The 57,671-nt window shown below is 62.8% G+C and carries 46 protein-coding genes and 1 pseudogene (2 of these 47 running past the window's edge); 24 read left to right on the top strand and 23 right to left on the bottom strand.

Annotated elements, in window-relative coordinates; genetic code table 11:
- From F8N82_RS19755 to arcD (F8N82_RS19735), 5 genes are all read right to left on the bottom strand, one after another.
- On the bottom strand, positions 1-147 hold the start of the coding sequence (locus tag F8N82_RS19755; protein WP_038996905.1) for a DUF5064 family protein. It extends 222 nt beyond the left edge of the window; only the first 147 of its 369 coding nucleotides appear in the window; its start codon is at positions 145-147; the stop codon falls past the left edge of the window.
- A 55-nt stretch (positions 148-202) separates the two neighbouring features.
- Complete coding sequence (gene arcC / locus F8N82_RS19750; protein WP_038996904.1) at positions 203-1,132, bottom strand: carbamate kinase; 930 nt, start codon at positions 1,130-1,132, stop codon at positions 203-205.
- A 131-nt stretch (positions 1,133-1,263) separates the two neighbouring features.
- Positions 1,264-2,274 (bottom strand): ornithine carbamoyltransferase, encoded by a 1,011-nt coding sequence (locus F8N82_RS19745; protein WP_038996903.1) that lies wholly within the window; start codon positions 2,272-2,274, stop codon positions 1,264-1,266.
- Between the two features lie 78 nt (positions 2,275-2,352).
- Positions 2,353-3,609, bottom strand: a complete 1,257-nt coding sequence (arcA, locus tag F8N82_RS19740) for an arginine deiminase (protein WP_038996902.1) — start codon at positions 3,607-3,609, stop codon at positions 2,353-2,355.
- 33 nt (positions 3,610-3,642) lie between these two features.
- A complete protein-coding gene (gene arcD / locus F8N82_RS19735; RefSeq protein WP_038996901.1) occupies positions 3,643-5,070 on the bottom strand; it encodes an arginine-ornithine antiporter in 1,428 nt (475 codons plus the stop codon).
- 443 nt (positions 5,071-5,513) lie between these two features.
- Between arcD (F8N82_RS19735) and arcD (F8N82_RS19730) the strand changes: the two genes are divergently transcribed.
- Positions 5,514-6,941: an arginine-ornithine antiporter gene (gene arcD, locus F8N82_RS19730; protein ID WP_038996900.1), complete on the top strand. Its 1,428-nt coding sequence runs from the start codon at positions 5,514-5,516 to the stop codon at positions 6,939-6,941.
- Positions 6,942-6,970: 29 nt separating this feature from the next.
- Here arcD (F8N82_RS19730) and F8N82_RS19725 read toward each other — a convergent pair whose 3' ends face one another.
- The 9 genes and pseudogenes from F8N82_RS19725 to gap all read right to left on the bottom strand — a co-directional run bounded on the left by F8N82_RS19725 (position 6,971) and on the right by gap (position 17,209).
- The gene (locus F8N82_RS19725; protein WP_038996899.1) at positions 6,971-8,329 is read right to left on the bottom strand and encodes a CoA transferase; all 1,359 of its coding nucleotides are present in this window, start codon (positions 8,327-8,329) and stop codon (positions 6,971-6,973) included.
- Positions 8,330-8,378: 49 nt separating this feature from the next.
- Positions 8,379-9,134 carry a methyl-accepting chemotaxis protein gene (locus tag F8N82_RS27670; RefSeq protein ID WP_371857271.1) on the bottom strand — a complete coding sequence of 252 codons (756 nt, stop codon included), beginning with the start codon at positions 9,132-9,134 and terminating at the stop codon, positions 8,379-8,381.
- Positions 9,135-9,236: 102 nt separating this feature from the next.
- Positions 9,237-10,307 (bottom strand): annotated as a pseudogene (locus tag F8N82_RS27665) (HAMP domain-containing protein); the annotation flags it as partial.
- A 299-nt stretch (positions 10,308-10,606) separates the two neighbouring features.
- Complete coding sequence (locus tag F8N82_RS19715; protein WP_038999596.1) at positions 10,607-11,032, bottom strand: YbaN family protein; 426 nt, start codon at positions 11,030-11,032, stop codon at positions 10,607-10,609.
- Between the two features lie 60 nt (positions 11,033-11,092).
- The gene (locus F8N82_RS19710) at positions 11,093-11,707 is read right to left on the bottom strand and encodes a biliverdin-producing heme oxygenase (RefSeq protein WP_038996897.1); all 615 of its coding nucleotides are present in this window, start codon (positions 11,705-11,707) and stop codon (positions 11,093-11,095) included.
- A gap of 133 nt (positions 11,708-11,840) precedes the next feature.
- Entirely contained in the window at positions 11,841-14,435 is a 2,595-nt protein-coding gene (locus F8N82_RS19705) for a TonB-dependent receptor (protein ID WP_038996896.1), read from the bottom strand.
- Between the two features lie 119 nt (positions 14,436-14,554).
- Positions 14,555-15,517, bottom strand: a complete 963-nt coding sequence (locus F8N82_RS19700) for a FecR family protein (RefSeq protein ID WP_038999595.1) — start codon at positions 15,515-15,517, stop codon at positions 14,555-14,557.
- A 94-nt stretch (positions 15,518-15,611) separates the two neighbouring features.
- Positions 15,612-16,124: an RNA polymerase sigma factor gene (locus F8N82_RS19695; protein ID WP_038996895.1), complete on the bottom strand. Its 513-nt coding sequence runs from the start codon at positions 16,122-16,124 to the stop codon at positions 15,612-15,614.
- 83 nt (positions 16,125-16,207) lie between these two features.
- Complete coding sequence (gene gap, locus F8N82_RS19690; protein WP_038996894.1) at positions 16,208-17,209, bottom strand: type I glyceraldehyde-3-phosphate dehydrogenase; 1,002 nt, start codon at positions 17,207-17,209, stop codon at positions 16,208-16,210.
- Between the two features lie 269 nt (positions 17,210-17,478).
- Here gap and edd point away from each other — a divergent pair, with 269 nt between their 5' ends.
- The 10 genes from edd to F8N82_RS19640 all read left to right on the top strand — a co-directional run bounded on the left by edd (position 17,479) and on the right by F8N82_RS19640 (position 29,225).
- Positions 17,479-19,305: a phosphogluconate dehydratase gene (gene edd / locus F8N82_RS19685; protein ID WP_038996892.1), complete on the top strand. Its 1,827-nt coding sequence runs from the start codon at positions 17,479-17,481 to the stop codon at positions 19,303-19,305.
- Positions 19,302-20,255, top strand: a complete 954-nt coding sequence (locus tag F8N82_RS19680; RefSeq protein WP_038996891.1) for a glucokinase — start codon at positions 19,302-19,304, stop codon at positions 20,253-20,255. The genes edd and F8N82_RS19680 overlap by 4 nt, the downstream gene beginning before the upstream one ends.
- A gap of 41 nt (positions 20,256-20,296) precedes the next feature.
- A complete protein-coding gene (locus tag F8N82_RS19675; RefSeq protein ID WP_038999593.1) occupies positions 20,297-20,995 on the top strand; it encodes a response regulator in 699 nt (232 codons plus the stop codon).
- Positions 20,996-21,038: 43 nt separating this feature from the next.
- A complete protein-coding gene (locus tag F8N82_RS19670) occupies positions 21,039-22,433 on the top strand; it encodes an ATP-binding protein (protein WP_305887452.1) in 1,395 nt (464 codons plus the stop codon).
- 144 nt (positions 22,434-22,577) lie between these two features.
- Complete coding sequence (locus tag F8N82_RS19665) at positions 22,578-23,840, top strand: ABC transporter substrate-binding protein (RefSeq protein WP_038996889.1); 1,263 nt, start codon at positions 22,578-22,580, stop codon at positions 23,838-23,840.
- A gap of 121 nt (positions 23,841-23,961) precedes the next feature.
- Complete coding sequence (locus F8N82_RS19660) at positions 23,962-24,870, top strand: carbohydrate ABC transporter permease (protein ID WP_010220172.1); 909 nt, start codon at positions 23,962-23,964, stop codon at positions 24,868-24,870.
- Positions 24,863-25,708: a carbohydrate ABC transporter permease gene (locus tag F8N82_RS19655; RefSeq protein WP_038996887.1), complete on the top strand. Its 846-nt coding sequence runs from the start codon at positions 24,863-24,865 to the stop codon at positions 25,706-25,708. The genes F8N82_RS19660 and F8N82_RS19655 overlap by 8 nt, the downstream gene beginning before the upstream one ends.
- A gap of 6 nt (positions 25,709-25,714) precedes the next feature.
- The gene (locus F8N82_RS19650) at positions 25,715-26,869 is read left to right on the top strand and encodes an ABC transporter ATP-binding protein (protein WP_038996885.1); all 1,155 of its coding nucleotides are present in this window, start codon (positions 25,715-25,717) and stop codon (positions 26,867-26,869) included.
- 54 nt (positions 26,870-26,923) lie between these two features.
- A complete protein-coding gene (locus F8N82_RS19645) occupies positions 26,924-28,270 on the top strand; it encodes a carbohydrate porin (RefSeq protein ID WP_038996883.1) in 1,347 nt (448 codons plus the stop codon).
- A 100-nt stretch (positions 28,271-28,370) separates the two neighbouring features.
- On the top strand, positions 28,371-29,225 hold the full coding sequence (locus tag F8N82_RS19640) for a D-hexose-6-phosphate mutarotase (protein WP_038996881.1): 855 nt from the start codon (positions 28,371-28,373) through the stop codon (positions 29,223-29,225).
- Here the strand turns inward: F8N82_RS19640 and hexR are convergent.
- Positions 29,218-30,078: a DNA-binding transcriptional regulator HexR gene (hexR, locus tag F8N82_RS19635; protein WP_174242320.1), complete on the bottom strand. Its 861-nt coding sequence runs from the start codon at positions 30,076-30,078 to the stop codon at positions 29,218-29,220. The two genes, F8N82_RS19640 and hexR, sit on opposite strands and share 8 nt — an antisense overlap.
- 213 nt (positions 30,079-30,291) lie before the next feature.
- Between hexR and zwf the strand changes: the two genes are divergently transcribed.
- From zwf to F8N82_RS19610, 5 genes are all read left to right on the top strand, one after another.
- Positions 30,292-31,761, top strand: a complete 1,470-nt coding sequence (gene zwf / locus F8N82_RS19630; protein WP_038996879.1) for a glucose-6-phosphate dehydrogenase — start codon at positions 30,292-30,294, stop codon at positions 31,759-31,761.
- Positions 31,748-32,461 (top strand): 6-phosphogluconolactonase, encoded by a 714-nt coding sequence (gene pgl / locus F8N82_RS19625; RefSeq protein WP_038996878.1) that lies wholly within the window; start codon positions 31,748-31,750, stop codon positions 32,459-32,461. The genes zwf and pgl overlap by 14 nt, the downstream gene beginning before the upstream one ends.
- Before the next feature lie 17 nt (positions 32,462-32,478).
- The gene (locus F8N82_RS19620; RefSeq protein WP_038996877.1) at positions 32,479-33,153 is read left to right on the top strand and encodes a bifunctional 4-hydroxy-2-oxoglutarate aldolase/2-dehydro-3-deoxy-phosphogluconate aldolase; all 675 of its coding nucleotides are present in this window, start codon (positions 32,479-32,481) and stop codon (positions 33,151-33,153) included.
- Between the two features lie 173 nt (positions 33,154-33,326).
- On the top strand, positions 33,327-34,070 hold the full coding sequence (locus F8N82_RS19615; RefSeq protein ID WP_038996876.1) for a monalysin family beta-barrel pore-forming toxin: 744 nt from the start codon (positions 33,327-33,329) through the stop codon (positions 34,068-34,070).
- Between the two features lie 20 nt (positions 34,071-34,090).
- Positions 34,091-34,819, top strand: a complete 729-nt coding sequence (locus F8N82_RS19610) for a monalysin family beta-barrel pore-forming toxin (RefSeq protein ID WP_052251578.1) — start codon at positions 34,091-34,093, stop codon at positions 34,817-34,819.
- Between the two features lie 42 nt (positions 34,820-34,861).
- Here the strand turns inward: F8N82_RS19610 and F8N82_RS19605 are convergent, their stop codons facing one another.
- The 7 genes from F8N82_RS19605 to F8N82_RS19575 form a co-directional block, all read right to left on the bottom strand.
- Complete coding sequence (locus tag F8N82_RS19605) at positions 34,862-36,214, bottom strand: hypothetical protein (RefSeq protein ID WP_038996875.1); 1,353 nt, start codon at positions 36,212-36,214, stop codon at positions 34,862-34,864.
- Between the two features lie 4 nt (positions 36,215-36,218).
- Entirely contained in the window at positions 36,219-37,658 is a 1,440-nt protein-coding gene (locus F8N82_RS19600) for a DUF6384 family protein (protein WP_052251577.1), read from the bottom strand.
- Positions 37,658-38,797 (bottom strand): hypothetical protein, encoded by a 1,140-nt coding sequence (locus tag F8N82_RS19595; protein ID WP_038996874.1) that lies wholly within the window; start codon positions 38,795-38,797, stop codon positions 37,658-37,660. Before F8N82_RS19595 ends, F8N82_RS19600 begins: the two co-directional genes overlap by 1 nt.
- Positions 38,798-38,961: 164 nt before the next feature.
- Positions 38,962-40,635 carry a 2-isopropylmalate synthase gene (gene leuA / locus F8N82_RS19590; protein WP_038996873.1) on the bottom strand — a complete coding sequence of 558 codons (1,674 nt, stop codon included), beginning with the start codon at positions 40,633-40,635 and terminating at the stop codon, positions 38,962-38,964.
- Between the two features lie 310 nt (positions 40,636-40,945).
- Positions 40,946-41,770 (bottom strand): peptidoglycan DD-metalloendopeptidase family protein, encoded by an 825-nt coding sequence (locus F8N82_RS19585; RefSeq protein WP_038996872.1) that lies wholly within the window; start codon positions 41,768-41,770, stop codon positions 40,946-40,948.
- A gap of 3 nt (positions 41,771-41,773) precedes the next feature.
- Positions 41,774-43,153 (bottom strand): exodeoxyribonuclease VII large subunit, encoded by a 1,380-nt coding sequence (gene xseA, locus F8N82_RS19580; RefSeq protein WP_038996871.1) that lies wholly within the window; start codon positions 43,151-43,153, stop codon positions 41,774-41,776.
- Between the two features lie 8 nt (positions 43,154-43,161).
- Complete coding sequence (locus tag F8N82_RS19575; RefSeq protein ID WP_095162455.1) at positions 43,162-44,103, bottom strand: LysR family transcriptional regulator; 942 nt, start codon at positions 44,101-44,103, stop codon at positions 43,162-43,164.
- Positions 44,104-44,205: 102 nt separating this feature from the next.
- Here F8N82_RS19575 and F8N82_RS19570 point away from each other — a divergent pair, with 102 nt between their 5' ends.
- The 7 genes from F8N82_RS19570 (at position 44,206) to tadA (ending at position 53,532) form a co-directional block, all read left to right on the top strand.
- Positions 44,206-44,988, top strand: coding sequence for a sulfite exporter TauE/SafE family protein (locus F8N82_RS19570; RefSeq protein ID WP_038996870.1), 783 nt, complete (start codon positions 44,206-44,208; stop codon positions 44,986-44,988).
- Between the two features lie 18 nt (positions 44,989-45,006).
- Positions 45,007-45,564, top strand: a complete 558-nt coding sequence (locus F8N82_RS19565) for a sugar ABC transporter ATPase (RefSeq protein ID WP_038996869.1) — start codon at positions 45,007-45,009, stop codon at positions 45,562-45,564.
- A gap of 85 nt (positions 45,565-45,649) precedes the next feature.
- Positions 45,650-47,119, top strand: a complete 1,470-nt coding sequence (guaB, locus tag F8N82_RS19560; protein WP_038996868.1) for an IMP dehydrogenase — start codon at positions 45,650-45,652, stop codon at positions 47,117-47,119.
- Positions 47,120-47,245: 126 nt separating this feature from the next.
- Complete coding sequence (gene guaA / locus F8N82_RS19555) at positions 47,246-48,823, top strand: glutamine-hydrolyzing GMP synthase (RefSeq protein ID WP_038996865.1); 1,578 nt, start codon at positions 47,246-47,248, stop codon at positions 48,821-48,823.
- 131 nt (positions 48,824-48,954) lie between these two features.
- Positions 48,955-50,268 carry a dermonecrotic toxin domain-containing protein gene (locus F8N82_RS19550; protein ID WP_338918829.1) on the top strand — a complete coding sequence of 438 codons (1,314 nt, stop codon included), beginning with the start codon at positions 48,955-48,957 and terminating at the stop codon, positions 50,266-50,268.
- 1,405 nt (positions 50,269-51,673) lie between these two features.
- A complete protein-coding gene (locus F8N82_RS19545) occupies positions 51,674-53,050 on the top strand; it encodes a multicopper oxidase family protein (RefSeq protein ID WP_038996861.1) in 1,377 nt (458 codons plus the stop codon).
- Entirely contained in the window at positions 53,050-53,532 is a 483-nt protein-coding gene (gene tadA, locus F8N82_RS19540) for a tRNA adenosine(34) deaminase TadA (protein ID WP_038996860.1), read from the top strand. The genes F8N82_RS19545 and tadA overlap by 1 nt, the downstream gene beginning before the upstream one ends.
- Before the next feature lie 28 nt (positions 53,533-53,560).
- Here the strand turns inward: tadA and mltF are convergent, their stop codons facing one another.
- Positions 53,561-55,021 (bottom strand): membrane-bound lytic murein transglycosylase MltF, encoded by a 1,461-nt coding sequence (gene mltF / locus F8N82_RS19535; RefSeq protein ID WP_038996859.1) that lies wholly within the window; start codon positions 55,019-55,021, stop codon positions 53,561-53,563.
- 246 nt (positions 55,022-55,267) lie between these two features.
- Between mltF and purL the strand changes: the two genes are divergently transcribed.
- Positions 55,268-57,671: the 5' portion of a phosphoribosylformylglycinamidine synthase gene (purL, locus tag F8N82_RS19530; RefSeq protein WP_038996858.1), read on the top strand. 1,496 nt of this gene lie beyond the right edge of the window; 2,404 of the gene's 3,900 nt are visible here — the first part of the coding sequence; its start codon is at positions 55,268-55,270; its stop codon lies beyond the right edge, outside the window.

Raw genomic sequence — 57,671 nt, 5'->3', positions numbered from 1 at the left:
GATGCTGCCATGCATGCGGAACTGAATGCCTCGGCCTTCCCTGGGGTCCTGCGCCACTTCGTAATTGATGTTCAGGTCATAGCTGTGATCATTCTTGTTCAGCGCGGTGCGCTCGATATGGACGTGACCAGGTTGAAACTGGGCCATGGTGCGATCCTCCGGAAGGTTGAAAATGGCGGGCCCGCAAGCCCGCCCACTGCATTCAACGGTAGCTGATTCCAGGCTTCGAGGTGCTCACCCGGGTACCGGCCGTACCCTTGACGATATCCTCGATGTCGGCCAGCGAACCGATAACCGCCACTTTGCCGGTGTTACGCGCAAAGTCGCAAGCAGCCTGGACCTTCGGGCCCATGGAGCCTGCGGCAAAGCCGAGGCGTTCGAGCTCGTCCGGGTGCGCCTGGGCAATGGCTTTTTGGGTCGGCTTGCCGTAGTCGATGAACGCGGCGTTGACGTCGGTGGCGATCACCAGCAGGTCGGATTCCAGCTGTTCGGCCAGCAGCGCCGAGCACAGGTCCTTGTCGATCACCGCCTCGATGCCCTTGAGCTTGTGGTCGGCGTCATACATGGTCGGAATGCCGCCACCGCCGGCGCAGATGACGATGCTGCTCTTTTCCAGCAGCCATTTGATCGGGCGAATCTCGAAGATGCGCTTGGGTTTCGGGCTGGCTACCACACGGCGGTATTTATCGCCGTCGGCCTTGACCACCCAGCCTTTCTCCTTGGCCAGGCGCTCGGCGTCTTCCTTGCTGTAGACCGGGCCGATGAACTTGGTCGGGTCCTTGAAGGCCGGGTCGTTGGCGTCCACCTCGACCTGGGTCAGGAGGGTGGCGAACGGCACTTCGAAGTCCAGCAGGTTGCCCAGCTCCTGTTCGATGATGTAGCCGATCATGCCCTCGGTTTCCGCCCCGAGCACGTCCAGTGGGTAGGCTTCGTCAGGCTTGTAGGATTGCGCCTGCAATGACAGCAGGCCAACTTGCGGGCCATTGCCGTGGGCGATGACCAGCTCGTTACCCGGATGGATCTTGGCGATCTGCTCGGCGGCGATGCGGATATTGGCGCGCTGATTGTCTGCAGTCATGGGTTCGCCACGGCGCAGCAGGGCGTTGCCGCCCAATGCAACAACGATACGCATGATGATGTCCTTCTAGGAAAGGGAGATGCCACCCTGTAGGAGCGGGCTTGCCCCGCGATGGCGGTGCATCTGCTGCACCGCGGTGACGTTATCGCGGGGCAAGCCCGCTCCCACAGTAGTTGGCAGCTGGATTACAGGTCAGCCAGGGTCGACACCAGGATCGCCTTGATGGTGTGCATGCGGTTTTCCGCTTGCTCGAAGGCGATGCAGGCTGGCGACTCGAACACGTCGTCGGTCACTTCGATACCGTTGGCCAGGTTCGGGTACTGCTCGGCGATCTGTTTGCCGACCTTGGTGTCGGAGTTGTGGAACGCTGGCAGGCAGTGCATGAACTTGGTCCGCGGGTTGCCGGTGGCTTTCATCAGCTCGGCGTTGACCTGGTACGGCAGCAGTTGCTGGATGCGTTCGCCCCAGGCTTCAACCGGCTCGCCCATCGATACCCAGACGTCGGTGTGGATGAAGTCGACGCCCTTGACCGCGGCTTTCGGGTCTTCGGTCAGGGTGATGCGCGCGCCGCTTTCTTCTGCGTATTTCTTGCAGCGGGCGACCAGGTCGTCGTGCGGCCACAGGGCTTTCGGCGCGCAGATGCGTACGTCCATGCCGAGCTTGGAACCGACCAGCAGCAGCGAGTTGCCCATGTTGTTACGGGCGTCGCCCAGGTAGGCGTAGCTGATGTCGTGGATCGGTTTGTCGGCGTGCTCACGCATGGTCAGCACGTCGGCGATCATCTGGGTCGGGTGATATTCGTCGGTCAGGCCGTTGAACACCGGCACGCCGGCGAACTTGGCCAGTTCTTCGACGATTTCCTGTTTGAAGCCACGGTACTCGATGGCGTCATACATGCGCCCGAGCACGCGGGCGGTGTCCTTCATACTCTCCTTGTGGCCGATCTGCGAGGAGTTCGGGTCGATGTAAGTGACGTTGGCGCCCTGGTCGTAGGCAGCCACTTCGAAGGCGCAACGGGTGCGGGTCGAGGTCTTCTCGAAAATCAGCGCAATGTTGTTGCCTTTGAGGTGTTGTTGCTCGGTGCCGGTGTACTTGGCACGTTTCAGGTCGCGGGACAGGTCCAGCAGGTAGCGCAACTCGCGAGGGGTGTGGTGTTCCAGGCTCAGCAGGTTACGGTTGTGGATGTTGAACGCCATGATGATTCTCCTGTTCTTGGGAACGGAAAGCGGTGATCGGCCCGCCTGCACCTCTGGGTGCAGGCGGTTGATGGTCGTTTAGTAGTCGATAGGGTCGCGCACGATCGGGCAGGTCATGCAGTGACCGCCGCCGCGGCCACGGCCCAGTTCGCCGGCGCTGATGGTGATGACTTCGATGCCCGCCTTGCGCAGCAGGGTGTTGGTGTAGGTGTTGCGGTCGTAGCCGATGACCACGCCAGGCTCTACCGCCACCACGTTGTTGCCGTCATCCCATTGCTCGCGTTCGGCGGCGAAGCTGTTGCCGCCGGTCTCGACCACGCGCAGTTTTTTCAGGTTGAGCGATTCGGCGACCACATCGAGGAACGACTTGTTCTCGCGGCGCACGTCCATGCCGTATGGCTTGCTGCTGTCCGGACGGATGACGAACGGGACGATTTCCTTGACCACTTCCGGGAAGACCGTGACCAGGTCGCGGTCGCAGAAGCTGAATACGGTATCCAGGTGCATCGCTGCGCGGGATTTCGGCAAGCCGGCCACCACGACCTTCTCGACCGCGCCTTTGGCAAACAGCGATTGCGCCAGTTGACCGATGGCCTGACGCGAGGTGCGCTCGCCCATGCCGATCAGTACCACGCCATTGCCGATCGGCATGACGTCGCCGCCTTCGAGGGTGGCCTTGCCGTGGTCATGGTCCGGGTCGCCGTACCAGACTTCAAAGTCGGCACCGGTGAACTCGGGGTGGAACTTGTAGATGGCGGTGGTCAGCAGGGTTTCCTGGCGTCGCGCTGGCCAGTACATCGGGTTGAGGGTTACGCCGCCGTAGATCCAGCAGGTGGTGTCGCGGGTGAACTGGGTGTTGGGCAGTGGGTCGAGCAGGAAGCTTGAGTGGCCCAGGTAGTCGCGGTACATCTTGATGACGCTGGCGCCTTCGCTGTCGGGCAGGTCTTCACCGGCGACGCCGCCGATCAGGAACTCGGCCAGTTTGCGTGGCTCCAGGCCTTCGAGCCAGCTGCGCACTTCGTTGGTCAGGCCGACACCGACGGTGTCTGGGGTGATCTTGCGGTCGAGGATCCATTTCAGCGCTTCGGGGTTCTGGATGGTCTCGGTCAGCAGGTTGTGCATTTCCAGCACTTCGATGCCACGCTCACGCATCTTGGTGACGAAGTCGAAGTGGTCGCGCTTGGCCTGATTGACCCAGATGACGTCATCGAACAGCAGTTCATCGCAGTTGCTCGGGGTCAGGCGCTGGTGCGCCAGGCCAGGGGAGCAGACCATCACTTTGCGCAGTTTGCCGGCTTCGGAATGTACGCCGTACTTAACTTTATCCGTGGACATGGTTCATTTCCTCCAAGTTGCGAAAACGGGTGGTTACAGAGTCAGGAAGCCGTCGTACAGGCCATAGGCAGCCACCAGGGCGCCGATGACTACGGCGGCGAAGATCAGCTTCTCCACGTTGGTAAAAATCGGTTGGCCGACCTCGCGCTTGGCCTTGGCGAACAGGATCACGCCAGGGGCATACAGTAGGGCCGAGAGCAGCAGGTATTTGACGCCACCGGCATACAGCAGCCAGATCGCGTAGATCAGGGCGATGGCGCCGATGACCAGGTCCTTCTTACGTTCGGCCAGGGCCTGTTCGTAGGTTTCGCTGCGCAGGGCGAGCAGAAAGGCATAGGCCGCCGACCACAGGTAAGGCACCAGGATCATCGAGGTGGCGAGGTAGATCAGTGACAGGTAGGTACTGGCCGAAAACAGAGTGATGACCAGGAAGATCTGCACCATGGCGTTGGTCAGCCACAGGGCGTTGGCCGGTACGTGGTTGGCGTTCTCGCGGCGCAGGAACTCCGGCATGGTGTGGTCTTTGGCGGCGGCAAACATGATCTCGGCGCACAGCAGTACCCAGGACAGCAGGGCACCGAGCAGCGAGATGATCAGGCCGACGCTGATCAGCACCGCGCCCCAGTGACCAACCACGTGCTCAAGCACGGCGGCCATCGATGGGTTCTGCAGCTTGGCCAGTTCCGGTTGGGTCATGATGCCCAGCGACAGCACGTTGACCAGCACCAGGAACAGCAGCACGGTGATGAAACCGATCACCGTGGCCTTACCCACGTCCGAGCGTTTTTCTGCCCGGGCCGAGAAGATGCTCGCGCCCTCGATACCGATGAACACCCAGACGGTGACCAGCATCATGTTGCGCACCTGGTTCATCACGCTGCCCAGGTCCGGGTTCATCGAGCCCCAGATGTCAGCGGTGAAGATGTCCAGCTTGAAGGCGAACAGGGCGATCAGTACGAACAGTGCCAGCGGCACGACTTTGGCCACGGTGGTGACCAGGTTGATGAATGCCGCTTCCTTGATGCCGCGCAGTACCAAAAAGTGCACGGCCCAGAGCAGCACCGAGGCGCCGATGACCGCCGCCGGGGTGTTGCCCTCGCCAAAAATCGGGAAGAAGTAGCCGAGGGTGCTGAACAGCAACACGAAGTAGCCGACGTTGCCGAGCCAGGCACTGATCCAGTAGCCCCAGGCTGAAGAAAAGCCCATGTAATCGCCGAAACCGGCCTTGGCGTAGGCGTATACCCCGCCGTCCAGGTCAGGCTTGCGATTGGCCAGGGTCTGGAACACGAAAGCCAGGGTCAGCATGCCGATGGCGGTGATGCCCCAGCCGATCAGAACAGCGCCTACATCGGCACTTGCGGCCATGTTTTGCGGCAGCGAAAAGATCCCGCCGCCGATCATCGAGCCGACCACAAGTGCAACCAGTGCACCAAGTCGTAGTTTTCCGGGAGCGTCTGACATTGATTAACTCCGTACCAGGAGAAGAGATGACGCTAGAATAAATCCAGCGGCGAAGTCATTAGCTGATTCAGGTCAGTTCATGAGGACATTCCATTGCAAATCAGTGACTGAAACAGCCTCCTGGAGTATGCCGAGCACAGTGCTGCAAGCCTTGTCCACTGGCACCTCCATGGCGTTTTAGAGCAATCGCTCTTGCGGGGCTGCGAGAATTGAAGCTAGTCCGTTTTGGGCGAATCGCAAATTTTTCCTGAGAAATTATCTTATTAGCTTGAAGAAGCGGAAATTGTGCACAAAACTCACCATTTAGTTCGTCAGGCATAGACGCGCTAGTTATGAGCAGGGAGCGCTTAGTGGTTTAATATATATAGACGCTTACTCTGAGCTTATATTTAACTCAGGGTGTACCTTCGGCGTTACAAACACGAGACAGAAAGGGGATCTCTATGTCCGAACCTGGACAGAAACTGCGCCTGGGTGCGTTGATCGCCTTGGTGGTCGGCTCGATGATTGGCGGCGGGATCTTTTCGCTGCCGCAGAACATGGCCGCGCGTGCCGACGTCGGCGCCGTGCTGATCGGTTGGGGCATCACGGCGGTGGGCATGTTGGCCCTGGCCTTTGTGTTCCAGACCCTGGCCAACCGCAAGCCGGAGCTAGATTCCGGCGTGTATGCCTATGCCAAGGCCGGCTTTGGCGAGTACATGGGGTTTTCTTCAGCCTGGGGTTACTGGATCAGCGCCTGGCTGGGCAACGTCGGCTACTTCGTGCTGCTGTTCAGCACCCTGGGCTTCTACTTCCCGGTGTTTGGCGAGGGCAACACGCCGATTGCCATCGCTTGCGCCTCGTTGCTGCTGTGGGCGGTGCATTTTCTGGTGCTGCGCGGGATCAAGGAGGCCGCATTCATCAACCAGGTGACCACCGTGGCGAAGATCGTGCCGCTGGTGATGTTCATCGTCATTGCTGCCGTGGCCTTTCGTGCCGACATTTTTACCCGTGACATCTGGGGCTTGAGTAACCCGAAGTTTGGCGGGGTGCTCGACCAGGTGCGTAACATGATGCTGGTGACGGTGTTCGTGTTCATCGGCATCGAGGGCGCCAGCGTTTACTCGGGTCGGGCGGCGAAACGCTCGGATGTGGGCAAGGCCACGGTGATCGGTTTTATTGGCGTGCTGGCCCTGCTGGTGCTGGTCAACGTACTGTCGCTGGGGGTCATGACCCAGCCGGAACTGGCGGCGCTGCAGAACCCGTCGCTGGCTTCGGTGCTTGAACATATCGTTGGGCCCTGGGGCGCGTTGCTGATCAGCATCGGCCTGGCAGTGTCGCTGCTGGGGGCGTTGCTCTCGTGGGCCTTGCTGTGCGCCGAGATTCTGTTCGCCACGGCCCGCGACCAGACCATGCCGCGCTTTCTGGCCAAGGAAAATGCCAATCACGTACCGGCCAATGCGCTGTGGCTGACCAATGTGATGATTCAGCTGTTCTTGCTGATCACCCTGTTTTCCGCCGGGACCTACACCAGTCTGATCTACCTGGCCTCGTCGATGATCCTCGTGCCGTACCTGTGGTCGGCGGCTTACGCGGTGTTGCTGGCGGTGCGCGGCGAGTCGTACGCAGGGCACCCGGGCGCGCGGCGCAAGGACCTGGTGATTGCGGGCATCGCGTTGATCTACGCGATCTGGCTGCTGTATGCGGGTGGACTGAAGTACCTGCTGCTGTCGGCGCTGCTGTATGCGCCGGGGGTGATCCTGTTTGCCCGGGCCAAGCATGAGCAGGGGCAGGCACTGTTCACCACCTGGGAGAAGCTGATCTTTGCCGCCGTACTGGTGGGCGCGGGGTTGGCGGCTTATGGCTTGTACAGTGGGGTGTTGAGCCTTTGAAAGCATCGCGGGCTTGACCCGCGATGGTGTCACCATCGCGCCAAAGCCGAGCCCAGCTCACAAGCCCCACGCTGCCAAGCCAACGGCGCGCCTTCGACCAGCAACGGCGCCTTCAGCCGTTGCGTCATCCCCCAGGGCGTCTGCTCCAGCAGCGGGTTCAGATCCGCTGCCGTCTCAGCCTGCAACGGCAAATCCGCTGCCCCCGTGCCCTGATCGATCAGCAGCTTCGCCGTGCGCGCCAGCGACAGGCGCAGGGTTGCCCCGCAACCGCTGCCCAGGCGTTCGCTGTAGGCCTTGATCGCCGCAGCCGCCATCAGGTACCCGGTGCCATGGTCCAATGCCTGCACCGGTAGCGGCACGGGCTTTTCAGCCTGTTGCCAATGCATGCCTTCACAAGCGATGCCGCAGCTCATCTGCACCAGGCTATCGAAGCCCCGGCGCTGTTGCCAGGGGCCGCTCCAGCCATAGGCGTTGAGGCTCACATCAATCAGTCCGGGGTTGAGTTGGCGGCGCTGCTCGCTGGCATACCCCAGTCGTTCGAGGGCATCGGCGCGGTAACCATGCAGGAGAATATCGGCTTCACTGAGTAGGCATTCAAACACCCGTCGATCATCCCCATCGTGCAAGTCAAGGCGCGCACAACGTTTACCCAAGGTCACCTCGGCGACCACTGCCGGCTCTTCCCAGCCCGGTGGATCGATACGCAGCACATCGGCGCCAAAGCCAGCCAGCAGGCGGCTGGCTGTGGGGCCGGCGAGGATCCGGGTCAGGTCCAGGACCTTGACCCCGGCCAAAGGTCGGACGGCGTTACCGGTCCAGCGTCTGGTTGTAAAGGCTGGAGCCAGTTGGCGGTGAATCAACGGCTCGGCATTCACTGCCAGGCCCTGAGGGTGGGCGGACCATTCGGGCCAGTTACGCATTTGCGCGGCGCAACCGCCCGCGGTGACTATCGCGCTTTCCAGCTCGCTTGCGCGCCAGCGCGCAACCAGATCAGCCATTTGTGCGCGATCAGCCGCACGGCCCACTACTTTTTCGGCGGCAGCTCGATGATGAGTTGCATTGGTATGAAGACGGATCCAGCCATCCTCGGTCGGGTAGTCACCGGCAATCGGATCCCACAGCGGCGGTGTGCCCCATCCTTGCGGGCGCAGGCTGGTGGCAAACCAGAACGAGCTCAGGCGGCGGTCAACCTCGACGGCAGGTTGTTGCTCGAGCTGGCGCTGCAGCAGTTCTGTGATTGCCAGGCCGCAGGCGGCAATGCTGCTACTGGCAAGTTCGGTGACGGCGAAGGTCGAAGGCAGGGCGCCGCTGCCGCGAAAGTACAGGGCGTTGAGCAGTGCCGTTGGCAACTGCAGTTCGGCGACAAGGGTGTCCAGTAGCGCGGTCATCAATGGCCCTCCGGCAGAAGGGCCATTGCAGACCATCAGGGGCGCCAGGTCAAACCCTGAACTGATCCATCAAGGCCATCTGCTGCGACGACAGGGTGTTGAGCTGGCTGCTCACCTGCGCCGATTCGGCGGCCTGGCCGGTCAGGGTCTCGGTCACGCCACGGATCGCCGAGACGTTGCGGTTGACCTCTTCGGCCACTGCGCTCTGTTGCTCGGCGGCACTGGCGATCTGCAGGTTCATGTCGCTGATCACGGTCACCGCCTCGCTGATCTTGTCCAGCGCCTGCACCGCCTGGTGGATCTGCCCGGCGTTTTCCTGGGCCTTGCCGTGGCTCGAATGCATGGTCGCCACCACCTCGCGGGTGTTGCTCTGGATGCGCTCGATCACCTGGCGGATCTCTTCGACCGAGTCCTGGGTGCGTCGCGCCAGGTTGCGCACTTCATCTGCCACTACGGCAAAACCGCGGCCGCTTTCACCGGCGCGGGCGGCCTCGATCGCGGCGTTGAGGGCCAGCAGGTTGGTCTGCTCGGCGATGCTGCGGATTACCTCCAGCACCGAACCGATCTGCTCGCTGTTTTGTGCCAGGGTTTCCACTTCGCTCACGGCCTTGCTGACCTCTTGGGCGAGCACGGTGATGTCGCGGGTGCTGCGCTCGATGATCGCCATACCGTCCTTGGCCGAACGGTCGGCTCCGCGGGCGGCGTCGGCGGCACTGGCGGCGCTGTTGGCGACGTCGTGGGCGGTGGCGCTCATCTCGTTGGAGGCGGTGGCCACCTGGTCGATCTCGCGAAACTGCACCTGCATGCCTTCACTGGTGCGCTGGGCAATTGCCGAAGACTGATCGGCCGTAGCCCGGGCCTGGGTGATGCTCTGCTTGATCTGGGCGATGGTCGGCTGCAGCTTGTCGAGGAAGCGGTTGAAGCCGCCGGTCAGCCGGCCCAGTTCGTCCTTGCGCGCATAGCGCAGGCGCTGGGTCAGGTCGCCGTCGCCGCTGGCGATGTCTTCGAGCATGCTCGCCACGGTGTTCAGCGGGCGGGTCACGCCGGTGGCGGTCAGCCACATCAGCAGCAGGCCGCCGAGGCCGGCCAGGGTGGCGAACAGCACCACCTTGAGGGTGCCGCTGGTGCGGGCGTCTTCGAGGGTGGCCTGCAGGCTGATGGCGTCGGCCAGCAATACCTGTTTGGGCAGGTCGATGAGAATGCCCCAGGGCTTGCTGTCGGCAATCGGCTGTACCGGATTGACGGCGCGGATGGTTTCGCCTTGTTCAAGGATCAGCGGCTGGTTGGCGGCGAGCTTTTGCAGCGCCTGCTGACCGTCCTGGTCGATGGCCTTGCCGACCTTGCCGGCATCGTTGCTGTTGGCGGCCAGCAGGCCGCTAGGGGCGACGATCATCAAGCGCCCGGCGCCATTGAACAGCTCCTGCTGGGCCTTGGCGGCGGCAGACTGCAGCGCATCGAGGGAAATATCCGCGCCCGCCACGCCGATCACCTTGCCGTTGTGCAGCAGCGGCATGGTGATGCTGGTCATCAGCATCTGCTTGCCCCCCACAGTGTCGGAGTAGGGCTCAAGCAGGCACGAGTGCGCACTGTTGCGCGAGCAGGTGTACCAGACGTTGTACGGCGTGCCGCTGAGGTTGATCTCGGTCTTGTTCAGGTCGACATCGCTGATCACCGTGTTCAGCGCCTGGCCCTGGGCACGGCTCCAGTAGCTGGCGAAGCGGCCGCTTTCGTTGCTCAGGCGCTTGGCATCGTTGGCGAAGGCGCTGTCGCCGCCGTCCAGGCCGTCGGGCTCGAAGGCCAGCCATACGCCCAGCACGTCGGGGTTGCGCTTGAAGCTGGTAGCCAGGCTCTGGTTGATCGCTTCACGCAGGTCGCCGCCGCTCAGGCCTCGGTCGCGTGCCAGTTGCTGCAGGTCCTGGACCTGGTCGGCGAGGGCGATGATGACGGTCTGGCTGTCGCTGAAGGTGCGTCGCAGCATCTCGGATTTTTCGCCGGCGCGGGCCTGCAGCAGGGCCTGGACATTGCGCGTGAGCATGGTGGTGCTGGCGTCGCCGACCAGTTCATCGCTCTGGCGCGATTGATACAGGTTGGTGCCAACGACAAGTGCGACCACCCCAAGCAGGCAGAGGCCGGAGAGCAGGACGATTTTCAGGCGGATCGAGAGCGTGTCGAACATGGACGTACTCACTAAAAGGCAGGCAGGTAGAGGACCGAGCCACGGGGCGGGCTCGATTCGCTACATCCTTTTAGCGATAACAGTTCATCGGCCTTATAGCCTTAGCCATGAGTGCTCGCCGATGAACGGTCGGCAAGGCTCAAGGGCGCGGTTTCCGGCCGCGACCAGATCCACAGGTTGCCCAGGGTCATGCCGGTAATGGCCAGAAACACCGGCCAGCGGTGGTCGAGGACCACCAGCATGAGGCTGGCGCACAGCAGCATGCTGATGGTGGCGCTGACCTTGGCCCGGCGCTGGATCACCTTGCCGTTGCGCCAGTTGCTCAGGATCGGTCCGAACAGGCGGTGGTTTTCCAGCCAGGCGCTCAGACGCGGCGAGCTGCGGGTGGCGGCCCAGGCGGCGAGGAGGATGAATTCGGTGGTGGGCAGGCCGGGAATCACGATCGCCACCAGGCCGATGCCCAGGCTGACGTAAGCCAGCAGGCCGAAGAGCAGGCGCGAGAGTTTTGAAGCGGCTGGGCGGGTCATGGGCTTGTCGGTGTGCACGGGCAAGGCCCGGTTACCACGAGGGTAACCGGGTAGGGCGCATCAGGCCAGTTCGGCTTTAGGCGCAGTTGCGTAGGCGTGTTTGAGCAACTCGGTGAAACGCTCGAAGGCGGCCACGGCGCCTTGCTCGGCCTTGGCTTCTTCTTCGGCGCTCAGTTCCAGGCCGTCGAGGATGCGGGTGAACTGCTTCCAGCCCTCGGCGCGGCCACCGGCCGGCTCGCCCAGGTGACGGGCGCCGAAGCTGTCCGACAGGCCCAGGCCGACGGCACGCTTGATCAAGAACGCGGCGCCGAGCTTGGACCCTTCGGAGACGAAGATCCAGCCCATGGCTTCACCCAGGCTGGGGTTTTGCAGGGCGCCGGCGAAGTCGGCGGGTATCCCGGTGTTCAGGTCGGCCAGGTCCAGGCCGGCCTGTTCGGCGCGGCAACGCTCGGCCAGGTCGGGGACGATGGCGATCAGTGCCGGGTCGGTGTACAGCGCCTTGAGTTCGGACTGGAACAGGTACTGGGCAACCACGAAGCGGGCGAAGCTCTCGCGGGTTTCGAACGGCGCGTGGGATTTGACCAGGGCGTCCAGCTCGGTGTGCGGGGCGTGGGTCAGCTGGTTCAAGCGTTGCGAGCGCAGGCTGGTGCGTTCGGCGGTGGTAGCGGCGGTCATGGTGATTCCTTGCGAAATGGGCGTGCCTGATGACTAGACGAATGAGAAGACGCGGGACAGTAAAAAAACCTCACCTGCAGGGGGCTGCTTTTGCAGCCCATCGCGGGTCGAGCCCGCTCCCGCAGGAAGCCGGTCAGATATCCCAGACCAGATTGATAGCGAAGTTACGGCCCGGCATGGTCAGGCGGTCGAGGTTGGCGGGGGCGGTTACTGCCGCTTCGCCGAGGCCGTCGTAGCCGCGCACGTCATCCCACTGCCAGTACTTTTTGTCGGTCAGGTTGTAGAGGCCGGCGTTGACAGTGATGTCGTCGCTGACCTTGTAGAAGCCGGTCAGGTCGAGCACGCCGTAGCCGGGGGTGCGGAACTGCTTGCTGGTGCCGTCGGGGGCGAAGAAGGTGGTGTCGTCGACGCGGTCCTTGCGCTTGACCAGGGTCCAGCTCAGCAGCGCACCGTATTGCTCCTGCTCGTAACCCAGGCCCATCACTGCGGTCAGCGGGTTGACGCTGTTGAGCGGCTGGCCGGTGTCGTCGTTGCGGCCATAGTGGTAGGCCAGCGAGCCTTGGGTGTAGAGGCCGTGGGGTGCACCGAAGGCGTCGAGGTTAAGGCGGCCCTTGAACTCGGCACCCTTGATGGTGGCGTGCTTGATGTTGTTGGCTTCGAAGGTCTGGCCCAGGTTGTTGCCCTGCACGGCGTCTTCGTTGATGAAATCGCGGTACTTGTTGTAGAACACCGCGACATCGAAGTTACCCGCCTCGAAGTTGCCGCGCAGGCCGGTCTCGTAGCTCTTGCTCTTTTCCGGCTCGAGGTCGGAGTTGCCGCGCACGCTGTAGCCCTGGCCCGGGTTCTCGAAGCGGCCGTACAGTGCCTTGGCGGTCGGCGTGCGGAAGCCTTCGGCGTACTGGCCGTACCAGGTGTAGTTGTCGTTGAAGGCGTAGGTCAGGCCGAACTTGGGCGAGACCCGGTGCCATTTCTTCGCATCGTCGTCGACCGGGTCGGCGGGGTTGGCGCCAACCCCACGGAGGAACTCATCGGACATGTGCGGCTTGAGCTTGGTGTAGTCGTAGCGCGCGCCCGGCAGGAAGGTCCACTGGTTCCAGCGGATCTCGTCCTGGGCAAACAGGCTGTAGGTGTTGACGGTCGGATCGGGGAAATCGCTGACCAGCGCCTGGCTGTCATTGGTGCTGACCTGGCCGATGAAGCGGCAGGCACCGCCGACGTTCAGGCAGGTACCGGTACCGCTGCGCGAACCGGTGACCTTCTGGTGCTTGAGGGTGGTGCCGTAGGTCAGCAGGTGCTCGGTCGCGCCGATGCTGAAGGCCTTGTCCAGCTGGGCGTCGAACACCCACTGGCGGTCCTTGTAGGTGGTCTGGCGGTCACGGAACACCTGGCGGCCCGAAGCAAAATAAAGCTCTTCGGTACGCTGGTCGGTCTTGCCGATCTGATAGTTCAGGCTCCACTTCATGTTGTCGGCCAGCGCGCTGCCCAGGGCGAACTCGTGGTTGATGCCGAAGCGCTCGCGGGTCACGGTGTCGTTGCCGGTGCGGTCGCGGTACGAGTTCATCGCGCCGAAGCCAGGAATGAACGGCCCGCCCACGGCGCTCTTGAGCTTGAGGTCGCGGTCGTCCTTGTAGTGTTCGTAGGTGAAGGCCAGGCGCGCGTCGTCGGCGTAGTTCCAGCCGGCCTTGGCCAGGATGTTGGTGGTGCGCACGTCTTCGGGGTTGGCGGCGGTACGCGCCAGGCCCGTGCCGCCGTGGCTGCTGTAGGACTCGGTTTCATGGCCGTTGCGCTGGCTCAGGTGCAGCAGGCCGTCGAACTCACCCTGGCGGCCGGCGACGGTAGCCGAGTTCAGCCAGCTTTCGTCTGCCGAGCTGTAGCCGGTCTTCAGGCGTGCGCCGACGTCCTGGCCGGGCTTGATGATGTCGTCGGGGTCGAGGGTGAAGTAGCTGACCGCGCCGCCAATGGCGTTGCTGCCGTACAGCACCGAGGCCGGGCCACGGAGGATCTCCACGCGCTTGATGATTTCAGGGTCGACGTAGTTGCGCTGGGTCTGGGCGTAGGGGCCGAAGAAGAAGCTGTCGGGGATCGCCACGCCGTCGATCTGGGTCAGCACCCGCTCACCGTCGATACCGCGGATGTTGTAGCCGTTCAGACCGCTGCGCTGGCCGGTGCCGCTGACCGAAACGCCAGGCTCGTAACGCACCAGTTCCTTGATGTTGTTGACGTTCTGGCGGTCGAGCTGCTCGCGGGTCTGCACGCTGACGGTGCTCGGCACCTGGCTGATGTCCTGGGCGCTACGGGTGGCGCTGACGGTGATCTGTTGCAGGGCGATGGCCTTGCTGGCGCTGCGTTCAATCACCACGTTGCCACTGCTCAGGGTGCGGTAGCTCAGGCCGGTGCCAGCCAGCAGGCGCTGCAGGGCAGCTTCCGGTTTCAGCGAACCCTGCACGCCCGGTGAGGCGACGCCTTCGGCCAGTTCAGCAGAGAAGCCCACTTGCCAGCCGGTCACCGCAGTAAAGGCGTTGAGCGCCGACACCAGCGGTTGCTGGTCGATGGCGAAGCGGTAGTCGCCCATGCGCGGGGCGCTGGCCTGGGCCGGTTCTGCGGCCAGCGCCGGCAGGCTGCAGGCGCCGCTGGCGAGCATGGCCAGGGTCAACAGGGAGAGCGTGCAACGCTGCAGGCCGGGGGTACGTGAAGTGGCTGAAGATCGACGAGTGAAACCAGTGGACATCGAAAGCGCTCCCTGTCGCGCGAATGTTATAGGTGCATACTGATTCAAAAATAAGAATCAGTTGCATTGGCTATAACGAGACGTAACAGCTTCAGGGATCGCGTAAAAAAACTTTTGCGTCAGTTCAGAATCACCAGCGCCGGGTACTCGTGCAACTGCGCCGAGGTGATGTGCGCCAGGGCGCGCAGGGTTTCCAGCGGCTGGTCGAGGCGATAGTTGCCGGTGACGGCGACGTTTTCCAGGTGCTCGTTGCCGTTGATGATCCAGCCGGGGTAGTAGCGGCGCAGCTCGGCCAGTACCTGGCTCAACGGGCAGTTCTCGAACACCAGCCGGCCCTGGACCCAGGCCAGGTCTTTTTGCGCATCCAGGCGCCCGCGCTGGCCGAAGCCGTTGGGGCCGACGCTGATGCTGTCGCCGGCCGAGAGGCGAATGCGCTGGTCGCTGCTGGCCTGCAGGTCGACGTCGCCGCGCTGCACTCGTACCTGCGCTTCGCCGTTGAGGTAGCGTACGGCAAAATCGGTATCGCGCACGCTGGCGCGCAGCGGGCCGGCTTGCAGCTCCAGGGGCGGTTGGCCGCCGCCGGGAATCTCGAAGTAGGCCTCGCCCTGCAGCAGCCGGGCTACCTGGCGGTTGTCGTGCAGGTCGCTGGCAAACGCCGAATTGGTGTTGAGCAAGACCTTGGAGCCGTCATCCAGCTGAAGCCGCTGGCGTTCACCCACTACGGTCAGGTGATCGGCCTGCAGGCGCACCGGCAGGTTGCCGACGGTAAAAATCCCCACCAGCAAAACGGCAGCTGCGGCCAGGGGCTTCCAGTGCGGGCGGATGCGTGAACGCAAGGTGCGGCGCTGCACCTGATGGAGTTGTCCGGCCACCTGACGCAGCGGCGCGCCGTTCCAGATGGCTTCGGCCTCGACATAGGCGCGGGCATTGGCCGGGTCTTCTTCGAGCCAGGCTTCGAAGGCCTGGGTGTCTTCGGCGCTGGCGCATTGCAGGCGGATCAGCCAGTCCAGGGCCTGGTCCATGGCACGGTCACTGGCAGCTTGGCCAGGCGGCGAGGGGCGAGGGGAGGGACTGTCGGTCACGGGTGGGTCCTTGGCGGGGCTGGCGCTTTTTTGCGAATGATCCGGGGTATCCATGGGGATGGCAAGGTTTTAGCTGCGATCCACGACGGGCTGTTTACTTCAGCCGGTCGGCTACCCCTACACAGATGGCCATGATCAGTTTCAGTTCCTTCTGAACCGTGCTTGCCGACACCTTCAATTGTTCGGCGATTTCCAGGTAGCTGGCGCCATGCAGGCGGCTGAGGATGAAAATCCGTTGCTGGCGCTCGGTCAATTGCCCAAGGCTGACGCTCAGGCGTTTGAGCAGTTGTTCGGCGTGGGCGGCGTCTTCGGCGCTGCTGCTGGGTGCGGCGACGTTGTGCAGGATCTGCTCGGGCACATCGTCAACCAGGTTGCGCGACTGCGCCCGGCGGGCGCGCAAATGATCGAGGGCGAGGTTGCGCGCGGTCTGGAACACGAAGGGTTCGAGGTGCTCGATGGGGCGTTCGCCAAGGGCACGGGTTACCCGCAGGTAAGTCTCCTGCAACAGGTCTTCGGCAGTGCTGGGGTTATCCACCATGCGCTGCAGGGTGCGCAGCAGGCTGACCCGCTGCGCGAGGAAAACGGCGTTGAACTGGGACTGACTCACAGCGGTACCCGACCATGGTGTGGCGAATGATAATGCTTATCATCAACGCTTTGGTCAAGTACCGGGTCTTTTTAAGCTCCCAGTCAACGGGCGTTGCACAGCGCCAGGCAGTTATCCAGCATGCGGTTGGAGAAGCCCCACTCGTTGTCGTACCAGGCCAGTACCTTGAGCATGCGCCCGTTAGCCCGGGTGTGGTTGGCGTCGAAGATCGACGACAGCGGGTTGTGGTTGAAGTCGCAGGACACCAGCGGCAGGCTGTTGTAGCCCAGCACCTTGGAATGCCGGCTGGCTTCCTTGAACAGCGCGTTGACGGCCTCGGCCGTGGCCTCGCACTCAAGATTGACGGTCAGGTCCACCAGCGACACGTTGATCACCGGCACCCTCACGGCCATGCCGGTGAGCTTGCCGGCCAGCTCCGGCAGCACCAGGCCCACGGCTTCAGCGGCGCCGGTCTTGCTCGGGATCATCGACTGGGTCGCCGAACGGGCACGGAACGGGTCGCTGTGGTAGACGTCGGTCAGGTTCTGGTCGTTGGTGTAGGCATGGATGGTGGTCATCAACCCCTGCTCGATGCCGAACTCGCGGTGCAGCACCTGGGCCAGCGGCGCCAGGCAGTTGGTGGTGCACGAAGCGCTGGAGATGATCTGGTGCGAAGGGCGCAGGATATCGTGGTTGACCCCGTACACCACGGTGGCATCAGCGCCCTTGGCCGGCGCCGAGATAATGACTTTGCCGGCCCCGGCAGTAAGATGGGCGGCGGCCTTGGCGCGCTCGGTGAACAAACCGGTGCATTCGAACACCACATCGATGGCTTCGGCTTTCCACGGCAACTCCGCCGGGTTGCGAATGGCACTGACCGCGATGCGGTCGCCGTTGACGGTAATACTCTCGTGATCGGATTCAACGGTGGCAGCAAAGCTGCCGTGGACGCTGTCGTATTTGAGCAGATGGGCATTGATCGCGCTGTCGCCCAGGTCGTTGATGGCGACGACCTGCAGGTCCTGACGGTAGCCTTGGGTATAGAGTGCGCGAAGGATGTTGCGGCCAATGCGGCCAAAGCCATTGATTGCGATACGAAGGGTCATGGAGCTACCTCTGGAAGACCGGGTGAAGCCCGTGGCAATTGAAGTTTTGCTTCACTGCATCTGATTTTGTTGTTGGAATTACAAGATTATTCGTAAAAAAATAGAAAACAAGCCTTTTTGCTGGCAATATTTTATTTAATCTACAACGAGCGATCGGCCAAGCCGTTCCTCCCGCAACGCATCGCCCCTGCCATTGAGCCTAGGCCGCGATCGTTGATAAGGGAAACCGCCGCAGAGGTCGCAACCACCGATAGCCTGGAGTCCAGTACATGCATCCGCGCATTCTTGAGGTCACCCAACGGCTGATCGCCCGCAGTCGCCCCACACGTGAACGTTACCTTGAGCTGATTCGCGGGGCCGCCAGCGACGGGCCGATGCGCGCCAAGCTGCAATGCGCCAACTTCGCTCACGGTGTTGCCGGCTGCGGCAGCCAGGACAAGCAAAGCCTGCGGATGATGAACGCGGCCAACGTCGCCATCGTCTCCGCTTACAACGACATGCTCTCGGCGCACCAGCCCTACGAGCACTACCCCGAACAAATCAAGCAGGCGCTGCGCGAGATCGGCTCGGTCGGCCAGTTCGCTGGCGGCGTGCCGGCCATGTGCGACGGTGTCACCCAGGGGGAGCCCGGCATGGAGCTGGGCATCGCCAGCCGCGAAGTGATCGCCATGTCCACCGCCATCGCCCTGTCGCACAACATGTTCGACGCGGCGCTGATGCTGGGCATCTGCGACAAGATCGTCCCCGGTCTGTTGATGGGGGCGCTGCGCTTCGGTCATCTGCCGACCGTGTTCGTCCCGGGCGGGCCGATGCCGTCGGGTATCTCCAACAAGGAGAAAGCCGACGTGCGCCAGCGTTACGCCGAAGGCAAGGCCAGCCGCGAGGAGCTGCTGGAATCGGAGATGAAGTCCTACCACAGCCCAGGCACCTGCACCTTCTATGGCACCGCCAACACCAACCAGCTGTTGATGGAAGTGATGGGCCTGCACCTGCCGGGCGCCTCCTTCGTCAACCCGTATACGCCGCTGCGCGATGCCCTGACCGTCGAGGCTGCGCAGCAGGTTACGCGGATGACCAAGGCCAGTGGCAGCTTCATGCCGCTGGGCGAGATCGTCGACGAGAAATCCCTGGTCAACTCCATCGTTGCCCTGCACGCCACCGGCGGTTCGACCAACCACACCCTGCACATGCCGGCGATTGCCCAGGCCGCTGGTATCCAGCTGACCTGGCAGGACATGGCCGAGCTTTCGGAAGTGGTGCCGACCCTGTCCCACGTCTATCCGAACGGCAAGGCCGACATCAACCACTTCCAGGCCGCTGGCGGCATGGCTTTGCTGATTCGCGAACTGCTCGATGCCGGGCTGCTTCATGAAGACGTCAACACCGTCGCCGGCCACGGCCTGCGCCGCTACACCCAGGAGCCGTTCCTTGAGGAGGGCAAACTGGTCTGGCGCGAAGGCCCGTCGGCGAGTCTCGATGAGGCGATCCTGCGCCCAGTGGCGCGGGCGTTCTCGCCCGAAGGCGGCCTGCGGGTCATGGAAGGCAACCTCGGTCGCGGGGTGATGAAGGTGTCCGCGGTCGCCCCCGAGCATCAGGTGGTCGAAGCGCCGGCACTGGTGTTCCATGACCAGCAGGCGCTGGCCGATGCTTTCCAGGCCGGCGAGCTGGAGCGTGATTTCGTCGCGGTGATGCGTTTCCAGGGCCCGCGCTGCAACGGCATGCCCGAACTGCACAAGATGACCCCGTTCCTCGGCGTGCTGCAGGACCGTGGCTTCAAGGTGGCCCTGGTAACCGACGGGCGCATGTCCGGTGCTTCGGGGAAAATCCCGGCGGCTATTCATGTTTGCCCGGAAGCCTTCGATGGCGGCCCGCTGGCGCGCCTGCGTGATGGCGATATTGTGCGGGTCGACGGCGTGGCCGGCACCCTGACGGTGAAGCTCAGTGCCGCCGAACTGGCCGATCGTGAATTGCCCGTAGCGCCGACCGGCAACGACCTGGGCTGTGGTCGCGAGCTGTTCGGCTTCCTGCGTACCGCCCTGAGCTCGGCAGAGAAGGGCGCCAGCGCCTTCACCTCGGCCCTGGAGACGCTCAAATGAAGCGCGCACTGGTCGGCGATATCGGCGGCACCAATGCACGCTTTGCCCTCTGGGAAGACAACCGCATGCACGCGGTGCAGGTCTTTGCCACGGCCGATTACACCAGCCCGGAACAGGCCATCGGCGCCTATCTGGCCGAGCAGGGCGTGGCCCGCGGCGAGCTGGGCGCGGTGTGCCTGGCGGTGGCCGGGCCGGTCGACGGCGATGAGTTTCGCTTTACCAACAACCACTGGAGCCTCAGCCGCCAGGCGTTCTGCAAGACCTTGCAGGTCGAGCAGCTGCTGCTGATCAACGACTTCACCGCCATGGCCCTGGGCATGACCCGCTTGCAGGCGGGCGAATACCGCAGCGTCTGTCAAGGCACGCCGGATGCTGGCCGCCCGGCACTGGTGATCGGCCCGGGCACTGGCCTTGGCGTCGGCACCTTGCTTAGCCTCGGTGAGGACCGCTGGATGGCTTTGCCGGGCGAGGGCGGGCATGTCGACCTGCCGGTGGGCAACGCCCGCGAAGCACAGATTCGCCAGCAGATCGAAAGCGAGATCGGCCATGTCAGCGCCGAAACCGTGCTCAGCGGCGGTGGTCTGCTGCGTTTGTACCAGGCTATCTGCGCGCTGGATGCTCAACCTGCGCCGCTGCAAAGCCCAGTGGCGATCACCGATGCGGCGCTGGCCGGCGAGCCGGTTGCCCTGGCGGTGATCGAGCAGTTCTGCCGTTTTCTCGGCCGGGTGGCGGGCAACAACGTCCTGACCCTCGGTGCGCGGGGCGGGGTGTTTATCGTCGGCGGCATCATTCCGCGCTTTGCCGAGCTGTTCCTGGCCAGCGGCTTTGGCGCCAGCTTCGCCGACAAGGGCTGCATGAGTGGCTACTTCAAGGATGTCCCGGTATGGTTGGTGACCGCCGAATTCTCCGGTTTGCTCGGGGCTGGCGTGGCGCTGCAGCAAGCCGGTTGAGGTACGGGAGCAAGGAGTGATTCGTGAGCAAGTCGATACTGATGGTCGACGACGACCAGGACATCCGTGAACTGTTGCAAACCTACCTGAGCCGCGCCGGTTTCAGCGTCCAGGCGGTGGCCGACGGGCGCGGCTTTCGCCAGGCCCTGGAGGCCAGCGACTGTGACCTGGTGATCCTCGACGTGATGCTGCCCGACGAAGACGGCTTCAGCCTGTGTCGCTGGGTGCGTCAGCATCCGCGCCTGGCGCAGGTGCCGATCATCATGCTCACGGCCAGCTCCGACGAAGCCGACCGGGTCATTGGCCTGGAGCTGGGCGCCGATGATTACCTGGGCAAGCCCTTCAGCCCGCGCGAATTGCAGGCGCGGATCAAGGCGCTGCTGCGCCGTGCCGGCTTTGGCCAGGAGCGCAGTGGCAGTGACGTGCTGGCCTTCGATGACTGGCGCCTGGATACCATCAGCCACCGCTTGTTCCACCGCGATGGCGAAGAGGTGATCCTGTCCGGTGCCGACTTCGCCCTGCTCAAGCTGTTCCTCGATCGCCCGCAACAGATACTCGACCGCGACACCATCGGCAACGCCACCCGTGGCCGCGAGCCAATGCCGTTGGACCGCATCGTCGACATGGCGGTCAGCCGCCTGCGCCAGCGCCTGCGCGACACCGAAAAACCGCCACGGCTGATTCGTACCGTGCGCGGCAGTGGTTACCTGCTGGCGGCCAGCGTTGCACCTGCGCACTGAGGGGCGTTGGCGCCTGCCATTGCCGCGCTCGTTGCTCGGGCGCATGCTGCTGCTGACACTGCTGGTGGTGTTGCTGGCACAGGCGTTGTCGAGCCTGATCTGGTTGTCGCAACTGCGCGCCAGCCAGAGGGAAGGCCTGGTCGCCAGTGCCCGCAGCCTGGCCCATTCGATGAGTGCCAGTGTCAGTTACTTTCGTTCGCTGCCGGTGGCTTATCGGCCGATGGTGCTCGACCAGTTGCGCAGCATGGGCGGCACCCGTTTTGTCGTCTCCCTCAACGATAAACCACTGGATATGCAGGTACTGCCCACCACGCCACGCAAGGCCGCGGTGATCGATGCCGTTGGCGACGTGCTGCACCAGCGCCTGGGCGCGCAGCTGGAAATTTCCATCCAGTTCGTCAGCCCGCAGGATCTGCGGATCTTCAACAGCGGCTTGAAGCTCGATGAGTTGCCGCGCTCCTGGGCCCACTATGCGCTGACCCTGGAGCCGATCAACCCGCCGGTGCTGGTGACCCAGATCCACCTCGCCGAAGACGAGTGGCTGTACATTGCCTCGCTGCTGCCCGAGCCCTACACCAGCCTTGAAGAGCAGGGCCTGCCCAGCCAGCAGTTGTGGTTCATCGTCCTCACCAGTTCATTCCTGCTGCTGTTCATCGGCCTGCTGGTGCACTGGCAGAGCCGCCCGCTCAAGCGCCTGGCGTTGGCTGCACGAGAGATGTCGCTGGGGGCTGACGTCGAGCCGGTGACCGAAGGCGGCGGCAGCGAAGTGGAGGAGGTGGGCCGTGCCTTCAACGCCATGCGCGAACGCATCAGCCGCTACCTGACCGAACGCAGCCAGTTGTTCAGCGCCATCTCCCACGACCTGCGCACGCCGATCACGCGCTTGCGCCTGCGGGTCGAGTTGCTCGATGACGAGCAGTTGCAGGCCAAGTTCGGTCGCGACCTCGATGAGCTGGAAATGCTGGTCAAGGGCGCGCTGCAATGCGTGAAAGACACTGACATCCACGAGAATATCGAACCTATCGACCTCAACCAGGTGCTCGAGTGCCTGGTCGAACCGTACCTGGGCAGCGGCCAGATCACCCTCGAAGGCCGCGCTCTGGCGCCGTACCCCGGCAAGCCGCTGGCGCTCAAGCGTTGTATCGGCAACCTGATCGACAACGCGCTCAAATACGGCGAGCGCGCCCATCTGCGGATTCTCGACAGCGATTCGGGCTTCGTCCTGCAGGTCGATGACGAAGGCCCGGGCGTGCCCGAGCAGCGTCAGGAGCAGGTGTTCGAGCCGCACTTTCGCCTGGCCGGGCAGCAGCAGGGCTACGGCCTGGGCCTGGGTATCGCGCGCAATATCGCCCACAGCCACGGCGGCGAAGTGAGCCTGCGCAACTTGCGTGAAGGTGGCCTGCGGGTAACCTTGAGCCTGCCGCGCAGCAGTGATTGAAATCCTCACGATGCGAATGTCACCAGACTGTGACATTCGCGCATCCCTTCGTTACCTCCGGCGCCCGTGGCGCTGGTTAGACTCCGATGCAAGCGCAAGCACCATGACTTGCACCTGCATAACAACAAGAAAAGGTTTCTCTCGATGAATGCGATCAATCGCCTCGCCGCTGTCATTTCCCTCGCCTCCTTGTTGCCCCTCAGTGCTGCCGCTGCTGCTAACGGTACGATCGAAGTGACCCATTGGTGGACGTCCGGTGGTGAAGCCGCGGCGGTGAAAACCCTCAAGGAACAAATCGAGAAAGACGGCTTCACCTGGAAGGACAACGCCGTCGCCGGTGGCGGTGGTGCCGCGGCCATGACCGTACTCAAGAGCCGTGCGGTCGCCGGCAACCCGCCAGGCGCCGCCCAGATCAAGGGCCCGGACATTCAGGAGTGGGGCGCGCTGGGCCTGCTCACCGAGCTCGATGATGTCGCCAAGGCCAACAACTGGGATGCTCTGCTGCCGAAGAAAGTTGCGCAGATCATGCAGTACGACGGCCACTACGTCGCGGTGCCGGTGAACATCCACCGGGTCAACTGGCTGTGGATCAACCCGCAGGTGTTTGAAAAAGCCGGGGCCAAGGTGCCGACCACCCTCGATGAACTGTTCGAAGCCGCCAACAAGCTCAAGGCCGCCGGCTTCACCCCCTTGGCCCATGGCGGGCAGCCGTGGCAGGACAGCACTGTCTTCGAGGACCTGGTGCTGAGCATCCTCGGCCCCCAGGGCTATCACAAAGCCTTCGTCGAGCTGGATGAAAGCACCCTGACCGGCACGAAGATGGTCGAGGTGTTCAAGACCCTGCAACGCCTGGGCACCTACATGGACCCCAACCGCGCCGGGCGTGACTGGAACATTGCCGCCGCTGAGGTCATCAATGGCAAGGCCGGCATGCAGATCATGGGCGACTGGGCCAAGAGCGAGTGGACCGCCGCCGGCAAGGTGGCGGGCAAGGACTACCAGTGCGTAGCCTTCCCCGGCACCCAGGGCAGTTTTGCCTACAACATCGATTCGCTGGCGATGTTCAAGCTCAAGAAGAAGAAAGACATCCAGGCCCAGAGCGACCTGGCCAAGGTCGCCCTGGAGCCGCAGTTCCAGACCGTGTTCAACCAGAACAAGGGCTCCTTGCCGGTCCGTCAGGACATGGACATGAGCCAGTTCGACGCCTGCACGCAAAAGTCGGCGGTAGACTTCAAGGAAGCGGAAAAAGGCGACGGCCTGCAACCGAGCATGGCTCACAACATGGCGACCTCCCTGGCGGTGCAAGGGGCGATCTTCGATGTCGTCACCAACTTCTTCAACGACCCGAAAGCCGACCCGGCGACGGCGGTCAAGCAGCTGAATTCGGCGATCAAGTCGGCCAAGTGATGGGCTGATATGTGGGGGCGGGCTTTTGGACCCTTCGCGGGGCAAGCCCGCTCCCACAACAGCAACGCATCCCTGTAGGAGCGGGCTTGCCCCGCGATAGCCTCCACACGAGATCATCCTGATGAGCACTGTTGCCACAATCAACAAGGCCTCACCCCTGGACGCCCTGCAGCGCTGGTTACCGAAACTGGTACTGGCGCCGAGCATGTTGATCGTCCTGGTGGGCTTTTACGGCTACATCCTCTGGACCTTCGTCCTGTCCTTCACCAACTCAAGCTTCATGCCCAGCTACAAATGGGTCGGCCTGGCGCAATACGCCCGGCTGATGGAGAACGATCGCTGGTGGGTGGCGAGCAAGAACCTGTTGCTGTTCGGCGGCATGTTCATCGCCATCAGCCTGGTGATCGGCGTACTGCTGGCGGTACTGCTCGACCAGCGTATCCGGCGCGAAGGGTTCATTCGCACCATCTACCTGTACCCCATGGCGTTGTCGATGATCGTCACCGGCACCGCCTGGAAGTGGCTGCTCAACCCCGGCCTGGGCCTGGACAAGATGCTTCGCGACTGGGGCTGGGAAGGCTTTCGCCTGGACTGGCTGGTGGACCCCGACCGGGTCGTCTACTGCCTGGTGATCGCCGCCGTATGGCAGGCTTCGGGCTTTGTCATGGCGCTGTTTCTGGCTGGCCTGCGCGGTGTCGATCAGTCGATCATCCGCGCCGCCCAAGTCGATGGCGCCAGCCTGCCGAGCATCTACCTGCGCATCGTCTTGCCGAGCCTGCGCCCGGTGTTTTTCAGTGCGCTGATGATTCTTGCGCACATTGCCATCAAGAGCTTCGACCTGGTCGCCGCCATGACCGCCGGCGGCCCGGGCTATGCCTCGGACCTGCCGGCGATGTTCATGTATTCCTTCACCTTCAGCCGCGGGCAGATGGGCATGGGCTCGGCCAGCGCGATCCTGATGCTCGGCGCGATCCTGTCGATCCTGGTGCCTTACCTGTATTCGGAACTGAGGAACAAGCGCCATGACTAGGTCCCTCGCTCCCCGCTCGTTGAGCTTCAGCCGCCTGGCCATTTACTCGACCCTGATCCTGGCCTGTGCGCTGTACCTGATCCCGCTGATCGTGATGCTGCTGACCAGCTTCAAGTCGCCGCAAGACATCCGTACCGGCAACCTGCTGAGCTGGCCCGAGGTGATCACCGGCATCGGCTGGATCAAGGCCTGGGACACAGTCGGTGGCTACTTCTGGAACTCGGTGAAGATCACCGTGCCGGCGGTGGTGATCTCGACCCTGCTCGGTGCGCTGAACGGTTATGTTCTGTCGATGTGGCGCTTCAGGGGCTCGCAGTTGTTCTTCGGGCTGCTGTTGTTCGGCTGCTTCCTGCCGTTCCAGACCGTACTGCTGCCGGCCTCGTTCACCCTTGGCAAGCTGGGCCTTGCCAGCACCACCACGGGCCTGGTGCTGGTGCATATCGTCTACGGCCTGGCCTTTACCACGCTGTTTTTTCGCAACTACTACTGCAGCGTGCCGGAGGCGCTGGTGCGCGCGGCGCGGCTCGATGGCGCGGGGTTTTTCACCATCTTCGGGCGCATCCTGCTGCCGATGTCGGTGCCGATCATCATGGTCTGCCTGATCTGGCAGTTCACCCAGATCTGGAACGACTTTCTCTTCGGCGTGGTGTTCGCCAGCGGCGATGCGCAACCGATCACCGTGGCCCTGAACAACCTGGTCAACACCAGCACCGGGGTCAAGGAATACAACGTCGACATGGCGGCGGCGATGATCGCCGGGTTACCGACCCTGTTGGTCTATGTGCTGGCTGGCAAGTATTTCCTGCGCGGGCTCACGGCCGGCGCGGTCAAGGGGTAAACAACAATGGCAACGCTTGAACTGCGCAACGTCAACAAAAGCTACGGCAGCGGTCTGCCGGACACCCTGAAGAACATCGAGCTGTCGATCGACTCCGGTGAATTCCTGATTCTGGTCGGCCCGTCCGGGTGCGGTAAATCGACCCTGATGAACTGCATCGCCGGCCTTGAACAGATCAGCGGCGGGGCGATCCTGGTGGACGATGCGGACATCAGCGGCATGAGCCCCAAGGACCGCGACATCGCCATGGTGTTTCAGTCTTACGCGCTGTACCCGACCATGAACGTGCGCGACAACATCGCCTTCGGCCTGAAGATGCGCAAGATGCCCGCCGCCGCCATCGAGGAAGAAGTGGCGCGGGTGGCCAAGTTGCTGCAGATCGAACACCTGCTCACGCGCAAGCCCGGCCAGTTGTCCGGTGGCCAGCAGCAGCGGGTGGCCATGGGCCGGGCGCTGGCGCGGCGGCCGAAGATCTACCTGTTCGACGAACCGCTGTCTAACCTCGACGCCAAGCTGCGGGTAGAGATGCGCACCGAAATCAAGCTGATGCACCAGCGCCTGAAGACCACCACGGTGTACGTCACCCATGATCAGATCGAGGCCATGACCCTGGGCGACAAGGTGGCGGTGATGAAGGACGGGCTGATCCAGCAGTTCGGCACCCCGCAGCAGATCTACAACGATCCGGCCAACCTGTTCGTTGCCAGCTTCATCGGCTCGCCGCCGATGAACTTCATACCCCTGCGCCTGCAGCGCAAGGATGGCCGTCTGCTGGCCCTGCTCGACAGTGGCCAGGCGCGTTGCGAGCTACCCTTGGGGTTCAATGTGGCGGGCCTGGAGGAGCGTGAAGTGATCCTCGGCATTCGCCCCGAACAGATCGCCCTGGCGCCGACCCAGGCCAACGGCCTGCCGAGCATCCGTGCCGAGGTGCAGATCACCGAGCCCACCGGGCCGGACCTGCTGGTGTTCGTCACCTTGAACCAGACCAAGGTCTGCTGCCGTCTGGCCCCGGATGTGCCGACCCAGGTCGGCGACACGTTGAACCTGCAGTTCGATCCGGCGCGGGTGCTGCTGTTCGATGCCGCCAGCGGCGAGCGCCTGGGTGTCGCCGCACCGGCCCAGGCCAGCAAGGACAATGTCGCCCAATTCAAGGGTCGCTGAATTCGTTATAGAACGTAGACACCCATCGAGAACAATAAAACGAGGAAACAAGGGATGGATCACTTCAAGCGTATCAAGCCACTGGCGCCGTTGACCCTGCTGGCGGCCCTGGGCGTCAGTTGCGGGGCGCAGGCGGCTGGCGCCTTTGCTCCGGAGTCGAAATGGATGAGCGGCGACTGGGGCGGTACCCGCACCGAATTGCTGGAGAAGGGCTACGACTTCACCCTCGACTATGTCGGTGAGGTGGCCGGTAACCTCAATGGTGGCTACAACGACGACAAGACTGCCCGCTACAGCGACCAGTTCGCCCTCGGCGCGCACCTGGACCTGGAGAAGATCTTCGGCTGGCACGATGCCGAGTTCAAGTTGGCGATCACCGAGCGAAGCGGGCGCAACCTGTCCAACGACCGCATCAGTGACCCGCGTGCCGGGCAGTTCAGTTCGGTGCAGGAAGTCTGGGGTCGTGGCCAGACCTGGCGCCTGACCCAGATGTGGGTCAAGCAGAAGTATTTCGATGGCGCCCTGGATATCAAGGTCGGGCGCTTCGGCGAAGGCGAGGACTTCAACAGCTTCCCCTGCGACTTCCAGAACCTGGCGTTCTGCGGCTCGCAAGTGGGCAACTGGGTGGGCGGCATCTGGTACAACTGGCCGGTCAGCCAGTGGGCGATGCGGGTCAAATACAACATCACTCCAGAGTTTTTCGCCCAGGTCGGGGTGTATGAGCAGAACCCGTCCAACCTTGAGACCGGCAACGGCTTCAAACTCAGCGGCAGCGGCACCAAGGGCATGATCCTGCCGGTGGAGCTGGTCTGGTCGCCGCAGGTCAATGGCCTGCCGGGCGAATACCGCCTGGGTTACTACTACAGCACGGCCAAGGCCGATGACGTGTACGACGACGTCAACGGCCAACCCCAGGCATTGACTGGTGCGGCCTTCAAGTCGCACTCGAGCAAGCATGGCTGGTGGGTGGTGGCCCAGCAGCAGGTGACCGCGCACAGCAGCGATGCCAGCCGCGGCTTGAGCCTGTTCGCCAACTTCACCGTGCACGACAAGGCCACCAACGTGGTGGATAACTACCAGCAGGTGGGCATGGTCTATAAGGGTGCCTTCGATGGCCGGCCCAAGGATGACATCGGCTTTGGCGTGGCGCGTATTCACGTCAACGATGATGTGAAGGACCGTGCGCAACTGCTCAATCAGCAGAGCGGCATCGAGGATTACAACGACGCCGGTTTCGTGCCGATCCAGAAGACTGAATACAACGCCGAGCTGTACTACGGCTTCCATGTCACCAACTGGCTGACCGTGCGGCCGAACCTGCAGTACATCAAGAGCCCAGGCGGGGTGGATGAGGTGGATAACGCGCTGGTCGCCGGGTTGAAGATTCAGTCGTCGTTCTGAGGCGATATGTTGTAAATTTACGCATATTGCAATCCCATCGCGGTGCGGCGTTCCGACTTGACCCGCGATGCGGCCTCACTAACAACAAGAGTTTCCCGCCATGCCAGAGCACCCGCTACAACGTTTCTTCACCTCGCAGAGGCCGCGGCCGACCTTCGAGTGGGAGCGTTACCAGCAGCGCGATGTGCTGATCATCGATCACCCGCAATGCCAGGCGGTGTTCAGCCGTCAGGGCGCGCAATTGTTGCACTTCCAGCCGCAGGGCGAGCGCCCCTGGCTGTGGTGTGCGGCGCAGTGGCCGCAAGTTGGTGCCATCCGTGGCGGTGTGCCGGTGTGCTGGCCCTGGTACGGCCGTCACCCCAGCGAAGACATGTGGCCGGCCCATGGCTGGGCGCGCCTGCTTGACTGGAAGCTGATCGACAGCAGCGAAGACCAGGACGGTGTGACCCTCAAATGGCGCCTGCAGCTGTGTGACTGGCAGGTCGATCTGCTGGCCAGGCTGGGCAAACGCATGGAGTTGCAACTGAGTACCGAGCATCAGGACAGCCAGCCTTGTCAGTTGAGTCATGCTCTGCTGGCCTACTGGCGTATTAGTGACGTTTCTGAGATAGCGCTATCTGGGCTAGAAAACATTGAGGGTTATGACCGTTTGAACCGTCAGGCCTGCCGTCAGAAGGGCGCCTTGAAGGTCCACGGTGGTTGCCAGCGGGTATTCCCCAATGCGGCGACCCTGCAGTTGCACGATCCGGCCTGGCAGCGCCAGTTGTGCATCGATACCGGTGACAGCGAAGACACTGTGGTCTGGCACCCCGGCAGCCGGCCGTTGATGGGCGTCAGTGGCAGCGAAACCCTGGGTTTCGTCTGTGTCGAGGCGGCCAGCGGCAGCAGTGACAGCCTGAGCCTGGCGCCGGGTGAGCAAGCGCACCTGCGTCTGCAGGCGCACTTGCTCAGTTGAGTTCGTCGTCGATCGGGTAGCGGCTGGCGTTGAGGCTTTCCTTGATCTTGCGCAGGTGCGGCTGGAAGTCGACGCCGCGGCGCAGGGTCATGCCGGTGGCCAGTACATCGAGCACGGTCAGCTGGATGATCCGCGAAGTCATCGGCATATAGATGTCGGTGTCTTCCGGCAGCGGAATGTTCAGGCTCAGGCTGCTGGCCTTGGCCAATGGCGAGTCGGCGGCGGTCAGGCCGAGTACCGAGGCGCCGTTTTCGCGGGCCAGGCGCGCGACTTCGACCAGCTCGCGGGTACGCCCGGTGTAGGAGATGATCACGAACAGCTCGCCGGTGTGGGCCACCGAAGCCAGCATGCGCTGCATCAGCACATCGGCATGGGCCGACACCGCCAGGTTGAAGCGGAAGAACTTGTGCTGGGCATCCAGGGCCACCGGCGCCGAGGCGCCAAGGCCGAAGAAGTGAATCTGCCGGGCCTGGATCAGCATGTCGACGGCGCGGCTGATCAGCTGCGGATCAAGCTGCTGGCAGGCACTGTCCAACGAGGCGATGGCGCTGCCGAAGATCTTCTGGGTGTAGGAGGCCGGATCGTCATCGGCTTCCACTGCCCGGCTGACGTAGGCGGCGCCGCTGGCCAGGCTCTGCGCCAGTTGCAGCTTGAGCTCGGGGTAGCCGCTGACGCCGAACGAGCGGCAGAAACGGTTGACCGTCGGCTCGCTGACCTTGGCGGCCTGGGCCAGGGCGGCAATGCTGAAGCGGGTGGCTTGCTGGGGGTTGAGCAGGATGACTTCGGCGACTTTGCGCTCAGCCTTGTTCAGCTCTTCGAGGCGGCCCTGGATCTGCTCCAGGAGGTTTCGCACGCGGTCCATGGGTGTTTTCCTTGGGTCGATGAGGCACCCGGCTGGCGACAGCAGCGGGCTTTTGACACGGTGGCCTATCGTACTGATGGCATGGATGGCACACCACTTGAATCTGTCCACTGAGTAAAATGTTGTGGTTTTTACTACATTATTCCTTGAAAACTGCGATTGAAAACGGTATTTCTACGTCAACTTGATAAAAGAACTAACATCATGGCCTCGATCAGCGTTGAACCCTGCACCTTTGCCCTGTTTGGCGCTCTTGGCGACCTGGCCTTGCGCAAGCTGTTCCCGGCGCTCTACCAGCTCGACCGGGCCAGCCTGCTGCATGCCGATACCCGAGTGCTGGCCCTGGCCCGCGAGCCGGGCAGTGTCGATGAGCACCTGGCGTCGATCGAGGCACACCTGCAAGAGTTCGTGCCTGCCGGGCAGCTCGAGGCGCCGGTGCTGCAGCGCTTTCTTGCCCGCCTGACCTACCTGCATGTGGACTTCCTCAAGGCCGAGGACTACCAGGCCCTGGCCGAGCAGGTCGGCAGCGGCAGCCAACTGATCGCCTATTTCGCCACCCCGGCGGCGGTGTATGGCGGCATCTGCGAAAACCTCGACAAAGCTGGCCTGAGCGCCCGTACCCGGGTGGTGCTGGAAAAGCCCATCGGCCATGACCTGGAATCCTCACGGCGGGTCAACGACGCCGTGGCCCAGTTTTTTCCGGAAAACCGCGTCTATCGCATCGACCATTACCTGGGCAAGGAGACGGTGCAGAACCTTATTGCCCTGCGCTTTGCCAACAGCCTGTTCGAAACCCAGTGGAACCAGAACTCGATTTCCCACGTGGAAATCACCGTTGCCGAAAAGGTCGGCATCGAAGGGCGCTGGGGCTATTTCGACAAGGCCGGGCAATTGCGCGACATGATCCAGAACCACCTGCTGCAGTTACTCTGCCTGATTGCCATGGACCCGCCCAGCGACCTCTCGGCCGACAGCATCCGCGACGAGAAGGTCAAGGTGCTCAAGGCCCTGGCGCCGATCAAGGGCGAAGGCCTGAGCACCCAGGTGGTGCGTGGCCAGTACATCGCCGGCTACAGCGAAGGCAAGCCGGTGCCCGGTTACCTGGAAGAAGACAACGCCAACGCCCAGAGCGACACCGAAACCTTTGTCGCCCTGCGCGCCGATATCCGTAACTGGCGCTGGGCCGGAGTGCCGTTCTACCTGCGCACCGGCAAGCGCATGCCGCAAAAGCTGTCGCAGATCGTCATCCACTTCAAGGAAACCCCGCACTACATCTTCGCCCCGGAACAGCGTTTGCAGATCGGCAACAAGCTGATCATCCGCCTGCAGCCGGACGAAGGTATTTCCCTGCGGGTGATGACCAAGGAGCAGGGCCTGGACAAAGGCATGCAGCTGCGCAGCGGGCCCTTGCAGCTGAATTTTTCCGATACCTGGCGTAGTGCGCGGATCCCCGATGCCTACGAGCGGTTGTTGCTGGAAGTGATGCGCGGCAATCAGAACCTGTTTGTGCGCAAAGACGAAATCGAATACGCGTGGAAGTGGTGCGATCAACTGATCGCCGGCTGGAAACAGTCCGGCGATGCGCCCAAGCCCTATGCCGCCGGTTCCTGGGGGCCGATGAGCTCGATTGCACTGATTACCCGCGATGGGAGGTCCTGGTATGGCGATATCTGAACTGCAACTGCCGACGAACCTGACGGCGCATGATTACAACGCTGCAGCACCGCTGGCCGAAGGCTTGGCCAGGGACGTGGCAGGGCGCCTGAATGCTGCAATCGCGGCCAAGGGCCAGGCTACCCTGGTGGTTTCCGGGGGGCGCAGCCCGGTGGCGTTCTTTGCCGCGCTGCTCAAGCAGCCGCTGGACTGGTCCAAGGTGCTGGTGACGCTTGCCGATGAGCGCTGGGTGCCGGTGGAACATGCCGACAGCAACGCCGGCCTGCTCAAGCGTCATCTGTTGACCGGCCCTGCGGCCAAGGCACGTTTCTTCAGCCTCTACCGTGCTGCCGGCAGCCTCGAAGCCGCCGCGCAGGAAGCTGACTTGGCGCTGGCCGAACTGCCGGCAATCGACGTACTGGTGCTGGGCATGGGCGATGACGGCCATACCGCCTCGCTGTTTCCCAACAGCCCGAACCTTGCCCAAGGCCTTGACCCGGCTAGCCCCCGTCGCTGCCTGCCGATGCTGGCGCCGAGCGTGCCGCATCAGCGTCTGAGCATGACCCGCGCCCTGCTGGCGACCGCCGCTTATACCGCGTTGTCGGTGCAAGGCCCGGGCAAACTCGCTACCCTGCGCGCCGCGCTGGCTGGCAACGACCTGGCCGAGATGCCGATTCGCGCCTTCTTACAAGACCCTCTGGATATTTACTGGTGCCCATGAGCCAAGGATCCGCCGTTATGACCACGCATGAACTGAAACAGCCGGGAGCTTCCATGGCCGACAAGATTGCCCGGATCGATCAGATCTGCACCCAGGCGCGCATTCTGCCGGTGATCACCATCGCCCGCGAAGAAGACATCCTGCCTCTGGCCGATGCCCTGGCAGCCGGTGGGATCAAGACCCTGGAAGTGACCTTGCGCTCGTCCCACGGCCTCAAGGCCATCCAGGTGCTGCGCGAGCAGCGCCCGGAGCTGTGCATTGGTGCAGGCACCGTGCTGGACCGCAACATGTTTGCCGCGGTCCAGGCCGCTGGTGCGCAGTTCGTGGTTACCCCGGGCATTACCCAGGATTTGCTTGAAGTGGGCGTCGACAGCGACATCCCGCTGCTGCCAGGCATCAGTACGCCGTCGGAAATCATGATGGGCTATGCCCTCGGCTACCGGCGCTTCAAGCTGTTCCCGGCCGAGATCAGCGGCGGCGTGGCGGCGATCAAGGCCTATGGCGGCCCGTTCGGCGACGTGCGCTTCTGCCCCACCGGCGGGGTCAACCCGGGCAACGTGAAGCAGTACATGGCCCTGGCCAATGTGATGTGCGTGGGCGGAACCTGGATGCTCGACAGCAGCTGGATCAACAACCGTGACTGGGCCCGTATCCAGGCGTGCAGCGCCGAGGCTCTGGCACTGCTGGACTGAAACCGAATTCGTTGTGTGCTACACGGCTTTGAGGTGCGCTTGGTCGGCGCACCTTTTTTTTTGCCTGTGATTTTGTCGAGGTGCTACCAAGGCCAGGGAAGGGGATCCAGCTGCTGAGCCGACCTGTTACGCCGTAGGGTTCAAGGCTCAAGGATTTGCAACCGAGGTGCGTAATGCAAGACGCTAATAATGACGAAAGTTACCAGCCGTTAGGCTTTCCCGTTATGTGTGGGTCGTTTGAAACCGTGCGTTATCTGATGGACGGCCAACAACTCAGGCCTGGCGCTTGGGTCGATGGGCAAACGGTGTATGGCGATTTCACCTTCAGTGGGCGTAAATGGGCCACCTTCACCCGTCCCGTGTTCGCTTACCTGGCATATGTGGACACCCAATTGCGGCATCCAGGTACCGATCAAACGCCCAACGTTAGCAGTGCCCAGGGTCATGAATTATGGTTCTTCAAGGGGGCGGAGAAAGACTACGCAGTGTCGCCCGCGATTGATGTGGTCAACACCCATTCCGAGTTAATGACAGGCTTTTCTGACAAGCAGGCGTGGGCGAGGGTGAAGGCCCGTCAACACACCTTTCTGTTACCGAGCAGCACAACTTACTCAATCTACCAGATGCACTTGGTGTACGCCCATTGTGTAGTCGGCGCAGCAGACGCTGTCGGTAGCCTGTTCAGCCTGTCCCGGCGTTTCGTAGGCCGCAGTGATGGGCGTGCAGACCTGTACTTCCTGTCGTCAGTGGCAACTAGCCAGTTAGGCGCTTGCGCGACAGATCAGCAGCTTTTGGAGCCGCTTTCAAGGGAGAGCCTGATGAAAACGATCCTGATCGATGGTCACTCCCCCGGCATCAACACGGGGGTGTGGAGTCTGGACCTGGATGCACGCGACAACCTGCGCAAGCAATACTGATTCCGAGGCAAGGAGCGCCCATGATGAATAAGAAATCACCTGCGATTGCACAATTCCCTTTCAAGCAAGGTTCTTACGAAATCGATCGTTACCTGTTTGGCGAGGATACGCCGCAGCCCGGATGTTGGATAAAGGGCAATACCACCTATGGTGATGTCGCCTATGGCGGGCAATCGTGGGCAACCTATACACGGCCGATATTTGCGTATCTGGTCTATGCCGATACGGTGACTGCCTATGAAAATTCAGAGCAAACCAGGGAGGTCACCATTACCGAGGGCTTGAGCAAGAGCTTTACCGCGAGTATTGATCAAAGTTACGGATTCAGCATCAATTTCGGCGCTATCAATATAGGCTCTGAAATTACTTCTAGCACGCTGTACAACGAAGTGTGGTCGGAGTCGATCAGTACTAAACGCAGCCTGACGGTGAAGGGACCCAATCGGTTTCACATTTATCAGGTTCATATTGTCTATGCCCATCAGATGACCTCGGCGGCCAAGCTGGATTGGTTGTTCAAGTATCGGCTGCTTATGCCGCTCGTAGACAAGGACAACCGTGTAGTTCGGCCGGATATTGTCTATCTCTCCTCAGTGGCGTCGCCGCAAATTGTTCCTTTGAAACACTACAACGCTGTCAACCCGCTGAGTTGGGAGCAGATCAACCAGGCCGTACTTTATGAAGGATTCCAGCGCGAGGGTGTTACGGGTAAGTGGAGTTTTGACTACACGGCGGGAAACAGACGTTGACCTTTAAAAAACGCCTCGTCCAGAGGCGTTTACTTGTTCTGTTCAGAAACTGTCCGAGGTACTGAAGCTGCCACCGCCGCTGCTGCTCGAGGTGGAGTAATCACTGGAACTTGAGCTCGAGCTTGAACTGCTGGAACCGGAGCTCGACCAGCTGGATGATGAAGCGCTGCTGGACGAGGAGCTGCGCGGCACCAGGCGTCGGCCACTTTGCAGCACGGTTTCCAGCGCGTGCAGGCTGAGGTCGCGGGTCATGTAGTCGGCCAGCAGGCGCTCGATGCTCAAGGTGGTGTGGTAGCTGTAGTCGCTGTCACGGTAATAGTCGGTGCGCAGCGCCCGCTCCAGTTCTTTGGCCCGCTCATAGTCGCGCAGGGCGCGGTCATGTTGGTCGCGCAGCTCGGGCAGGCGGTCTTGGACCTCACGCAGGCGCGGGTACAGCTCCTTGAGCTGGGCGGCGATCTTGTCGTCGTTGTCGTCTGGAGTCTTTTGTACTTCGACCAGCAGTTGTTCGATGGTCTGCGCCTGCAGGCGCTCGGTGATGTTCTGACGGATGCGCAGGTAATGCGGGTCCTGTTTGCCGGCAAAGTTGGCCAATTGCTGATGCTGCTCGTTGGCCCGGGCCTTGGCGGCGACGATGTGCTTGTTCAGCGTGACGTCTTCGCGGGTCAGCGGGTCCATGCCCGCCACTGTACGTGCCTGGGCGAGGCGCTCCTCGACAGCGTCCTGCAGCCCGGCGATCAGGCTAAGGCGTTCGCCTTGCAGTTCTTCGTTACGGGTCTGCATGGCCCGCAGTATCAGCTCGTTGTTGCGGTTACCCACAAAGTTGACGCGCTTGGCCAACTTATTGTCGAGCCAGCGGTGCAGGAAGTTGTAGCGGTACTGTTCAGTGCCGTAATCGCGCTTGAGCAAGTGGTAGTAGATCGGGTTGGCGCTGTACGAAGGCAGCTTGTCGACGCACTCCTGACGGATCTCCTGATAGCCGGTGATCGCTTCGCTGTTGGCCTCTTGCGCGGCCCGCAACTGCTCGCCCAGCTCGCACCAGCCAGGCTCGAGCGCCAGTTGATCCTTGACCTCGCGGTCGATGCTGTCAATGCGACTGCGCACGGCGTGCTGGTCGGCCAGCGACACGGCAATATCGGTTTCGACCCGGGCGAGCTCGGCGCGCAGTTGCGCTTCGGCGTCCTGGCGTGCCTGCAGTTGCACCAGGGTGTCCTGGTCCAGGGCTGGGCGATGTTCGAGCTTGAGCGTGGCGATGTTGCTCAGCCGGGTAAGGATGTCCTGTTCCAGGCGCGCTTCCTGATCGCTCAGGGTCGACAGCAGTTGCTCGGCGCTGCGCAGTAACGCCTCGCTGCTGCGGGCGTTCTGGGCAACGGTGCCGGTGAGGGTAGAAGGGGTCATGTGTTCACCAGTCCATGATCATGTCAGGGTTGCCCGTGGTGCGCTGGTTGAAGCGCAGGGTCAGCGAGTTGGCAGCCTTGCTGCCTATCAGGCGGTCGTCGATATGGCCATCGTCGAGCTTGTCCACTTTGACCTTGAGGTATTCGGCCTGGCTCACACGTACGGCGAACAAGCGGGTCCAGCGTTGGTTGCCGGTTTCGGAACTGGTGACCGGCACTTGCGCGCTGATGCCGCCTGCGTCGGTGGCCTCGACCACCAGGAACCAGCTCTTGCCCTTGTCGGTGTCCTCGCCGTGGTTGCAGCCGGCGGGGTCGTAGCAACGCTCGACCCCGGACTTGACGCCAGTGCGGTCAACGATCTGCATGGTCAATGGCAGGGCGGCGAAGTCTAGCATCTGCTTGAGGTGCTGAAGTTGAGTGCGGACTTGGCTGACGTTCTGGTCATGCAAGCTGTTGTTGGCTTGCGCGAGCAGCGCTTGCAGTTGTGCGCGGTCACCGGCGGCCAGCGGCATCGCTTGCAGGCGCTGCTGCAACTGATCGCGCAGGGTCATCTGTTCGAGCCAATAACGGATGCGGTCGATCTCAAGATCCAGTTTGCTGACTTGGTTGCCGGCCACTTTGAGCGTATCGCTATCGGTGACTTGCTGCAGTTGCTGGTCAGCCGAACTGGCCAGTTCCTTGAGGTTGGGGAACGGCTTGAGGCCTTCGGTGTAGGCCGGCATCGCCAAGAGCCTGGCCAGTTTGTCGCGCTGTTCGTAGATGCCCTCAACCGTGCTCAAGGCAGACCTGGCCGAGTACAAGGCATTGCGGGCCTGTTTGATCTGCGCCTGATGTTTCTCGACCAGGGCCTTGACGCTGTCGCGGTTGGTCTTGTGCACGAACTGCGGCACATCGCTGGCAAAAGTCTGATCCAGCGGCGGCAAGGTTTGCCGGACCTGATCGAGGATGCGGCTGACGGCGGCATCGGGCTGGGCCAAAGCTTTTTGCTGCCACTGCTCAAGCTGCTTGTGCTTGAGCTGGATTTCGCTACGCACGTCTTCATCATGCCCGCGCAGGTCACGGGCACTGTTTTCAATCTCGATCGTAATGCCGCTGTCATGGACGATACGTGTGCACTGAGTGATCAACGCTGCGGCGATGATCGCCAGGACCAGCTTGACCAGTTGGCTGCGCGCCATCGATGCCTTGCTCAGCAACTTTTGCCGCCAGCTCAGCGGTGGTGCTTCGAACATCAGGCGGCGGGCAAAGAAGTCGCGCACGCCCTGGTCGATCAAGGCCTCGTCGAAAGCGATGTTGTGGCTCTGGTAATAAGCCCGAATACGCGCCGCGACTTCGGCGCGGCGCTTGGGCAAGTCCAGGTGTTCCTGGACCTGCATCTGCTGATGGCGCAATTCGTCGACGAAGGCCATCGCTCCGAGCTGTTCGGAGAGTGGAATACTGCGCATCAGGCCGCCTTGCTGAGCAGCGCGGCGAATTTGCGTTTGGCATCCTCGACCGCAGCAGCGATGTCGCGCGAGGCGTTGCTCGATTCTGCCCGGTAGGTTTCGGTGAGGCCGTTCATATCGGTCTGGAACGACAGCGTGGCATCGGCCAGGGCACGCACCGAATCGACCTTGATGGTCGAGCCGTAGCTGGCCTTGACCGCCGCTTCGAGCTGCTGGTTGCCCGTGCTGCCCAGGGCTTCGAGGCCCTTGCTGATACCGTCGGTGGTGGCGTTGAGGGTGTGGGTCGCCTCAGCCAGGCCACTGTTGGCGGTGAACGAAACGGCAAGGCCGGTGAGCACAACCTCATTGGTCGAGAAGAACGAGACCATGCGCTGGTACTGGCGCTCCTTGATCACATGCACCTGATTGATCCGGGCAAAGACCATCTCGGCGGTGTTGTAACCGACCTTCAGGTCATCGGCGATGTCCTTGATGATCTGGTAGCGTTTGTCCTCGTCCTGCACAGCACGCACGGCTTCATCGCGGCGCAGTTCCAGGGCGGCGCGCTGGGCAGGCTCGGCTGATTCGGCAGCGGCGACCTGCTGGTTCGCCTCGTTCAGTTCGACTGTACGCTGCTCCAGGGCCTGGCCGGCAATGGCCAGCACCTGCTGGGCTTCGACCTCGGCAGCCTTCATGGCCATGCGAAAGTCCATGTAAGACTCGAGGATCACGTTTTCGCGGCTGATCTGGTCGTTGGCCGACTTGCACACCTGCAGGTAGTTGTCGCGAATATCGTTGAAGCGGCTGGGGATCGATCCGCGGCGCACGTTCATCCACGCCAGCTTGAGCTTTTCCATGCTGTCCAGACGCCCGTCATCCATCCAGCCGGCCATGGCCGCGGCGTCTTCGCGGATCGAGGTGAAGCTCTGGGTGATGTCCATGAAACGGGTTGAGATGTCCATGCCCTCGATCTGCTCGCGAACCATGCTGTTGAAGGCAGTGGACTGCTGCAGGACGGTGGCGATGGAGGTGACTTTGGTGGAGTCGTACTGTGCTATGCGGTCGAGCAACACCAGGACCGGAGCGTCCTGAACGGGGCGAACGAGGTTGATGCCGATGGTGCGCAGGCCGCTCAGTGCCCGCTCGAGGTAGTTGCTCATCGAGTGTCCTTTCATGATGTGCGCACAGCGCAAGGTAAAGCGAGGAGGGGAGTATACCGGGGGTTGCCGACAAGCTGAGCGGCGATTTTCACCGGCACAAACGAAAGTGCCCGCCTCGGTAAGGAGGCGGGCACTTCAGATGCAGCGTTGGCTCAGCTCGCGGCTCAGGCCGCCTTGGCTGCCTGCTGGCTCAACGAACGGTTCAGGGCGCTGAACAGCGCCTTGAAGCTGGCGGTGGTGATGTTTTCATCGATGCCCACGCCATGCACCGGACGACCACCGGCCACGCGCAGTTCGATGTAGGCCGCTGCCTTGGCGTTGGTACCGGCGCCGATGGCATGCTCGTTGTAGTCCATGATTTCCACGGCGATCGGCAAGCCGGCCACCAGGGCTTCGAGGGCACCGTTGCCCTTGCCGCGCCAGTGCAGGGTGGTTTCGCCTTCACCGGCGACTTCCACTTCCACCGCGCTGTGGCCGTTCTCTTCCTGCAGGCGATGGCTGACCAGCGCGTACGGCGAGTTGGCTTGCAGGTACTCGCGGTGCAACAGCGAGTGGATCTGCTGGGCAGTCATCTCCAGGCCCAAACGGTCGGTTTCACCCTGTACCACCTGGCTGAACTCGATCTGCATGCGCCGTGGCAGGCTGATGCCGTACTCCTGTTCGAGCAGGTAGGTGATACCGCCCTTGCCCGACTGGCTGTTGACGCGAATGACCGCCTCGTAGCTGCGGCCGATATCGGCCGGGTCGATCGGCAGGTACGGCACTTCCCACTTGGCGTCATCCTTCTGCTGGGTGAAGCCTTTGCGGATGGCGTCCTGGTGCGAGCCGGAGAAGGCGGTGTGAACCAGGTCGCCAACGTACGGATGACGTGGGTGCACGGGAATCTGGTTGCACTCCTCGACTACCTTGCGCACGCCGTCGATGTCGGAGAAATCCAGCTCAGGGTTGATGCCCTGGGTGTAGAGGTTCAACGCCAGGGTCACCAGGTCGACGTTGCCGGTGCGCTCGCCGTTACCGAACAGGCAGCCTTCGACACGGTCGGCGCCGGCCATCAGGCCCAGTTCGGTGGCGGCAACGCCGGTGCCACGGTCGTTGTGGGTGTGCAGGCTGATGATCACACTGTCGCGGCGCTTGACGTTGCGGCCGAACCACTCGATCTGGTCGGCGTAGATGTTCGGCGTCGAGACTTCGACGGTGGCCGGCAGGTTGAGGATGATCTTGTGCTCGGGGGTCGGGTTCCACACCTCGATCACCGCATCACAGACTTCCTTGGCGAACTCCAGTTCGGTGGCGCTGAAGGTCTCTGGCGAGTACTGGAAAGTCCACTGGGTTTGCGGCTGCTGGGCGGCATATTTGACGAACAGTTTCGCCGCGTTCACCGCGATGTCTTTCACCCCTTGCTTGTCCTGGTTGAAGACAATCCGGCGGAACGACGGGCTGGTGGCGTTGTACAGGTGAACGATGGCCTTTTTCGCCCCGCGCAGGGATTCGAAGGTGCGCGCGATCAAGTCTTCACGGGCCTGGGTCAGCACCTGGATGGTGGTGTCATCCGGGATGTGGCCATCTTCGATCAGGGTACGGACGAAGTCGAAGTCGGTTTGCGAAGCGGACGGGAACGAGGCTTCGATTTCCTTGACGCCAACGCTGACCAGGGTTTTCCAGAAACGCAGCTTCTTCACCGCATCCATTGGCTCGATCAACGACTGGTTGCCATCGCGCAGGTCCGAGCTGCACCAGATCGGCGCCTGGGTGATGGTCTTCGAAGGCCAGGTGCGGTCCGGCAAGTTGACGGTCGCGAAGGCGCTGTATTTTTTCGAAGGGTCTTTGAGCATGGTCATGAAAGCAATCCTTGAATGTGCGGCCTTGAAAGGGGCCCGCCGAACGAAAACGAGATGAAAAGGCGAGGCGACGCGATTCAGCTTGGTAGTCGTGCACTGACCAGGCAGAGGCTGCGATGTTGACGAAGCAGGATGAGGGTCTGAAAGGTTTTCATGGCTTCAACCCTAACCAGTGGGGTTAAAGATGGCAAGCCTTGCGAAAAAATTGAGATAAATGCTTAAAAAATGCAGATTGTCGAGATTTTATGGCGCTTCATGAATAAAAAGACCGCGCCAGTTGCGCGGTCTTTTTGAATGGCGCAAACCGGCGTCAGGGCTGGAAGGCACCGATGAAAATTGCCGGATCGACCCGTGCATCATTGAGGCTGACGTTCCAGTGCATGTGCGGGCCGGTGGCACGACCGGTCGAGCCGACGCGGCCAACCACGGCGCCGCGACTCAATTGCTGGCCGGGTTTCACGTCGATCTTCGACATGTGGCAGAACATGCTGATAAAGCCCTGGCCGTGGTCGACGAACACCGTGTTGCCGTTGAAGAAGTAATTGCCGATGAGGATCACCTTGCCGTTGGCCGGGGTCTTGATCGGTGTGCCCGCGGGTACGGCGAAATCCAGGCCGGCGTGCGGGTTGCGTTCTTCGCCGTTGAAGAAACGGCGCACGCCGAACTTGCTCGACAGCGGGCCGTTGACCGGCTTGTCGAGGATCAGGTTGCTCGGCAGGCTGGGGCTGAAGCTGCGGTAGGCCTTGATCTGCTCGGCAAGCTCGGCGTCGATGCGCTTGAGGTCGGCCGGGTTGGGGTTGACCTGGCGTTTGTTCTTCAAGGTGATGCGCTGCTCCGGGTACTTCTTGCTGCCGACGTTGAAGCTCAGGGTGCGGGTGCCCTGGGTGAGCTGCGCAGTACCGGGCTTTTGCGTCAGCGCCAGGCCGACGATGGCCAGCCAGGTGTCCTGCTCCCTGACCACCAGCACTGGCTTGCCATCAAAGCGTGCGCTCGGGGCCGTGGCGGCCGGGCCCAGGTCGACGACGGCGACGCCGCCAGGCACCGGCTTGTTCAACTGGCGGGTGATGTAGCTGGCCTGGGCGCTGCTGGCAAACGCCAGGCACAGCAGCAACAGGGGGGCAAATAGACGAGGCATGATTCAGTCCAGTAAAGAGAGCGTGACCGGAGTCAGGTGGTTGTCTTCGACCCGCACCTGCAGTTCACCCTCGCCCAGGCGGGCGGTCAGGCGCTGGCCGTTGTGGGTCTGGGCGGCAGTGCGGATGGCCTGGCCGCGCTCGTCGAGCAAGATACTGTAGCCACGGCCCAGGGTCGCCAGGGGGCTGACCACGTGCAGGGTCTGGACTTGCGCTTGCAGGCGCTGGCGGCGGTCCTTGAGGGTCTCGCGCATGGCCCGTGGCAGGCGTTCGGCGAGGCTGTCCAGGCGCTGCTTGAGCAGGGCCAGGGTGCGTCCTGGGTGTTGCGCGGCCAGGCGTGTGTCCAGGCGCGCGAGGCGTTCGCGGCGCTGGTTCAGGCGCTGCTCGAAGGCGCGGCGCAGGCGCATGTCCAGGTCATCCAGGCGCTGGGCCTGCTGGCGCAGGCGTTCGCCCGGGTGGCGCAGGCGCCGGGTCAGGCTGTCCAGGCGCAGGCGGTCGTGGGTCAGGCGGCTCTGGATGCGCAGCAGCAGGCGGCGCTTGAGGCTGTCGATGCGTCGTTGCAGGTCGCTGCTGTCCGGGGCCAGCAGCTCGGCGGCGGCGGACGGCGTCGGGGCGCGCACGTCGGCGACGAAGTCACTGATCGAGACATCGGTTTCATGGCCGACGGCGCTGACGATCGGCGTCTTGCAGGCAGCGATGGCGCGAGCCACGGCTTCTTCGTTGAAGCACCAGAGGTCTTCCAGCGAGCCGCCGCCGCGGGCCAGGATCAGCGCGTCGAAGCTGCGACTGTCGGCCAGTTGCAGGGCGCGGACGATCTGCTTGATGGCTTCGCGGCCCTGCACGGCGGTGGGGATCAGGGTCAACTCGACCTGCGGCGCACGGCGGCGGAACACACTGATGATGTCGCGGATCACTGCGCCAGTGGGCGAGCTGACGATGCCGATGCGTTGCGGGTGAGCGGGCAGGGCGCGTTTGTTCTCGGCACTGAACAGGCCTTCGGCACCGAGTTTTTCTTTCAGCGCTTCGAAGGCCAGGCGCAGGGCTCCGTCGCCGGCCGGCTCGACGGTGTCGAGGATCAGTTGATAGTCGCCACGGCCCTCGAACAGCGAGACCTTGCCGCGCACTTTGACCGCCAGGCCATCACGCAGGGCCTGGCGGACCCGCGCGGCGTTCTGCCGAAACAGCGCACAGCGCACCTGGGCGCCGCTGTCCTTGAGGGTGAAGTAGACGTGACCGGAGGCCGGGCGGGCGAGGTTGGAGATCTCGCCTTCGACCCAGACATTGCGGAACACGTCTTCCAGCAGCACCCGGGCGCGGCCGTTGAGTTGGCTGACGGTCAGGACTTCGCGGTCCAGGCCGAGTCTTTCGAAGGGGTCTTTGATCATGGGCTGCATCATAAAGGATTGTGGTGCCGGGGTGGCAGCGGCTCGGCGCTGTCTTCATCGCTGGCAAGGCCAGCCCCCATGTTCAGGACGAATTGCTCTACCAGCGCCCCGGCATCACGCCGATAGGCCAGCGCCACCGTGCTGCTGCAGCCCTCATCCGCCAAGGCGATGAACCGCAGCGAAGCCGGGGCAATCTCCTGCATGCACTGCGGCAGCAGGGCCACGCCAAAGCCCGCCTGGATCAACTGCAACTGGGTAGTCTTGCGCGACACCACCCGCGCTGCCTGTGGGAAGAACCCCGCAGCCATGCACAGCTCGGCAGACAGGTAGCTCAACCCGCCGCGCTGGCGGTGGGGGATGGAGATAAACCGCTCATCGCGCAACTGCGCCAGGGTAACGCTGCTTTCCCCGGCCAAGGGATGACCTTCGGCGACCGCCAGCAGCAAAGGCTCTTCGAACAATGGCTGAACACACAGCCCCTCATGCTGACGCAACACCGGCAAGCGCAGCAGGCCGAGCTCCAGGCGACCCTCGGCCAGCTCCTCAAGTTGCGCCTCGGAGGATTGCTGGGCGATCTCCATTGACACCCCGGGGTTGTCATTCAGATAGCCACTGAGCCGCGCCAGCAAATGCCCGGTCAGCGGCACGGTGCTCGAGTGACTCAGGCGCAGACTGCCGCGCACGCCCTGGCCGACCTCACGGGCCAGGCGTTGGGCTTTTTCCAGGTCCACCAGCAAGGTCCGCGCCCGCGGCAAAAAAGCCTGGCCCGCTGCGGTGAGTCGCGGCTGGCGGGCAGTGCGCTCGAACAGCAGGGTGTCGAGTTGCGACTCCAGCTCCTTGACCTGCCGGCTCAGGGCCGACTGGGCAATGAACAGTCGCTCGGCGGCGGCACTGAAGCTTCCGCTTTCGGCAATTTCGACGAAGTAACGCAACTGACGGGTAGAGATCATTGCAGCTATGCCGTTTCAAGATGGCTTGTAAGGTAATTGCATATTAGTCGGCATGGCTTGCCGCTGGCTAAAGTTTCCACACATCCATTGGTGAAGACCGTCATGCTCTCGACCCTGTTTGCCCAATTGCCGTTTACCACCCTCGACTGGCTGCCGATCCTGCTGGGTATTGGCGCTGCCTATGTCGTCTTCGGTATCGCCGGCTTCGGCACCGCACTGGTGGCCGGCCCCGTGCTGATCAACTTCATGCCGCTGTCGCGGATCATCCCTTTGCTGGTATTGCTGGATTTCGTCGCCGCCTTCGGCAACTGGCTGCCGGCGCGCAAAGCGGTAGCGCGCCCGGAACTGATGCGCCTGCTGCCGTGCATGGCGCTGGGTTGTACCCTCGGGGTGGTATTCCTGCTCAACCTCAAGTCCGATCTGTTGCTGCTGCTGATGGGGCTGTTTATCAGCGCCTATGCCCTCTACAGCCTGGCGGTGAAGGTCAAGCCGGCGCAGCTGTCGGCGGCCTGGTCAGTGCCGATGGGCACGGTGGGCGGCCTGTTCGGTGCTTTGTTCGGCAGCGGCGGCTTTCTATATGCCCTCTACCTCAATGCCCGGCTGCCCTCCAAGGAGCAGGCACGGGCCACGCAGAGCGCGCTGATCAGTTGCAGCACCGTGGTACGCCTGAGCCTGTTCCTGATTGCCGGCGTGTATGCCGACCTGCCGCTGTTGCTGCTGGCGCTGTGCTTGTTGCCGATGATGCTGGCCGGGCTGTACCTGGGCCGGCGCCTGACCCTGAACATGTCGCGCGAAACCTTCGTGCGCCTGGTCACCTGGCTGGTGCTGGCCAGCGGCATTGCCCTGATCGGCCGCTACCTGAGTGAGGTAAACTGGCATCTTTGAACCTGTTTGGCCGCTGTGATGACGACCCAGAACATTATTGTCCCGAAGATTTCCACCGTCCCCGTCCATGAGGCCCGCGCCCGGGCGATCCTGCGCTGGCTGGTGCGCGAAAAAGTCATCGAGGAGCAACTGAGCACCTGCGGTAGTACCGGCAACCGCATGGCCTACGCCATCGCCGAAGGGGCGCGCAAAGTTGTCGAGCGGCCCGAGCTGCTGCCGTTCGGTCATCCGGTCAACGGCCTTGAGGTGATTACCAAGCGCTGCATCTATACCCCCACCGAAGGCTTTCTCGAAGAGGCCGGCTGCGCCGAATGCCGCAAGGAAGTTGGCGTGGCGCTGTTCGAGAGCCTGGAAGACTGGATGCCCGCACGCACGGAAAACTTCGTTTGCCCGCTGTGCGGCCATGAAGACGACATCAACGGTTTTCTGTTCCTTCAGCCCTGTGCGTTTTCCAACCTCGGTTTCATCTTCAATAACTGGAGCGCAGCGGGCTTCAAGCAGGCTTTTCTGGATAACTTCGCCGATTGGCTGGACCAGCCGGTGGCCGTGGTGAAGGTAACCCGCGAAGGTAACTGACCGAAGGCCCATCTTTGCATTGAGCGAAGGGCACGGGATGAGTATAATGGCGCGCTTCCATTTTTCCCGCCCGGGAGCCCCCGCGATGCTGCGTATCAGCCAAGAAGCCCTGACCTTCGACGACATTCTCCTAGTGCCTGGTTATTCAGAGGTGCTACCCAATGAAGTCAGTCTCAAGACCCGTTTGACCCGTGGCATCGAGCTGAATATTCCGTTGGTTTCCGCCGCCATGGATACCGTGACCGAAGCCCGTCTGGCCATTGCCATGGCCCAGGAAGGCGGCATCGGCATCATCCACAAGAACATGACCATCGAGCAGCAGGCTGCCGAAGTGCGCAAGGTCAAGAAGTTCGAGGCTGGCGTGGTCAAGGACCCGATCACCATCGAGGCTGACGCCACGGTACGTGACCTGTTCGAACTGACCCGGCTGAACAACATCTCCGGCGTTCCGGTGCTGCACAATGGCGACCTGGTCGGCATCGTCACCTCCCGCGACGTACGCTTCGAAAACCGTCTGGATGCCACCGTCCGTGAAGTGATGACGCCTAAAGAACGCCTGGTCACGGTCAAGGAAGGCGCCGACAAGAACGAAGCCCGCGAACTGCTGCACAAGCACCGCATCGAGCGCGTGCTGATCGTCGACGACACATTCGCCCTCAAAGGCATGATGACCGTCAACGACATCGAAAAAGCCAAGGCCTACCCGCTGGCGAGCAAGGACGACCAGGGTCGCCTGCGCGTCGGTGCTGCGGTCGGTACCGGCAAAGACACCGGTGATCGCGTATCGGCGCTGGTTGCCGCTGGCGTTGACGTGGTGGTGGTCGACACCGCTCACGGTCACTCCAAGGGCGTGATCGATCGCGTTCGCTGGGTCAAGGAGAACTTCCCGCAGGTTCAGGTCATCGGCGGCAACATCGCCACCGGCGCGGCTGCCAAGGCCCTGGCCGAAGCTGGCGCTGACGCCGTCAAGGTCGGTATCGGCCCAGGCTCGATCTGCACCACCCGTATCGTCGCCGGTGTCGGCGTGCCGCAGATCAGCGCCATCGCCAATGTCGCCGCTGCCCTTGAAGGCACTGGCATCCCGCTGATCGCCGACGGCGGCATCCGCTTCTCCGGTGACCTGTCCAAGGCCATCGTTGCTGGTGCCTCGGCTGTGATGATGGGTTCGATGTTCGCCGGTACCGAAGAGGCCCCGGGCGAGATCGAGCTGTTCCAGGGCCGTTCCTACAAGGCTTACCGCGGCATGGGTTCGCTGGGCGCCATGTCCCAGGCCCAGGGTTCCTCCGACCGTTACTTCCAGGACTCCTCGGCCGGCGCCGAGAAGCTGGTACCGGAAGGTATCGAAGGCCGCGTGCCATACAAGGGCACCCTGACCGCGATCATCCACCAGTTGATGGGCGGCCTGCGTTCCTCGATGGGTTACACCGGCAGCGCCAACATCGAAGAGATGCGCACCAAGCCTGAATTCGTGCGCATCACCGGTGCCGGCATGGCCGAGTCCCATGTGCATGACGTTCAAATCACCAAAGAAGCGCCAAACTATCGGGTCGGCTAACGCCTCCAGCGGCAAGTGACAAGCTTCTAGCTCCAAGCGGTAGCTGCTCAGCAGCGGCTACCGCGTAATTCCCGAACAACTTGCAGCTTGCAGCTTGAAGCTTGCAGCTGCATCAGAGATTGAGTCATGGCCCTCGACATTCACGCTCACCGCATCCTGATCCTCGACTTCGGTTCCCAGTACACCCAGCTGATCGCCCGCCGCGTGCGCGAAATCGGCGTGTACTGCGAACTGCACCCGTTCGACATGGACGATGAAGCGATTCGCGAATTCGCCCCACGCGGCATCATCCTCGCCGGCGGCCCCGAGTCCGTGCATGAAGCCGACAGCCCACGCGCGCCACAGGCGGTCTGGGACCTGGGCGTACCGGTATTCGGTATCTGCTACGGCATGCAGACCATGGCCGAACAACTGGGCGGCAAGGTTGAAGGTTCCGAGCTGCGTGAGTTCGGTTATGCCCGCGTTGATGTAGTCGGCAAGAGCCGCCTGCTCGACGGCATCGAAGACCACGTTGACGCCGACGGCGTGTTCGGTCTGGATGTGTGGATGAGCCACGGTGACAAGGTCACCCGCATCCCGGAAGAATTTCACATCCTGGCCAGCACCCCGAGCTGCCCGATTGCCGGCATGGCCGACGACACCCGTGGCTACTACGGCGTACAGTTCCACCCGGAAGTGACCCACACCAAGCAGGGGGGTCGCATCCTCTCGCGCTTCATCCTCGACATCTGCGGTTGCGAAGCGCTGTGGACTCCGTCGCACATCGCTGAAGACGCCATCGCCCAGATCCGCGCCCAGGTCGGCACTGACAACGTCCTGCTCGGCCTGTCCGGCGGCGTTGACTCCTCGGTGGTTGCAGCCCTGCTGCACAAGGCCATCGGCGACCAGCTGACCTGCGTGTTCGTCGACAACGGCCTGCTGCGCCTGCACGAAGGCGAGCAAGTGATGGCCATGTTCGCCGAGAACATGGGCGTCAAGGTGATCCGCGCCAACGCCGAAGAGCAGTTCCTCGGCAACCTGGCCGGCGAAGCCGACCCAGAGAAGAAGCGCAAGATCATCGGCCGCACCTTCATCGACGTGTTCGATGCCGAGTCGAACAAGCTGCACAACATCAAGTACCTGGCCCAGGGCACCATCTACCCGGACGTGATCGAGTCGGCTGGCGCCAAGAGCGGCAAGGCCCACGTGATCAAGTCGCACCACAACGTGGGTGGCCTGCCGGAAGAGATGAACCTCAAGCTGGTCGAGCCGCTGCGCGAGCTGTTCAAGGACGAGGTTCGTCGCCTTGGCCTGGAGCTGGGCCTGCCATACGACATGGTCTACCGTCACCCGTTCCCGGGCCCGGGCCTGGGTGTGCGTATCCTCGGTGAAGTGAAGAAGGAATACGCCGACCTGCTGCGTCGCGCCGACCACATCTTCATCGAAGAACTGCGCAAGGCCGACTGGTACCACAAGGTCAGCCAGGCCTTCGTGGTGTTCCAGCCGGTGAAATCGGTGGGCGTGGTCGGCGACGGCCGTCGTTACGCCTGGGTCGTGGCCCTGCGTGCGGTCGAGACCATCGACTTCATGACCGCGCGCTGGGCGCACCTGCCGTACGAGTTGCTGGAAACCGTCAGCGGCCGGATCATCAACGAGATCGAAGGCATCTCCCGCGTCACCTACGACGTGTCGAGCAAGCCGCCAGCGACCATCGAGTGGGAATGATCCCGCCCGTTGCTTGAAAAAACGCCATGTCCCTTCCGGACATGGCGTTTTTTTATGCCGTAGTAACTATCTAACGCCTCGGTTGCACCTCGTTTAGCACAGTGGGCCTCCTTTCTCTGGAGACCTGCGACATGAACGAAACTTCCCCGCTTCTGCACAATGAACTGTCGGCCATTGCCCAACGGGTGGTACAGGCCTTTCCTGATCTGCACGATCAAGCCCGAGAGGCCGCCGAAGGGTTATTGCGTACCGAAGGCAACCTGATCGGTGATCCGGACAGCATCTACTGGCACCGCTTTGCCGGCGCTGTCAGCAGCAGCAGGACCTTCACCGGCTGGGAACACTACGGCACACCTGATCAGTCCATGACCCTGACCGAGCTGGTCATGCGCAGGTTTCGCGCCAGCGACCAGGACAATGCCGACCTGCTGTTGCTGTACGGCGGGTTTTACTCGGCCGATGCCCACGCCCATCGCTACGATGAAACCAATGAAGTCCGCCTGCTGCCGCAGCGTGTGCTCAATGCGCTCTGGGACCTGGATTTCGGTGCGGTCTACCAGCGCCGGCTGGCGGCGTTCTGGCGTGAACATGGGGCCGATGTACGCACTCTGGCCAAGCTCACCTACCTGAGCGAGGCGCTGCAGTCCGGTCTGAGCGGGCAGCTGAGCGAGGTGCAACTAAAGCTGGCGTACGATGCGGTGGGCTTTGATAGCGCTGCGGTACTGGCAATGGCGGATCTCAAGGCGTTGAAGCGGCCGACGGCAGGAAGCTCTGTGGCGACCCTGAGCCTGGGCGGGCAGCGGTGTACCGATGCGCTGTGGATAAAGGGGCAGCACGGCGAGCAACTGCTTTACCTGCCGGGTGCCGTGCCTTCCTTCCAGGGTTTCGCCAGTGAGGGTGAGCTCGGCACGACGTTGTTCGGCTGGTTGCAAGCCGACGCCAGCCGTGAGCAATTGCTCGCTCGTTTTCACGCCGATCCGTCAGCAATCGCGACGTTACGCAGCAAGATGGAGCAATGGGCCAAGGGTCGCGTCGAATCGTTCAGCCAGCAGTTGCAACGCCAGGCCTTCGACGGCAATGCCTTTGCCTGGATGCGCAACAGCGCCCAGCAGCGCATGGAGCACGATACCGATGCGGCCTTGCGTACCAATGCCGAACTGCGCGCGCAGCTCTGGGTGGGTTATCTGGGGGGGGGGCGTCCCGGCTGTTCGGTGCCGCCGCGCCCCTGGGCTGGCCATTGGCATTGCTGGCGGTGGCCGTCAATGCCGCAAGCCTGGGCCTTAACATCGAACAGGCGATCAATGGCGACAGCCACGAGGAGCGGCGTGGGGCGGTGCTGGGGGCAATTGTCGCGGCCGTGGAGTTGTTGCTCAACCTGCCTTTTCTGCGCCCGCTCGGGCAGCGTTCGACGGCGCAGTTGGCAAGCCTGGAAAGCAACACCTTGACCGACGTCGAGCCCGCGCTTGCCGGCAGTACGCGTGGTGTGGTCACCCTGGCCGATGGCGCTCAGTACATCGAGATTCAAGGCGCGACCTACCGGGTGCGTTTCGACCCCGCGCTCAATACCTGGCTGATCGTTGCGCCGGACAATCCTTTTGCCTTCAGCGGTGCGCTGCCGGTGCGCCTGACAGAAGAAGGGCAGTGGCAAGTGCTGGAGTCGCTGTGCCTGCGCGGGGGCGGTCAATGCCTGGGCGGCTTGACCCCCGAGCCTGTGACCGAAGCTATCGACTATTCGCCTTTCGAGCCATTGGCCGACAACTACGATGTTCCCCCCACAGCCCGGCCAGCCGTACGCGAGCTGTTGCACAGCGCCAATCGACGCCTGCTGCAAGGTGACTTCTACAACCCGCACTCGCCGCTGTTGCCGGTACTCCACAGCCTGGATGCGCTGCGGGTACAATTGAGTGAAGATGCCCGCGCCTTCTTTTCCCGCTTGGGTCCTGTCCCGCTGCGCAATGTTGTGTCGCCAGCGCCAACGCTAACCCCGCAACGGGCGTTCATCGAGCTGTTCGACGAGCATCCCGGTGTGGTGATCGGCGAATCGCACCAGGCGATTGCCAGCAAGCGCTGGCTGATGGAGAACTTCAAGCCGTTGTATGCCAAGGGTGTACGCACCTTGTACCTTGAGCACCTGATGAACGACCTGCACCAGGCTGATCTGGATGTCTTCACCCGCACCGGGCGGATGAGCGACAACCTGCGCCGTTACCTCGAATTGCTGGATACCGGCCATCGCACTGACCCCACCGGGGTGTATAGCTTTCTGGAACTGGTGCGCAAGGCGCGCGCCCAGGGCATCGAGGTCAGGGCCCTGGACTGCGCGGCCAGCTACCGCCTGGATGGCCTGGAGGAGCCGGGTGGGATACTGCGTCAGGAGGTGATGAACTACCACGCCGAGGGGGTCATCAGGTCTGGGCGGGCCGCGCGCCCCAACGACAAATGGATCGCCCTGGTCGGCGACTCTCACGTCAATTTCTACAAAAGGGTACCGGGCCTGGCCGATCTGCAGAACGTGCCGGGGCTGCGCATCGTCGATGCCGGCCCGGGCCAGGCGAGTGGTATCACCCCGGATCCGGGCGAGTACTACCGGCCAAGCATGGGTAGGCCGGATGGGATTGTGCAGGCTGACTTGCGCCTGGCCGTGGAAACCCGCCCTCAGCGGGTCCAGTACCTCGACCCGCAAAGCGCGCCGCCCGGGGTGATCCGGCCCCGAAGCTAGGGCCCTGCGGCAACTCTTCACTTAATCTTTCGCATTTGCAGGTGTATCGTATTCGCCCTTCATCGCCGGTACCTTGGCCCTTTGCCGCCAGGTGCCGGCATGTTGTTCCTGCGATGTGAGGTACCTGCTGCATGTCCTTTACCCGGCGACAAATTCTCGGTGGCCTGAGCGGCCTGGTGGCGATTGGCCTGGGCGCCGGTGGCGCGTCCCGTTACTGGCTGGGGCGTACCGATCCGAATGCCGGGCATGACTACGAGCTGATCGCCGCACCGCTGGATGTCGAGCTGGTCTGCGGGTTCAAGACCGAAGCCTGGGCTTTTGGCCCATCGGCGCCGGGCACCGAGCTGCGCGTGCGCCAGGGCGAGTGGCTGCGGGTGCGCTTTATCAACCGCCTGCCGGTGGCAACCACCATTCACTGGCACGGTATCCGCCTGCCGCTGGAAATGGACGGCGTGCCTTACGTTTCGCAACTGCCAGTGTTGCCGGGCGAGTACTTCGACTACAAATTCCGCGTGCCGGATGCCGGTAGCTACTGGTACCACCCGCACGTGAACAGCTCCGAAGAGCTGGGTCGCGGCCTGGTCGGCCCGCTGATCGTCGAGGAGCGCGAGCCTACCGGCTTCAAGCATGAGCGCACCCTGAGCCTGAAGAACTGGCACGTGGACGAGCAGGGCGCTTACCTGCCCTTCAGTATCCCCCGTGAGGCAGCCCGTGGCGGCACAGCTGGGCGCCTGATCACCATCAACGGCCAGGCCAACGCCGTGGTCGAGATGCCCGCCGGGCAGATCGTGCGGGTGCGCCTGCTCAACCTCGATAACACCCTGACCTACCGCATCAACCTCAAGGGCAACTTCGAGGCGCGGGTCTACGCCCTGGACGGTAACCCCATCACCCCGCGCCCGCTGGGCAAGGACTACTGGCTGGGCCCAGGCATGCGTATCTGCCTGGCGATCAAGATGCCGCCAGCCGGTGAAGAGCTGTCGCTGCGCGATGGTCCGGTGCGCCTGGGCACCTTGCGTTCGGTGGCCAGCAGCGAAGCTGCGGGCGACTGGCCCGCGCCGCTGCCGGCCAACCCGATTGCCGAGCCGGACCTGGCCAACGCCGAAAAGCTCAACTTCAATTTCGAGTGGGTCGGCTCGGTTTCGGTGAACACCGACAACGGCAAGCCGCCGAGCCTCTGGCAGATTAACGGCAAGGCCTGGGACATCACCGACAAGACCTGTGCCGACCGGCCGATCGCCACGCTGCAAAAGGGCAAGAGCTACATCTTCGAGCTGAAGAACATGACTCAGTACCAGCACCCGATCCACTTGCACGGTATGAGTTTCAAGGTGATTGGTTCGAACAAGCGCAAGGTCGAGCCGTATTTCACCGACACCTACCTGTTGGGCAAGAACGAGCGCGCGCGGGTCGCGCTGGTGGCTGATAACCCGGGTACCTGGATGTTCCACTGCCACGTGATCGACCATATGGAAACCGGCCTGATGGCCGCGATCGAGGTGGTCTGATGCGCCAACCGCAGATCATCGATCGCAGCCGCGATCAGGAGTTCATGCGCCTGGCGCTGGAACTGGCGGCGCAGGGCGCGGCCATGGGCGAAGTGCCGGTGGGCGCGGTGCTGGTCCAGCATGGCCAGGTGATTGGCCGCGGCTTCAACTGCCCGATCAGTGGCAGCGACCCCAGTGCCCATGCCGAGATGGTCGCCATTCGCGCCGCTGCCCAGGCCGCGAGCAACTACCGGCTGCCGGGCAGCACCCTGTACGTGACCCTGGAGCCGTGCAGCATGTGTGCCGGCCTGATCGTGCATTCGCGGATCAACCGCGTGGTGTACGGCGCACTGGAGCCCAAGGCGGGCGTGGTGCAGAGCCAGGGCCAATTCTTTACCCAGGGCTTTCTCAATCACCGGGTGATATTCGAGGGCGGGGTGCTGGCAGAGGAGTGTGGGACGATTCTGTCCGAGTTCTTCAAGGCGCGGCGGGCGAAGGCCTGAATCCGGGGCCGCAAGGCGGCCCCTAGTCTCACAACGGCGGCGTCTGCTCGTTCGGTTTGGTCTTGTTCACACCCGGCACATGCAGGTTGCTTTCGGCCACCTGGCTGCCTTCAAGCTGCGGCTGGGTCACCCAGGTGAGGATGTCGTAGTAGCGGCGGATGTTGGCGACGAAGTGCACCGGCTCGCCGCCGCGGGCATAGCCGTAGCGGGTCTTGCTGTACCACTGCTTCTGCGACAGGCGCGGCAGCATCTTCTTCACGTCCAGCCACTTGTTCGGGTTCAGGCCTTCGCGCTTGGCCAGTTTGCGCGCATCGTCCAGGTGGCCGCTGCCGACATTGTAGGCGGCCAGGGCGAACCAGGTGCGGTCCGGCTCCTCGATGCTGTCATCGAGCTCGGATTTGACGTACATGAAGTACTTGGCGCCGCCACGGATGCTCTGCACCGGGTCCAGGCGGTTGGACACGCCCATGGCCTGGGCAGTGCGCTGGGTCAGCATCATCAGGCCGCGCACGCCGGTCTTGGAGGTCACCTCGGCCTGCCACATGGACTCCTGGTAGCCGATTGCAGCCAGCAGGCGCCAGTCGACCTGTTCTTTCTTGGCCGAGGCCTGGAAGGCCTTCTCGTAGCGGGGCAAGCGCTGTTGCAGGTGCTGGGCAAAGGTATAAGCGCCTACATAACCCAGTACATCGACGTGGCCGTAATAGCGATCCTTCAGACGCTGCAAGGTGCCATTCTTCTGCACCTTGTCGAGAAATTCGTTGATCTCGTTGAGCAGGCTGTTGTCTTCGCCGGCAGCCACCGCCCAGCGCTGATCACGGGCATCACCGAGGTCGAAGGCCACCCGCACCTTGGGGAAGTAGACCTGGTTCATTGCCAGTTCGTTGGAGTCGACCAGGGTCAGGTCGATCTGACCCTCATCGACCATGCGCAGCAGGTCGACCACTTCAACTGCGTCAGATTCTTCGTATTCGAGCGTCGGATACTGCTTTTTCAGCTCGGCCATCTGCTCGGCGTGGGTGCTGCCCTTGAGCACCATGATCTTTTTGCCGACCAGGTCCTTGGCGTCCGTGGGCCGTGGGCGGCCGTTGCGGTAGATGATCTGCGGGGTGACTTCCAGGTACGGGTGGGAAAAACGCACCTGGGACTTGCGCTGTTCGCTGCTGACCAGGCCGGCCGCCGCCAGTACCGGGCCGGAAGGCTGGCCGAGCTGGTTGAACAGATCGTCGAGGTTGTCGGCGGTCTCGATCTTCAGCTCCACGCCCAGATCGTCGGCGAAACGCTTGACCAACTCGTACTCAAAGCCGGTTTCGCCGTTGCGGTCCTGGAAGTAGGTGGCCGGGCTGTTGCGGGTAATTACGCGCAGCACGCCGTCTTCCTTGACTCGCTCGAGGGTGCTGGGTTTTTCAACACAGGCACCGAGCATCAGGAAGAGTCCGGTTGCGATGAGCCATCTGGCGCACCGCTGGCGCAAAGCGGTTTGGGCGAACATAGGTTGCAGTATACGCAAAGGACCGGTCGCGCCATATCTCGACAACGGTTTGCTTGTCTGCTAGCGATCTCTGCGTTAGAGGCAAAATAGCGGGCAAAACAGACGGTTTTTTTTGACCCCTGAGTCCGCTTTGCCGGGCCGACATGCGCAGGTACTGCAATACTGTGTTTCGGGTGCCGAAAGCGCCGGAATTAGGCTAGAATTCACGGCCTCTAAGCACACCCCCTTCCTGAGGCTGTCCCGACGATGTTGATCCTGCGCGGCGCTCCTGCCCTTTCTGCCTTTCGCCACGGTAAGTTAATCGAGCAACTGAGCCAGAAAGTCCCCGCTGTTAGTGGTTTGTATGCTGAATTCACGCATTTCGCCGAGGTTGACGGCGATCTGAGTGCCGACCAACAGCAAGTGCTCGCGCGCCTGCTCAAGTACGGCCCGAGCGTACCGGTCCAGGAGCCAAGCGGCCGCCTGTTCCTGGTGGTTCCGCGTTTCGGCACCATCTCGCCCTGGTCGAGCAAGGCCAGCGACATCGCCCACAACTGCGGCCTGGAGAACATCCAGCGCCTGGAACGGGGCATTGCCTACTACGTCAGTGGTGAGCTGAGCGACGCCGATGCTGCCCTCGTTGCCGACATCCTCCACGATCGCATGACCCAGCTGGTGCTGAGCAAGCTCGAAGAGGCCGCCGGCCTGTTCAGCCACGCCCAGCCCAAGCCGCTGACCGCCGTCGACATCCTCGGCGGCGGCCGCGCCGCCCTGGCAAAAGCCAACGTCGAGCTGGGCTTGGCCCTGGCCGAAGACGAGATCGATTACCTGGTCACCAGTTTCCAGGGCCTCAAGCGCAACCCGCACGACATCGAACTGATGATGTTCGCCCAGGCCAACTCCGAGCACTGCCGCCACAAGATCTTCAACGCCAGTTGGGATATCGACGGCCAGAGCCAGGAAAAAAGCCTGTTCGGCATGATCAAGAATACCTACCAGATGCACAACGAAGGCGTGCTGTCGGCTTACAAGGACAACGCCTCGGTGATCGTCGGTTCCGTGGCCGGGCGCTTCTTCCCGAACCCTGAAACCCGCCAGTACGGCGCGGTGCAGGAGCCGGTGCACATTCTGATGAAGGTCGAGACCCACAACCACCCGACCGCCATCTCGCCGTTCTCCGGCGCCTCCACCGGCTCCGGCGGCGAGATCCGTGACGAAGGCGCTACCGGCCGCGGTGCCAAGCCCAAGGCTGGCCTGACCGGTTTCACCGTCTCCAACCTGCGTATCCCGGGCTTCGAACAGCCATGGGAGCAGGCCTATGGCAAGCCGGACCGCATCGTCACCGCCCTCGACATCATGGTCGAAGGCCCACTGGGTGGCGCCGCGTTCAACAACGAATTCGGCCGTCCGGCCCTGACCGGCTACTTCCGTACCTTCGAGCAGTCGATCAACACCCCGCACGGCGAAGAAGTGCGTGGTTACCACAAGCCGATCATGCTCGCTGGCGGCCTGGGCAACATCCGCGAAGACCACGTGCAGAAGGCCGAGATCACCGTCGGCGCCAAGCTGATCGTGCTCGGTGGCCCGGCCATGCTGATCGGTCTGGGCGGTGGCGCGGCTTCGTCGGTCGATACCGGCGCCAGCTCCGCCGACCTGGATTTCGCCTCGGTGCAGCGCGAGAACCCGGAAATGGAACGCCGTTGCCAGGAGGTCATCGACCGCTGCTGGCAGTTGGGCGACAAGAACCCGATCGCCTTCATCCACGACGTCGGCGCCGGCGGCATCTCCAATGCCTTCCCGGAGCTGGTCAACGACGGTGGCCGCGGTGGCCGCTTCGAACTGCGCAACGTGCCCAACGACGAGCCGGGCATGGCCCCGCACGAAATCTGGAGCAACGAATCCCAGGAACGTTACGTCCTGGCGGTGAGCGCCGGCGACTTCGAGCGCTTCCAGGCTATCTGCGAGCGCGAGCGTTGCCCGTTCGCGGTGGTCGGCGAGGCCACCGCCGAGCCGCACCTGACCGTGACCGACAGCCACTTCGGCAACACCCCGGTGGACATGCCGCTCGACGTGCTGCTGGGCAAGCCGCCGCGCATGCACCGTTCGGTGACTCGCGAAGCGGAGCTGGGCGATGACTTCGACCCAAGCACCCTGGAACTGAACGACTCGGTCGAGCGCGTGCTGCGCCACCCGGCCGTTGCCAGCAAGAGCTTCCTGATCACCATCGGCGACCGCACCATCACCGGCCTGGTTGCCCGCGACCAGCTGGTCGGCCCGTGGCAGGTCCCGGTGGCCGACTGCGCCGTCACCGCCACCAGCTTCGACGTCTACACCGGTGAAGCCATGGCCATGGGCGAGCGCACTCCGCTGGCCCTGCTCGACGCTCCGGCGTCCGGGCGCATGGCGATCGGCGAGACCCTGACCAACCTGGCTGCCGCGCACATCGGCAAGCTGTCCGACATCAAGCTGTCGGCCAACTGGATGTCTGCTGCCGGCCACCCGGGTGAAGATGCCCGCCTGTACGACACCGTCAAGGCTGTCGGCATGGAACTGTGCCCGGAGCTGGGCCTGACCATTCCGGTGGGCAAGGACTCCATGTCGATGAAGACCAAGTGGAGCGAAGAGGGTGCCGAGAAGAGTGTCACCTCGCCGATGTCGCTGATCGTCAGCG

The organism is Pseudomonas fluorescens, from assembly GCF_902497775.2.
In the GTDB taxonomy this organism is placed as follows: Bacteria; Pseudomonadota; Gammaproteobacteria; order Pseudomonadales; family Pseudomonadaceae; genus Aquipseudomonas; species Aquipseudomonas putida_F.
Note: the sequence above shows the minus strand (reverse complement) of the source record. Positions and strands in the feature narration are given on the sequence as shown.

Excerpts from the sequence above, each read along its gene's own strand:
- arcC (WP_038996904.1), bottom strand. The coding sequence starts at position 1,132 with ATGCGTATCGTTGTTGCATTGGGCGGCAACGCCCTGCTGCGCCGTGGC.
- F8N82_RS19745 (WP_038996903.1), bottom strand. The coding sequence starts at position 2,274 with ATGGCGTTCAACATCCACAACCGTAACCTGCTGAGCCTGGAACACCAC.
- arcA (WP_038996902.1), bottom strand. The coding sequence starts at position 3,609 with ATGTCCACGGATAAAGTTAAGTACGGCGTACATTCCGAAGCCGGCAAA.
- arcD (WP_038996901.1), bottom strand. The coding sequence starts at position 5,070 with ATGTCAGACGCTCCCGGAAAACTACGACTTGGTGCACTGGTTGCACTT.
- arcD (WP_038996900.1), top strand. The coding sequence starts at position 5,514 with ATGTCCGAACCTGGACAGAAACTGCGCCTGGGTGCGTTGATCGCCTTG.
- F8N82_RS19725 (WP_038996899.1), bottom strand. The coding sequence starts at position 8,329 with ATGACCGCGCTACTGGACACCCTTGTCGCCGAACTGCAGTTGCCAACG.
- F8N82_RS27670 (WP_371857271.1), bottom strand. The coding sequence starts at position 9,134 with ATGCAGGTGCAGTTTCGCGAGATCGACCAGGTGGCCACCGCCTCCAAC.
- F8N82_RS19715 (WP_038999596.1), bottom strand. The coding sequence starts at position 11,032 with ATGACCCGCCCAGCCGCTTCAAAACTCTCGCGCCTGCTCTTCGGCCTG.
- F8N82_RS19710 (WP_038996897.1), bottom strand. The coding sequence starts at position 11,707 with ATGACCGCCGCTACCACCGCCGAACGCACCAGCCTGCGCTCGCAACGC.
- F8N82_RS19705 (WP_038996896.1), bottom strand. The coding sequence starts at position 14,435 with ATGTCCACTGGTTTCACTCGTCGATCTTCAGCCACTTCACGTACCCCC.
- gap (WP_038996894.1), bottom strand. The coding sequence starts at position 17,209 with ATGACCCTTCGTATCGCAATCAATGGCTTTGGCCGCATTGGCCGCAAC.
- edd (WP_038996892.1), top strand. The coding sequence starts at position 17,479 with ATGCATCCGCGCATTCTTGAGGTCACCCAACGGCTGATCGCCCGCAGT.
- F8N82_RS19680 (WP_038996891.1), top strand. The coding sequence starts at position 19,302 with ATGAAGCGCGCACTGGTCGGCGATATCGGCGGCACCAATGCACGCTTT.
- F8N82_RS19675 (WP_038999593.1), top strand. The coding sequence starts at position 20,297 with ATGGTCGACGACGACCAGGACATCCGTGAACTGTTGCAAACCTACCTG.
- F8N82_RS19670 (WP_305887452.1), top strand. The coding sequence starts at position 21,039 with ATGCTGCTGCTGACACTGCTGGTGGTGTTGCTGGCACAGGCGTTGTCG.
- F8N82_RS19665 (WP_038996889.1), top strand. The coding sequence starts at position 22,578 with ATGAATGCGATCAATCGCCTCGCCGCTGTCATTTCCCTCGCCTCCTTG.
- F8N82_RS19660 (WP_010220172.1), top strand. The coding sequence starts at position 23,962 with ATGAGCACTGTTGCCACAATCAACAAGGCCTCACCCCTGGACGCCCTG.
- F8N82_RS19655 (WP_038996887.1), top strand. The coding sequence starts at position 24,863 with ATGACTAGGTCCCTCGCTCCCCGCTCGTTGAGCTTCAGCCGCCTGGCC.
- F8N82_RS19650 (WP_038996885.1), top strand. The coding sequence starts at position 25,715 with ATGGCAACGCTTGAACTGCGCAACGTCAACAAAAGCTACGGCAGCGGT.
- F8N82_RS19645 (WP_038996883.1), top strand. The coding sequence starts at position 26,924 with ATGGATCACTTCAAGCGTATCAAGCCACTGGCGCCGTTGACCCTGCTG.
- F8N82_RS19640 (WP_038996881.1), top strand. The coding sequence starts at position 28,371 with ATGCCAGAGCACCCGCTACAACGTTTCTTCACCTCGCAGAGGCCGCGG.
- zwf (WP_038996879.1), top strand. The coding sequence starts at position 30,292 with ATGGCCTCGATCAGCGTTGAACCCTGCACCTTTGCCCTGTTTGGCGCT.
- pgl (WP_038996878.1), top strand. The coding sequence starts at position 31,748 with ATGGCGATATCTGAACTGCAACTGCCGACGAACCTGACGGCGCATGAT.
- F8N82_RS19620 (WP_038996877.1), top strand. The coding sequence starts at position 32,479 with ATGACCACGCATGAACTGAAACAGCCGGGAGCTTCCATGGCCGACAAG.
- F8N82_RS19615 (WP_038996876.1), top strand. The coding sequence starts at position 33,327 with ATGCAAGACGCTAATAATGACGAAAGTTACCAGCCGTTAGGCTTTCCC.
- F8N82_RS19610 (WP_052251578.1), top strand. The coding sequence starts at position 34,091 with ATGATGAATAAGAAATCACCTGCGATTGCACAATTCCCTTTCAAGCAA.
- F8N82_RS19605 (WP_038996875.1), bottom strand. The coding sequence starts at position 36,214 with ATGACCCCTTCTACCCTCACCGGCACCGTTGCCCAGAACGCCCGCAGC.
- F8N82_RS19600 (WP_052251577.1), bottom strand. The coding sequence starts at position 37,658 with ATGCGCAGTATTCCACTCTCCGAACAGCTCGGAGCGATGGCCTTCGTC.
- F8N82_RS19595 (WP_038996874.1), bottom strand. The coding sequence starts at position 38,797 with ATGAGCAACTACCTCGAGCGGGCACTGAGCGGCCTGCGCACCATCGGC.
- leuA (WP_038996873.1), bottom strand. The coding sequence starts at position 40,635 with ATGACCATGCTCAAAGACCCTTCGAAAAAATACAGCGCCTTCGCGACC.
- F8N82_RS19585 (WP_038996872.1), bottom strand. The coding sequence starts at position 41,770 with ATGCCTCGTCTATTTGCCCCCCTGTTGCTGCTGTGCCTGGCGTTTGCC.
- xseA (WP_038996871.1), bottom strand. The coding sequence starts at position 43,153 with ATGATCAAAGACCCCTTCGAAAGACTCGGCCTGGACCGCGAAGTCCTG.
- F8N82_RS19575 (WP_095162455.1), bottom strand. The coding sequence starts at position 44,103 with ATGATCTCTACCCGTCAGTTGCGTTACTTCGTCGAAATTGCCGAAAGC.
- F8N82_RS19570 (WP_038996870.1), top strand. The coding sequence starts at position 44,206 with ATGCTCTCGACCCTGTTTGCCCAATTGCCGTTTACCACCCTCGACTGG.
- F8N82_RS19565 (WP_038996869.1), top strand. The coding sequence starts at position 45,007 with ATGACGACCCAGAACATTATTGTCCCGAAGATTTCCACCGTCCCCGTC.
- guaB (WP_038996868.1), top strand. The coding sequence starts at position 45,650 with ATGCTGCGTATCAGCCAAGAAGCCCTGACCTTCGACGACATTCTCCTA.
- guaA (WP_038996865.1), top strand. The coding sequence starts at position 47,246 with ATGGCCCTCGACATTCACGCTCACCGCATCCTGATCCTCGACTTCGGT.
- F8N82_RS19550 (WP_338918829.1), top strand. The coding sequence starts at position 48,955 with ATGAACGAAACTTCCCCGCTTCTGCACAATGAACTGTCGGCCATTGCC.
- F8N82_RS19545 (WP_038996861.1), top strand. The coding sequence starts at position 51,674 with ATGTCCTTTACCCGGCGACAAATTCTCGGTGGCCTGAGCGGCCTGGTG.
- tadA (WP_038996860.1), top strand. The coding sequence starts at position 53,050 with ATGCGCCAACCGCAGATCATCGATCGCAGCCGCGATCAGGAGTTCATG.
- mltF (WP_038996859.1), bottom strand. The coding sequence starts at position 55,021 with ATGTTCGCCCAAACCGCTTTGCGCCAGCGGTGCGCCAGATGGCTCATC.